The organism is Plantactinospora sp. A48 (assembly GCF_055793945.1).
Genome location: NZ_JBTIXF010000006.1, coordinates 1 through 57,671 on the forward strand (window position 1 = coordinate 1; position 57,671 = coordinate 57,671).

Here is a 57,671-nt window from a genome sequence, read left to right on the forward strand (position 1 = left end):
GCTCCCGAGGGTGGGTCCTGGCAGAGGCGGGGGGGGGGGTGGTGGGTTTCTGTCCCCCCGCGAGGGGACAAAAAAACCCCACGATCCACTCGTCAGAACGCCCGGACGTACTGGTCGGGCCAGTGCGGCTCGGCGCCCAGCCGGGTCGCTGCGCGCCGGGCCCAGTACGGGTCGCGCAGCAGTTCACGGCCGAGCAGCACCAGATCGGCCTGGCCGGTGGCCACGATCTCCTCGGCCTGCTCGGGCTCGCTGATCAGGCCCACGGCGCCGGTCGGCACGCCGGCGTCCCGGCGCACCCGGGCGGCCAGCGGCACCTGGAAGCCGGGGCCCACCGGGATGTCGGCCCGGGCGGCGGCGCCGCCGGACGAGCAGTCGATCAGGTCCACGCCGGCGGCGGCCAACTCCTTGGCCAGTACGACGCTGTCGTCGACCGTCCAGCCGCCCTCGACCCAGTCGGTGGCCGAGATCCGGGCCAGCACCGGTACGTCGGCACCCACCGCCGCGCGGACCGCCTGCGCGACCTCCAGCGTGAGCCGCATCCGGCCGGCGCGGTCCCCGCCGTACCCGTCGGTGCGGGTGTTGGTCAGCGGCGACAGGAACTCGTGGAGCAGATAACCGTGCGCGGCGTGCAGTTCCACGGCCGCGAAACCGGCCTCCAGCGCCCGCCCGGCGGCGGCGGCGAAGGCCGCGACCACCCGGTCGATGCCCGCCGCGTCCAGCGCGGCCGGCACCCGGTACCCGGACACGAACGGCTGGTCGGTGGGGCCGACCGGGGTCCACCCGCCGTCGGCGTCAGGCACTCCGCCGCTTGCCGAGGCCCACGGCCGGTACGTCGAGGCCTTGAACCCGGCGTGCGCGAGTTGCACGGCCGGCACGGCGCCCTGTTCGGCGAGGAACCGGGCGATCGGTCGCCAGGCGTCCACGTGCGCGTCCGACCAGATCCCGGTGTCCTGCGGGCTGATCCGCCCCTCGGGAACGACGGCGGTCGCCTCGGTGAGGACGAGTCCCACCCCGCCCACGGCACGGGCGCCCAGGTGGATCCGGTGCCAGTCGGTGGGCAGCCCGTCCGGATCGGCACTGTACTGGCACATCGGTGCCATGGCGATCCGGTTGGGCAGGGTGACCCCGCGCAGGTCAAGCGGGCGGAACAACGATGTCACGGGTACTCCTCGGACGGCGGATCGGAAGGCTGGGCGGGCCGGAAGGTTAGGCGGGCCGGAAGGTTAGGAAGGCCGGAAGGTTAGGAAGGGCCCCTTCCTATACAAAAAGCGATAACAGGGGGCCCTTCCTTTCCGTCAGGCGGGGACGGGTTCGGCGGATGGTGCCGGTGCCGGTGCCGGTTCGGGGATCGGTGCCGGGGTCGGGTCCACGAGGTCGCGGCGGCCGGCCGAGTTGTACCGGGCGCGGTCGAGGATGCCCTCCCGGGCGGCGACCACGGTGGGCACCAGGGCCTGGCCGGCCACGTTGGTGGCGGTACGCATCATGTCCAGGATCGGGTCGATGGCCAGCAGCAGTCCGGCGCCGGCCAGTGGCAGGCCGAGCGTACTCAGGGTCAGGGTGAGCATCACCAGCGCACCCGTCAGGCCGGCGGTGGCGGCGGAGCCGACCACCGAGACGAAGACGATCAGCAGGTAGTCGACCGGCCGCAGGTGCAGGCCGAAGACCTGGGCCACGAAGATCGCGGCCAGGGCCGGGTAGACCGCGGCGCAGCCGTCCATCTTGGTGGTCGCGCCGAACGGCACGGCGAACGCGGCGTACTCGCGGGGGACGCCGAGCCGCTCCACGGAGCGCTGGGTCACCGGCATGGTGCCCACCGAGGAACGGGACACGAAGGCGAGTTGGATCGCCGGCCAGGCCCCGGCGAAGAAGCGCAGCGGGTTGAGCCGGCCGGCGGCGACCAGCACGGTCGGGTAGACCACGAACAGCACCAGGGCGCACCCGACGTAGACCGCCGTGGTGAACTTCGCCAGCGGGGCCAGCAGGTTCCAGCCGTACGCGTCGATGGCGTGCCCGATCAGGCCGAGCGTGCCGAGCGGGGCCAGCCGGATGACCCACCACAGCGCCTTCTGGACGATTTCCAGGACGGCCTTGTTGAGCGCCACGAACGGTTCGGCGACGGCACCGGCGGCCAGCGCCGCGGCACCGACCACGATCGCCAGGAAGACGATCTGCAGCACGTTGCCCTCGACGAACGCGCCCACCGGGTTGGTCGGGATGATGCCGGTGAGGAAGTCGGTCCACGAGCCGGTGTGTTTGGGCGGGGCGGCGCCGGCCAGGTCCAGCGTGACGCCCCGGCCGGGGTTGACCAGCAGGCCGAGGCCGATGCCGATGAGCACGGCGACCAGCGCGGTGATGCCGAACCACAGCAGGGTCTTGAGGGCCAGCCGGGCGGCGTTGGCCACGCCGCGCAGGCTGACGACGCTGACCACCAGCGCGGTGAACACCAGCGGCGGTACGGCCAGCTTGAGCAGTTGTACGAAGAGGCTGCCGACGGTGCCCAGCGTGCTGGACAGCCAGGCGACGTCGCCGTTACGGGCCAGGAAGCCCAGGACGACGCCGAGCACCAGGCCGGCGAGGATCTGGACGGAGAACGGGATTCTGCGCAGAGCGGTAGGCATGGGATGTCCAGTCGGATTCTCTCGGGAACGGACCGGGTTCACCGGACCGAGGGCGGGTCTGTGGGGGTCACCTCTGCCCGCCTGGTGGCGGGCTCAACGTCGCGGACGTGGCGACGGGTGTGGCGGGATCAACGTCGCCGACGTGGCGACGGGTCAGTGCCGGCCCGGACAGATGCCGCTGGCCTGCCGTCGCAGATCGACGTACAGGCGCACGGTGAGAAACCAGATGTTGGTCATCGTTGGCTGACGATACGCCGGGGCGGCTCCGCCAGGAAGGAGCGCTGGTCGTGATACTCCTTACCGGGCCGCTGGGAATACCGGACCGGCCCCGGCCACCTACCGGCCGCGACCGTCCGGCCGGGCGGTGTCAGCCAGGGCGCGGGTCATCGTTTCGGGGCGCCGAAGCGCCAGCAGGGTGCCCAGGGTGGTGGCCCAGAGCACCAGGTCGGCCAGGAGCAGCCGCTCCAGCGTCCCCACCACATGGCCCCGGCCCACCAGCAGCATCGCCAGCCCGACCGCCACCGACAGCGGCAGGGCCACCGCACTGGCCGTACCCGAGAGGCGGCGCGGGGCCGGGACCGGCGCGTACAGGGTGACGGCCAGCATGGCGAAGACGATCGAGGCGACCGCCGCGATGCTGGCGCCGCCGTGCGTCAGGTCAGCCACCCCCGCCCGCTGGAACGGCGGTAGCGGACAGCCGGCGTCGCAGGTCACCAACCCGGAGATCGCGGTGGCGGCGCCGCCGGCCACCAGCAGCGCGGTGGCGATCGGAACGACAGGTGCCAGCGCCACGGCCAGCAGCAGCAACCCGACCGCCAGCCCCAGCACACCGGCCCGGTACGTCCCGGCGTACCGGCTGCCCGCGACGCCGGCCTCGCTGACGTACCCGGTGAATCCGGGGGTGGGACCGGCGACCAGCGCGACGGTCACCGCGGCCGTGCCAGCCACCGCACACAGCGCGGCCAGCGCCCCGGCCACCCGGCGCGGCCACCCGTTGTTGATCACCAGGTAAACCTATCCGGGAGCTTTCCGGCGGGCCGGATATCCTGGCCGGCGGGTCGGCCGCCGCTATCCGGACCGCCCGACCCGTCCATCCCCCGCCGCGCCCGAACTCCCGGACCGGGACGAGGAGCGCGGTTGGCGCGACGAAGGGTTGAGCGATGACCACGGCGTACCTCGTCTCCGGTGTCCGCACCCCGATCGGCCGCTACGGCGGCGCGCTGGCCGGCGTCCGGCCGGACGACCTGGCGGCACACGCCATCCGGGAGCTGGTCGCCCGGCACCCGGGGGTGGACTGGGCGGCCGTCGACGACGTCGTTCTCGGCTGCGCCAACCAGGCCGGCGAGGACAACCGCAACGTGGCCCGGATGGCGGCCCTGCTCGCGGGCCTGCCCGAGCAGGTACCGGGCACGACCGTGAACCGGCTCTGCGGCTCGGGCCTGGACGCCCTCGCGATGGCCGGCCGGGCGATCGTCGCCGGGGAGGCCGACCTGATGGTGGCCGGCGGGGTGGAGAGCATGACCCGGGCACCGGTGGTGATGCCCAAGGCCGGTACGGCGTGGAGCCGTACCCCGGAGGTGTTCGACACCACCATCGGGTGGCGGCTGGTGAACCCGAAGATGAAGGCCGGCTGGGGCGTCGACTCGATGCCCGAGACGGCCGAGAACGTGGCGGCCGAGTACGGCGTCGACCGGGCCAGCCAGGACGAGTTCGCGCTGCGGTCGCAGCAGCGGGCGGCCAAGGCGCAGGCCAACGGCCGGCTCGCCGAGGAGATCGTGCCGATCGAGGTGCCCGAGGGTCGACGCGGTACCCGACTCGTGGAGGTCGACGAGCATCCCCGGGAGACATCCCTGGAGAAGTTGTCGGCGTTGCCCACCCCGTTCCGGTCCGGCGGCACCGTGACCGCCGGCAACTCGTCCGGGGTCAACGACGGCGCCGTCGCGTTGCTGGTGGCCAGCGCGGCGGCGGTGGACCGGTACGACCTCACCCCGCTGGCCCGGCTCGGCGGTGCCGCGGCGGCCGGGGTGGCACCGCGGATCATGGGCATGGGCCCGGTGCCGGCGACTCGGAAGCTGCTCGGGCGCACCGGCCACGACCTGGCCGACATCGACGTGGTGGAGCTGAACGAGGCGTTCGCCGCGCAGGCGGTGGCGGTGCTGCGCGAGTTGGGCCTGCCGGTCGACGCCGAGCACGTCAACCCCAACGGTGGTGCCATCGCGCTCGGACATCCGCTGGGCGCCAGCGGTGCCCGGCTGGCGCTGACGGCCGCCATCGAGCTGCGCAACCGGAGTGCGGCCCGGGCGCTGGCGACCATGTGTATCGGGGTTGGTCAGGGCATCGCCCTGTTGCTGGAGGCGCCGAACTGAGTCACGGCTCGAATTCGTCGATCCCACCCCTGCCGGCCGCCGCCGCCGCGCCGTATGCTCGGGAGCCATCCGCGTCCGGCGGCGACCGGGCGGCTGACGCCGGTCGGGCCGGCGTGGCCGGCGGCGGAGTCTGATCATCAGGCCGGTCGGGCCGGCCGTCGAGGGGACCGAGGCGGGCGATGGGACAGCCGGACGAGCTACCCGTGGAGATCGATCTCAGCCGGCCGAGTGCGGCGCGGGTGTACGACTACTTCCTGGGCGGCGCGCACAACTTCGAGGTCGACCGGCAGTTGGCCGAGCAGATCGCGAGCATGACGCCGAACCTCGCCGACACCATGCGGGCCGGCCGGGCGTTCCTGCGCCGCGCGGTCCGGGTGCTGCTGGCCGAGGGGATCGACCAGTTCCTCGACATCGGTTCCGGGATCCCCACCGTCGGCAACGTCCACGAGGTCGCGGAGACGGTCAACCCGGCGGCCCGGGTCGTGTACGTCGACATCGACCCGGTCGCCGTGGCGCACAGTCGGGAGATCCTCGCCGGCAACGATCGCGCCACGGTGCTGCACGGTGACCTGCGCGAGCCCGAGCGGATCCTGGACGGGGCCAAGGCGTCCGGCCTGATCGACCTCGACCGGCCGCTCGGGGTGCTGCTGGCCGGGGTGGTCCACTTCATCCCCGACGCCGACGATCCGGAGCGCATCCTGGCCACCCTGCGCGCCGCCACCGCGCCCGGCAGTCATCTGGTGATCTCCCACTCCACGTACGAGGACCAGCCGCGGGAGATGCTGGACGCGCAACGGCTGTCCGCGCGGACCGCGACCGAGATCACGTTGCGCTCGCGGGACCGGATCACCGGCTTCTTCGGCGACTTCACCCTGCTCGAACCGGGCGTCGTACACATGCCGCTGTGGCGGCCCGACGCGTCGTCCGACCTGGACGAGCACCCTGAGCGGTTCGGCGCGTTCGGCGGCGTCGGGCGCAACGACCGCCGCGCGGACGAGACCCGCTGACCGTGTCGTTGCCCGCCCCAGACCCGGGAGACGCCCCAGACCCGGGGAACGCGCCAGGCCCGAGCGGCGGGTCAGGCCCGGGAGACGCCCCGGACCTCGCAGTCGGGGCGGAGCCCGGCGAGGAGTACGACCGGCTCGGGGCCGAGCGGTACGCGCGCCGGTGGTCCCGCACCGCCGCGCGGCTCGGGTACGTGCCGATGAGTTCCCCCGAGACCGAGCAGGTGCTGCTGGAGCTGACCCGCCGGTTGGCCCGGGCGGTGCTCGCCGAGCCCTTCGACGCAGCCGTCGGTGCCGCCGTCGGGCGGGCCCTGGTGACCGCCCATCTCACCGAACCGGCGATCGCCGACGAGTCGGTGCGGGTCCTCGGTGCCGACCTGCTGCCGCAGGTGCTGCCCCGCTGGCAGGACTCACCGGCCCACCGGGACCGGGTGGCCCGGTTGCAGGGTGGGCTGGCCGCCGGCTTCGCCCGGGCGCTGCGGGACCGGACGTTCAGCCAGCAGGAACGGATCGCCCGGTCCGCCTGGGTGGCCCGGGATCAGGCCGAGCAGGCGCTGCGGGACAGCGAGACGCGGTTCCGCGCGCTGTTCACCGGCGCCGCCGTCGGGATCGGGATCGCCGACATCGACGGGCGGATCGTGGACGTCAACCAGTCCTTCACCGACATGCTCGGCTACACCGTCGACGAGCTGCGGCGGATGAGCGTCGCCGACCTGTTCCACGCCGACGACGCCGCCGGGATGTGGGAGCTGTACGCCGAACTGGTCGAGGGCAAGCGGGACACCGCGCGGACGGAGAAGCGCTTCTACCGTCGGGACGGCACCGCGATCTGGACCGAGTGCGCCGCCTCGCTGATCCGGTACGACGACGGCCGGCCCCGATACACGGTCGCGATGATCGAGGACATCACCGAGCGGTACGAGTTGCAGCAGCGGCTACGGTTCCAGGCTCTGCACGACCCCCTGACCGGGTTGCCGAACCGGACGATGTTCTTCGACCGGTTGGACACGCTCATCGGCAGCGCCGCGCCGGACGCCCGGATCGGGGTGTGCTTCCTCGACCTGGACGGGTTCAAGACGGTGAACGACACCCTCGGGCACGGCGTGGGGGACCGGCTGCTGGTCGTGGTGGCGCGGCGGCTCGCCTCGTTCGTGGCCGGCCAGGGCCACCTGGTGGCGCGGATGGGCGGTGACGAGTTCGTCATCCTGGTGGAGGACTGCGCGGGCCGGGACGACGTCGTGGCGGTGGCCGAGATGGCGCTGGCCGCGGTCAGCGAACCGATCCTGGTGGACGACCAGCAGGTCACCGTGTCGGCCAGCGTCGGGGTGGTGGACGGCGGGCTGGCCGACACCACCTCGTCGGAGCTGATGCAGGCCGCCGACACGACCCTCTACTGGGCCAAGTCCGAGGGACGCGGCCGGTGGGCCGTGTACGACCCGCAGCGCGGGGCCCGTGACCTCGCCTCGGCGGCGCTCGCCGCGCGGCTGCCGGCGGCGCTGGAGCACGGCGAGTTCACCCTGGAGTACCAGCCCATCGTTCCGCTCCAGGACGACGTACGGCCGGCCGGGTCCGGCCGGGTCGGGTCGGCGTGCGCGGTGGAGGCCCTGGTCCGGTGGGACCATCCCGTGCTCGGCCGGCTCGGCCCGGCCCGGTTCATCGGGCTGGCCGAGAAGACCGGGTTGATCGTCGGGCTGGGCCGATGGGTGCTGCGCCAGGCCTGCGCGGACGCGGCCGAATGGTTGCTGCGGTATCCCGAGCAGCCGTTGGTGGTGAGCGTCAACCTGGCCGCCCGCCAGGCCCGCGACCCGGACATCGTCAGCACGGTCACCGCGGCCCTGCGCGACGCCGGCCTGCCGGCCGAGTTGCTCCAGTTGGAGCTGACCGAGAGCGCGGTGATGACCAGCGCCGGCGAACCGCTGCGGTCGCTGCGCGGGTTGTCCGCACTGGGTGTCCGGCTGGCCATCGACGACTTCGGTACCGGCTACTCCAACCTGGCGTACCTGCGCAAGCTGCCGATCCACAACGTGAAGCTCGCGGGGGAGTTCGTCGAGGGGGTGGGTCTGGACGACCCGGTCGGCGCCCGCGGTGAGCGGATCGTCGACGCGCTGGTCCGGCTCGCCCACGCGCTGGACCTGACCGTCACGGCCGAGGCGGTGGAGACGGCCGAGCAGGCCGATCGGCTGCGCGCGCTCGGTTGCGACACCGGGCAGGGGCGTTGGTTCGGCCCGCCGGTGCCGGCCGCCCGGATCGACACGGCGCTGGCCGGTGGCGGCCCTTGCGCGGGTACGGCAGGCTGAGGGGTGTGGACCTGACCGACACGAACGGGCTCGTGACCCTGCTGGCCGGGCTGGCCATCGTGGTCGGACTCGTCTCGATGGTGCTGCCCGGTGTGCCGGCCCTGCCGGTGTGCTGGGCCGGGGTGCTGGGGTGGGCGCTGTTCAGCGACGCCGGCGCCGGCCGGTGGGTGGTGCTGGCCATCGCCACGGCGCTGGCGATCGGCGGTACGGTGATCAAGTATCTGCTGCCCGGCCGCAACCTCAAGCGCAGTGGGGTGCCGACGCTGTCCCTGTTCGCCGGCGCGGTGCTGGGGATCGTGGGTTTCTTCGTCATCCCGGTGGTCGGCCTGATCATCGGTTTCGTCCTCGGGGTCTTCCTGGCCGAGCTGGCCCGGCTCAAGGAAACCCGGCTGGCGTGGCCGTCCACCAAGTTCGCCGTCAAGGCCGCCGGTCTCGCGGTGCTGATCGAGCTGTGCGCCGGCCTCGGCATCGCCGCCGTCTGGATGGTCGGCGTGCTGTCCGCCTGAGCCGGGCGGCGACTGGTCACCTGACCGAGGGTGAAGCCTGGTCGCCTGAACCGGTGGCACCACGAGCGCGCGGTTGGCCCCGTCGGGCGGGTGGCCCGGCGAGTGGGTTGAGCGCGAACCGCGCGGCCGGCCGGTGCCTGCTGACGAAACCGGTGGAGGCCCCTTCCCGGGCCGGCTACGCTGCGGCCCCATGACACTTACCCACGATCGGGCCGGTAGTGGTCCGGCCGTCGTACTGCTGCATTCCGGCGTTGCCGACCGCCGGATGTGGCAGCCGCAGTGGCCGGTCCTGACCGACGCCGGCCACGACGTGATCCGCTTCGACTTCCGGGGGTACGGCGAGACGCCGGTCGCCAAGGAGCCGTACAACGAGGCGGAGGACGTGCGTGACCTGCTCGACTCGCTGGGGGTGGACCGGGCCGCCCTGGTCGGATCGTCCTTCGGCGGGCGGGTCGCGCAGGAGTTCGCGGCTCGCTGGCCGGACCGGGTGACCACGCTCTGCCTGCTGTGCCCGGCCACCCGGCTGCATCCGCCCACCGACGCCATCCGGGCCTTCAGCGAGCGGGAGGACGAGCTGCTGGAGGCCGGTGACGTCGAGGGCGCCACCGCGTTGAACGTCGACACGTTCCTCGGCCCCGAGGCGTCGGCGGCGACCCGGGAGTTCGTCGCGGGCATGCAGCGGCACGCCTTCGAGGTGCAACTCGCGGCGGGTGAGTCGGCGGCCCCGGCCCGGCACGAGGACTTCGACCTCTCGGCCATCACTGCGCCCACCCTGGTGGTCTCCGGCGACCGGGATGTCGACTACTTCCGGTCCACCGCCGACTTCCTGACCGAGGTGATTCCGGGCGCTGAGCATGTCCGGCTGCCCTGGGCCGGCCACCTGCCCTCGCTGGAGGACCCGGCCCGGACGAACCCACTCATCCTGGACCTGCTCGCCCGCCACCACTGACTCTGTCGCACCTGATCAGGTGTACGCCAGGTACCTCATCGGGGGCTGGACGACGTCGCCGACGTACACCTGATCATGGCGGGTCATTCGGTGCGGACCGTGCCAGGGCGATCGGTTCGGGTATTGACCTTGCTTCCCGGTGGGGTCGAGACTTGGCGCACCGGTGTGCGATGCCCGGCCGGTCCCCCTCCGGCGAGGCCAGCCGCACATCCCTCCCGCAGGAGGTGGGCGATGACCACCCGGTCCGCGAGCGCTGACAACGCGCGTCCCGACGACCCAACCCCCGACCAGGCCGGCCACGACGGTACGACAGATGGTGGCCCGATCGACGAGGACAGCCGGCGGCTGGCCGAACTCGGCTACCGGCAGGAGCTGCGGCGCACCTGGAGCGGCTTCTCCAACTTCGCCATCTCGTTCTCGATCATCTCGATCCTGGCCGGCTGCTTCACCACGTTCGGTCAGGCGTGGAACAACGGCGGACCGGTGGCCATCTCCTGGGGCTGGCCGCTGATCTCGCTGCTCATCCTGATCATCGGCTTCTGCCTGGCCGAGCTGGTGTCCGCGTACCCGACGGCCGGCGGGATCTACTGGTGGGCGGCCAAGCTGGGCCGGCCGGTACACGGCTGGTTCACCGGCTGGTTCAACCTGATCGGCCTGGTCGCGGTGACCGCCTCGGTCGACTACGGCTGCGCCACGTTCCTCAACCTCACCCTGTCCGCGCTGTTCCACGGCTGGGCCGGCACGCTGTCGCAGGCGTTCGGCCTGTTCGTGGTCATCCTGGCGCTGCACTGCGCGATCAACATCTTCGGGCACCGGGTCATCGACGTACTGCAGAACGTCTCGGTGTGGTGGCACGTGGCCGGCGCGGCGGCGGTGGTGTTGATCCTGGTGCTGGTGCCGGACCGGCACCAGAGTTTCCAGTTCGTCTTCACCGAGCGGTTCAACAACTCCGGCTTCGGCGGCGACACCGGGGACGGGACCTTCTGGTTCTACGTGTTGCCGCTGGGCTTTCTGCTCACCCAGTACACGATCACCGGCTTCGACGCCTGCGCGCACGTCTCCGAGGAGACCCGGGGCGCCTCCCAGGCCGCGGCCCGTGGGCTGTGGCAGTCCATCTTCTACTCGGCGATCGGTGGCTGGATCCTGCTGCTGGCGTTCCTGTTCGCGGCCACCAACGTGGACGCGATCAACGAGGCGGGCGGCTTCTCCGGCGCGATCTTCGCGACGGCACTCTCCCCGTTCTTCTACAAGACCGTGATCATCGTCTCCACGATCGGCCAGTTCTTCTGCGGGATGAGCTGCGTGACGTCGATGAGCCGGATGACGTACGCCTTCAGCCGGGACCGTGCGATACCCGGCTGGCGGCTGTGGTCGCGGGTCGACCGCAACGGCACGCCGGTCAACGCCATCCTCGCGGCCTCCGCCGCCGGCCTCGTGCTCACCCTGCCGGCGCTCTACCAGAGCAAGGCCGGGGTGCCGGTCGCGTTCTACGCGGTCGTCTCGGTCGCCGTCATCGGTCTCTACCTGGCGTTCCTGATCCCGATCGCGCTGCGGCTGCGGATGGGCGACGCCTTCGAACCGGGACCGTGGACGCTCGGTCGGCTGTCCCGGCCGCTCGGCTGGATCGCGGTGATCGAGATCGCGGTCATCTCGGTGTACTTCATCCTGCCGATCGTGCCAGCCGGGGTTCCCGGCAACGCCGACTTCAGCTGGTCGGCAGTGAACTACGCGCCGATCGCGGTCGGCGGCATGCTGCTGCTGGTGGGCGGCTGGTGGTACCTCTCGGCCCGGCGGTGGTTCACCGGCCCGCGCCGGACCGTCGACGCCGTGCCCGGGGACCCGCCCTGACGGGCGCCGACCGTTAGGACCGTTAAGAAGGGTCCCTTCCTATACAAAAAGCGATAAGAAGGTGCCCTTCCTTTCCCCCGGGCGGGTTTGCGGACGACGCGCCGGGGGGCATTGACGGTGATCGGCTCAGCCAGTAGACCTTGGTGATGGAGGCCCGGCCATGACGAATGCCCCGTTGACCCTGGAGGAGCTGCGGGTCGCCGTCGCAGGCGGTGACATCGACACCGTGGTGCTGGCGCTCGTCGACATGCAGGGCCGATTGCAGGGCAAACGGTTCCACGCGCCGTATTTCCTCGACGAGGTGGTCGGGCACGGCAGCGAGGGCTGCAACTACCTGCTCGCGGTGGACGTCGAGATGAACACCGTCGACGGCTACGAGATGTCCAGCTGGGAACGCGGCTACGGCGACTTCGGCATGGTGCCGGACCTGCGGACGCTGCGCCGGGTGCCGTGGCAGCCGGGCACCGCCATGCTGCTGGCCGACCTGGCCTGGCCGGCGACTGGTTCCGGTCCGAGCGGCGGTGCAGGTCCGGGTGGCGGGCCCGGGTCTGGTGGGGCTGGGTCCGGCGGTGCCGGTACGGGTGACCGTGGCGGTCCGGTGGTGGCGTCGCCTCGGCAGATCCTGCGCGGCCAGCTCGACCGGCTGGCCGAGCACGGCCTCAGCGCGTACGCCGGGACGGAACTGGAGTTCGTGCTGTTCCGTGACTCGTACGAGGATGCCTGGCGGCGCGGCTACCGCGAGCTGACCCCGGCGAACCAGTACAACGTGGACTACTCGCTGCTCGGCACGGCCCGGGTGGAACCGCTGCTGCGGCGGATCCGCACCGAGATGGCCGGCGCCGGGCTCACCCCGGAGAGCGCCAAGGGCGAGTGCAACCTCGGCCAGCACGAGATCGCGTTCCGCTACGCCGACGCGCTCACCTGCGCCGACAACCACGTGATCTACAAGAACGGAGCCAAGGAGATCGCCGCCCAGGAGGGTATGTCGATCACCTTCATGGCCAAGCCGAACGCCCGGGAGGGAAACTCCTGCCACATCCACTTCTCGCTGCGGGACCGCGCCGGCCGCTCGGCGATGCTGGGCGACGGCCCGGCCCAGCTCTCCGAGACCGGGCAGCGGGTGCTGGCCGGGTTGCTGGCCACCATGCGGGAGTTCAGCGTGCTGTTCGCGCCCAACATCAACTCGTACAAGCGGTACCAGCCCGGCTCGTTCGCGCCGACCGCGCTGCGCTGGGGCGTCGACAACCGTACCTGCGCGCTGCGGGTGGTCGGGCACGGCCAGGGCATGCGGGTGGAGAACCGGGTGCCCGGCGCGGACGTCAACCCGTACCTGGCCATCGCCGGTCTGATCGCCGGCGCGTTGCACGGCGTCGAACGGCGGTTGCCGCTGGAGCCGGAGCTGACCGGCAACGCCTACGGTGATCCGGACGCACCCCGGGTGCCTGGCACGCTGCGGGACGCCCTGACCCTCTGGGAGGCGTCCGAGACCGCCCGGGAGGCGTTCGGGGCCGAGGTCGTCGCGCACTACGCCAACCAGGCCAGGGTGGAACTGGCCGCCTTCGACGCCGCCGTCACCGACTGGGAGCTGGTCCGTGGTTTCGAACGGCTCTGAGCCCCACGGGGTCTCGAACGGCTCTGAACCCCACCGGGTCACCCGGGTCCGCAACCCGGCCACCGGGGAGGTGATCGCGGAGGTCCCGGAGACGTCGGTCGAGGAGACCGACGCGGCGATCGAGCGGGCGGCGGTCGCGTTCGAACGGTGGCGGGCGGTCGCCCCGGCCGACCGGGCCCGGCTGCTCCGGCGGTTCGCGGCGACGGTGGACGCCCACCGCGACGAGCTGGCCGACCTGGAGGTACGCAACGCCGGGCACACCCTGGGCAACGCGCGCTGGGAGGCGGGCAACGTCCGGGACGTCCTGGACTACTACGCGGGCGCGCCCGAGCGGCTCACCGGCCGGCAGATCCCGGTGCCCGGTGGCCTCGACGTCACCTTCCACGAACCGCTCGGGGTGGTCGGGGTCATCGTGCCGTGGAACTTCCCGATGCCCATCGCCGGCTGGGGATTCGCCCCGGCGCTCGCGGCCGGCAACACCGTCGTGCTCAAGCCCGCCGAACTCACCCCGCTGACCGCGCTGCGGCTGGCCGAACTGGCCACCGAGGCCGGGTTGCCGGACGGGGTGTTCACGGTGCTGCCGGGCCGGGGCGGAGTGGTGGGGGAACGGTTCGTCACCCACCCGGCGGTCCGGAAGATCTGTTTCACCGGTTCCACCGAGGTCGGTACCCGGATCATGGCCGGCTGCGCCGCCCAGGTGAAGCGGCTGACCCTGGAGCTGGGCGGCAAGAGCGCCAACATCGTCTTCGCGGACGCCGACCTGGCCAAGGCGGCGGCCAGCGCACCGTACGCGGTCTTCGACAACGCCGGCCAGGACTGCTGCGCGCGGTCCCGGATCCTGGTGCAGCGCGAGGCGTACGACCGGTTTCTCGAACTGCTGGAGCCGGCGGTGCGGGCGTTCCGGGTGGCCGACCCGGCGGACGAGGCCGCCGAGATGGGTCCGCTGATCTCTTCGGCCCAGCGGGACCGGGTGGCGTCGTACGTCGCGGACGCCCGGGTGGCGTACGCGGGGAACTGCCCCGCCGGCCCGGGCTTCTGGCACGCCCCGACGGTGCTGCTCGCCGAGTCGACCGCGGACCGGCACTGGCGCGAGGAGATCTTCGGACCGGTCGTCTCGGTGCTGCCGTTCGCCGACGAGGCCGAGGCCGTGGCGCTGGCAAACGACACCGAGTACGGGCTGTCCGGGTCGATCTGGACCCGGGACGTGGGCCGGGCACTGCGGCTGGCCCGGGCCGTCGAGTCGGGCAACCTGAGCGTCAACTCGCACTCGTCGGTGCGGTACTGGACGCCGTTCGGTGGGATGAAGCGGTCCGGCCTGGGCCGCGAACTGGGCCCCGACGCGCTGCATGCCTTCACCGACGTCAAGAACGTGTTCATCTCGACCGAGGAGTGACGAGTGCGGGATCGTCTTGCCGACCGGGTGGCCGTGGTCACCGGCGCGGGCAGCGGGATCGGCCTGGCCACCGCCCGGCGGTTCGCCGCCGAGGGCGCCCGGGTGATCTGCGTGGACATCGCGGCGGACCCGGGTCGGGCCGCCGCCGAAGAGGTGGGCGGCGAGTACGTCGAATGCGACGTCGCCGACGAGACGGCGGTGCGCGAGCTGTTCGATCGCGTCGCCGAGCGGCACGGCCGGATCGACGTGGCCTTCAACAACGCCGGCATCTCGCCGCCCGACGACGACTCCATCCTCGAAACCGACCTGGCCGCCTGGGAACGGGTGCTCCGGGTCAACACCACGAGCGTCTACCTGGGCTGCAAGTACGTCATCCCGCACATGCTCCGCCAGGGCAAGGGCTCGATCATCAACACCGCCTCCTTCGTCGCGCTGATGGGCGCGGCGACCTCGCAGATCGCGTACACCGCGAGCAAGGGCGGGGTGCTGGCGATGACCCGGGAGTTGGGCGTGCAGTTCGCCCGGCAGGGCATCCGGGTCAACGCGCTGTGTCCCGGGCCGATCGCCACGCCGCTGCTGCTGGAGCTGTTCGCCGCCGACCCGGAGCGGGCCGCCCGGCGGCTGGTCCACGTGCCGATGGGCCGGTTCGGTGAACCGTCCGAGATCGCCGCGGCGGTCGCCTTCCTGGCCAGCGACGACTCGTCCTTCATGACCGCCGCGCAGTTCGTGGTGGACGGCGGCATCACCGGCGCCTACGTCACGCCACTGTGAGCGTGAGGAGTGAGCCGGGTTTGCGAGCCCCGCAGTCGCGAACGCGGGGGGCACTGTGAGCGTGAGGAGTGAGCCGGGTTTGCGAGCCCCGCAGTCGCGAACGGGAGGGAACCTTTGAGCGGACGTTCCCGGCGGCCGTTGATCGGTGTCACCACGTACGCGACCCCGGCGTCCTTCCGGGTCTGGACGGACCTGCCGGCAGTGGTGCTGCCGTACGCCTATGTGGCGATGGTCACCGAAGCGGGCGGCCGGGCGGTGCTGCTGCCGCCGGACGGCGCCGACGCCGGGGTGTTGGACTCGCTCGACGGCCTGGTCTTCGCCGGCGGCGAGGACATCGGCCCGGAACGGTACGACGAGCGGCCCGGACCGTACGTCGACAGCGACCCCGGGCGGGACGACGGGGAGTTCACCCTGCTGGCCGGTGCCCTCGCGGCGGATCTGCCGGTGCTCGGCATCTGCCGGGGGATGCAACTGCTGGTGGTGGGGCGGGGCGGGCGGTTGCACCAGCACCTGCCCGAGGTGCTCGGCCACGACCGGCACCGGCCGGCGCCGGGGGTGTACGGGCGGCACGGCGTACGGTTCGCCCCGGGCAGCCTGGCTGCCGACGTGATGGCCGGCTCCGACGCGGTGAACAGCTACCACCATCAGGGCATCGCCGATCCGGGTGAGCTGCGGGTGACCGGTTGGGCGGACGACGGACTGATCGAGACGGTGGAGGACCCGGTCCGGCGGTTCGTGCTCGGGGTGCAGTGGCATCCGGAGCGCGACGGTGACGTCCGCCCGTTCGCCGCGCTGGTCCACGCGGCCGTCGCGCCCCCGGCCACCGCGCCCCCGGCCCCCGGACGCCCCGTCATTGGCGGCCGGGTCAGCGAGTCCACGACCACCGACCCCGCGGCTGCGGGGCCCACGGCTGCCGAGCGGACCACATAGTGCGCTGTCCGGGGTGGTTCGTCGGTGGGTGGGGACGGCCGTGAGAGTTCGCCGTCGACACCGTGAGTGATGATACCGGCGGACATCACGCCCCTGACGTTCGGTAGTCGCCCGAGCGGGCTCGTCCACCGCCTCGTCCTCGCTTTGCAATGCTTCCCTCCTGGCAACACCGCTGCTGGGCTGCGGTAATGCTCGACGCCCGGGTTTCTTCGGATCGGACTGCTGGTTACCCGGTGTGCCTGTCGCCTGGAGGGAAGCATTGCAAAGGAAGGTGAGGGCACCCGGGCGGGGGTGACTGGCGTTCACTTTCGGTGATCGGGCGCCCTCGGATGATGGTTCGGCGATCCGGTGTCGGCGTGTGGACGCCGCGCCGAGCCCCGAGCCCCGAGCCCCGAGCCCCGAGCCCCGAGCCCCGAGCGCCGAGCCCCGAGCCCCGAGCCCCGAGCGCCGAGCCCTGAGCCCCGAGCCCCGAGCGCCGAGCCCCGAGCCCCGAGCGCCGAGCGCCGAGCCCTGGAGGCAGGGCGCCGGGCCAGCGAACATCCAGGATCACTGGGGTCGGGCCTTCGGGGGTCCGCCCTTCACCGAGCGGCCGGCCATTCGCCGAGCGGCCGGCGGTTCGCCGAGCGGCCGGCGGTTCGCCGAGCGGCCGGCCGTCAGCCGCGCGGCCGAGGAAGCCGGGTCCGGGCGGGTGATCCGGGTGCCCCGGCAGGTTGGTCGGGCGATTGGGTTATTTTCCAGGAGCGTCAGGGTAGGAGGCGAGCTGGACGGACGGGCCGACCTGGGCCGTCAGTGATCCGTCCATGGCAGGAGGTTCGATGAGCCCGGCTCTCGGGGCCAGCGGCGACGACTCGGCGGCCGGGCTGGGCAACGCCGAATCGACGCTGCCGACCGGGCCAGCGGCGCCACGATCGTCGCCGGCCGCCTCGGCGGGCGGGTCGACCCCGGCGCCACGCTCGTCGCCGGCTGCAATGTCGGGCGGATCGCTCCCGGAACAGAGCGGCGGCCGGGCTGCCGGTCACCGCGCGGTAGAACCACGGTCGTCGCCGGTCACGCCGTCCGGAGGGCCGGCGGCGGTTCCGCTCGGTCTGGCGGCGGCGGTTCCGCCCGGTCTGGCGGCGGCGATGGCCGACGGTGGGGAGTTGGGGCGACGGGTCGCCGAGCTGGACTGGGCGGCCACCCCGCTCGGAGCGCCCGTGGACTGGCCGGACAGCCTGCGCGAGCTGGTCAGCATGATGCTGGTCTCCAGCGCCCAGATCGTGCTGTTCTGGGGCGAGGACTACCGGGCCATCTACAACGACGCCTACCGGCCGACCATCGGCGACATGCACCCGGGGGCGCTCGGCGAACCGGCCCGGGAGCACTGGTCGGAGACGTGGGACGTGCTGGGACCGCTGCTTGACCGGGTACGCCGGACCGGCCGGGCCTTCCACGCGACCGACCACCCGTTCCTGCTGGACCGGCGGGGCTTCGTCGAGCAGGTGTACTTCGACATCTCGTACGATCCGGTGCGGCTGGCGGACGGCACGGTGGGCGGGGTCTACTGCATCGTCACCGAGACCACCGGACGGGTCCTCGGCGAGCGCCGGCTGCGTACCCTGGCTGACCTGGGGCGCGAACTGGCCGGGCGGACCAGCTCGGCCGAGCTGGCCCGCGCCGCCGTCGAGGTGTTCGGTCGCGGTCCGGACGATCTCCCGCTGGCCCTGCTCTATCTGCGGGACGAGCAGACCGGCCGGGTGGCTCTCGCCGGTAGCACCGGCGTCGTTCCGGCGGCCGTTCGCGACACCGCCCCGGGCCCGCCGCCCGCGCTGGGCGCGGTGTTGGCCGGGGGGTCGCGGCGGACCGCGCCGATCGAGGACTTCCTGACCGACGTACCGGCCGGGGTGGATCGCGAGCTGACCATCGAGCCGCTCACCGCCGGCACCGAACTCGCGGGCGCGCTGGTGGTGGGGGCGAACACCCGACTCGCCCGCAACGACGACTACCGCACCTTCCTCAGCCTGCTGACGAGCCAGCTCTCGACGGCGTTGGCCAGCCAACGGGCCTACGCGCACGAGCGGGCCCGGGCCGCCGAACTGGCCGCGCTGGACCAGGCCAAGACCAACTTCTTCGCCAACGTCAGCCACGAGTTCCGCACCCCGCTCACGCTGATCCTCGGGCCGCTGGAAACGGCGCTCGGTGACCCGGAACTGCCGCCGCGTTACGAGCAGAGCCTGGCGATGATGCACCGCAACGCGCTGCGGCTGCTCAAGCTCGTCAACACGGTGCTCGACTTCTCGCAGCTGGAGACCGGCCGGTTGCAGGCCCACTACCAGCGGACCGATCTGGCCGACTACACCGCCCGGGTGGCCAGCACGTTCCGGTCGGCCACCGACCGGGCCGGGCTGCGGCTCGTGGTGGACTGCCCGCCACTGCCCGAACCGGTGTACGTCGACCGGGACATGTGGGAAAAGATCATTCTCAACCTGCTCTCCAACGCCCTGAAGTTCACCTTCACCGGCGCGATCACCGTGCGGGTCCGGGCCGACGGCGCCGTCGCCCGGCTTGTGGTCGCGGACACCGGCGTCGGGATCGCGCAGTCCGAACTCCCCCGGATCTTCGAACGGTTCCACCGGGTGACCGGGGCCCAGTCCCGGACCCACGAGGGCACCGGCATCGGCCTGGCCCTGGTACGGGAACTGGCCGAGTTGCACGGCGGTTCGGTCGAGGCACACAGCGTGCTGGATCGGGGCAGCCAGTTCGTCGTCACCGTCCCGTTCGGCCGGGACCACCTGCCGGCCGACCGGGTCGAGGAGGCGGGCGCGGAGGTCGACGGCGAGGCCGTGCGGCTCCTGCTGGAGGAGAACGGGTGGCGGGACGACCCGGCGCCCCCCGGCGAACCGGAGGTGGCGGCCGGGGTCGCGGGCCGGCCGGCCGGCCGGGTGCTCGTGGTGGACGACAACGCGGACCTGCGCGACCACGTGGCCCGGCTGCTGCGCCCGTACTGGCAGGTGGAGACCGCGGCGGACGGGCTGGTCGCGTTCGAGTTGGCGGTGGGTACCCCGTTCGACCTGGTGCTGACCGACGTGATGATGCCCCGGCTGGACGGGGTCGGCCTGGTCCGGCGGCTGCGGGCGGCACCGGAGACCCGGCACGTACCGATCGTCGTGCTCTCCGCCCGGGCGGGGGCGGCGGACGCGGTGCGGGGCCTCGACGCCGGCGCCGACGACTACCTGGTGAAGCCGTTCGCCGGCCAGGAACTGATCGCCCGGGTGCGCTCGAACGTCGAACTCGGTCAGCTACGTGGCCAGATCATCCAGCGGCTACGGGCGTTGGCCGACGCGGCCGTCGCGATCAACACGGCGCGTACCACGAATGACGTCCTGAGGGCGGCGGCCCGGCACGCCCGGGAGCTGGTCCGGGCGGGTCGGGTGGTGGCGAGTGTGCCCACCGCCCGGTTCGAGGCGGGCGACGGTGGCGCGCCGGGAACGCCCTCGGTGACGGTCCCCCTGGTCGGCACCACCGGCGACGACCTGGGCGAGCTGCGGGTGTGGCCGGAGGATGATCCGGGCGGTGCCGATGACGCGGCCCTCACCCAGCTCGCCCGGCTCATCGGGGTCCGGCTGGAGAACGCCCGGCTGTACGAGACCGAGCACCAGATCGCCACCACGCTCCAGCACAGCCTGCTGCCCGAGTCCCTGCCCCGGGTGCCGGGTGTCATGCTGGCCAGCCGGTACCTGCCGGGCACCACCGACGTCGAGGTGGGCGGCGACTGGTACGACGTGTTCGTCGTACCCGACGGCGGCCTCGCGCTGGTGATCGGCGACGTGGTGGGCAAGGGGGTCCGGGCCGCCGCCGCGATGGGACAGCTGCGCAACGCGCTGCGGGCGTACCTGCTGGAGGGCTTCGACCCGGGTCAGGCGCTGAACCGGCTCAACCGGCTGGTCTGGTCGACCGCCCGCCGTTCGTTCGCCACCGTGGCGTGCCTGGCCCTCGACCCGGCCACGGGCCGGCTGCGGTACGCCAGCGCCGGTCACCCGACGCCGCTTGTCATCACGTCGGACGGTGCCGCCGACCACCTGCACGACCGGGCGCTCGGGCCGCCGATCGGCGCGCTGGCCGGCACCGACTACCCGACGAGGGAGACCGACCTGCGGCAGGGCAGTCGGCTTCTGTTGTACACCGACGGGCTGATCGAGGATCGCGAGTCGGACATCGACGGCGGAATCGAGTGGCTGCGTACCCGGGCCGCCATCCCCGCCGACCACGTGGAAGACCTGGTGAACGTCCTGGTCGACGAGATCACCAGCCGGTCGCGGCGGGACGACGTCGCGCTGCTGGCCGTCGAGGCGGCCGAACCGCACCACCTGACGCTGCGGTTGTCCACCGACCCGACCCAGTTGACAGTGCTGCGCCGGCGGCTGGAGGACTTCCTGGTGGCGCACGACGTCAGCGAGGCCGACCGGTTCGACCTGGCCGTCGCCATCTCGGAGGCCGCCGCCAACGCGATCGAGCACCCGCGGACGCCCCGCGAACCGTTCATCCGGCTCACCGTGACGGTCGCCGACGGTGACCTGACGGCGGTCATCCGGGACAGCGGGCAGTGGCGGGAGGCGACGACGGCCGGTTTCCGTGGCCGAGGGCTGGCGCTGATCGGGGCGCTCGCCGAGTTGACCGTGAGCCGGGGCCCGGACGGCACCACCGTCGCCCTGCACCGGCGGCTGCACCGGACGGGCCACCGGGGAAACCTGGCGCACTGAGGGACGCCAGCGCGCCGGCACGACGGCCGGCGCTCGCCAGGCCGGTCGGCGGGTTCGGCCGGTGGGGTCAGTCGGTGACCAGCCAGGGTTGGTCACCGAGGCCGGAGATCTCGAGCACCCGGCGCACCTGCCGGGACGGCAGCACGGTGAGCCCGTCGGTGAACCGCTCGGCCAGCCGGACGACGGCGTGGATGGCGGCCGAGTCGAAGAACGAGACGGAACGCAGATCCAGGGTCACCCGCCGGCCACCGTCCTGGGTGGCGGCCCGGACCATCGCGTCGGCGGTGGCCATGTCGACCTCGCCGGAGACGAGTACCCGTACATGGTCGCCCTCGACCTCGGCGGTGGCGGCGAAGAAGGATTCCGGATCCACTTGATCCACGTGGACACCATGGCACAGCGGGGGAACCGGAGCAACAAACGCGGCGACCCTTTGGTGGCGTAGCTCACGCCGGTATCTGTGACGCGCCGCACTCGGCCGGGATTCGCGCTGGTCAGTCGGGTCGCCTCCGCCCGATCGGCGGCGCCGGACGGCTGGTCGGGTGGATCATCCGGCGGCGATAGGCTGGTAGGCATGACCGTCCGTGCGCCGCTCACCCCCGGCACGCTCTCCCCGTGGCGAGCCGTGCCGCCTCACATCGCCCGTCCCGAGTACGTCGGTAAGAAGCAGCCCCGGCAATGGCACGGCTCGCACGTGCAGACGGCCGAGACGATCGAGAAGATGCGGATCGCCGGGCGCCTCGCCGCGCAGGCCACCCAGCTCGCCGGCGAGCACTGCAAGCCCGGGGTGACCACGGACGAGATCGACCGGGTGGTACACGAGTTCCTCACCGACCATGGGGCGTACCCGTCGACGCTGGGCTACAAGGGCTTCCCGAAGTCCTGCTGCACCAGCCTCAACGAGGTGATCTGCCACGGTATCCCCGACTCCACCGTGCTGATGGACGGCGACATCATCAACGTCGACGTCACCGCGTACATCGACGGGGTGCACGGCGACACGGACGCGACGTTCTGCGTGGGTGAGGTCGCCGAGGAGGCCCGCCTGCTGGTGGAACGGACCCACGAGGCGATGATGCGGGGCATCCGGTCGGTGCGGCCCGGACGGCAGATCAACGTGATCGGCCGGGTGATCGAGTCGTACGCCCGCCGGTTCGGCTACGGGGTGGTCCGCGACTTCACCGGACACGGCATCGGGGAGACGTTCCACAGCGGGCTCTACATCCCGCACTACGACAGCCCGCGGCCCACCGACATCATGGAGCCCGGGATGACGTTCACGATCGAGCCGATGATCTGCCTCGGCACCTACGAGTACGACGTGTGGGACGACGGCTGGACCGTGGTGACCAAGGACCGGAGATGGACGGCGCAGTTCGAGCACACGATCGTCGTGACCGACGACGGCCACGAGATCCTGACGCTCCCATGACGGAGGCCCCGGCAGCGCTCCGTGAGGCGCACCACGCGGATATCTCGGGCGGCTGGCTTCGGCCAGCCGTCTTCGGTGCCATGGACGGTCTGGTCACCAACATCGCGCTGATCGCCGGTGTGGGCGGCGGCGGTGTCGCCCCGCGCAGCGTGGTGCTGACCGGCGTGGCCGGCCTGGTCGCCGGCGCCATCTCGATGGGGCTCGGCGAGTACACGAGCGTCCGGTCCGCCAACGAGCAGGTGGCCAACGAGGTGGCCAAGGAGCGGCGGGAGCTGGAACGGCATCCCGAGGCGGAGGCGCGGGAACTCGCCAAGGCGTGGACCGACCGCGGCCTGCCGGCCGAACTCGCCGAACAGGTGGCGCACGCCATCAAGCAGAACCCGGAGGAGGCGCTGCGGGTCCATGTCCGGGAGGAACTGGGGATCGATCCGGACGACCAGCCCAGCCCGTGGACGGCGGCCATCTCGTCGCTGCTGTGTTTCTCGGTGGGCGCCCTGGTGCCGCTGCTGACGTACCTGCTGGGTTTCACCAGCCTCTGGCTGGCGCTCACGGTGGGCGGCGTCGGCCTGTTCGTCGCCGGTGCCGTGGTCGCCCGGTTCACCAACCGGCGGTGGTGGCTCAGCGGCGGTCGGCAGTTGCTGCTGGGCGCCGCGGCCACCCTCGTCACGTACCTGGTCGGCAGGCTGATCGGCGTCTCCGGCGCCCTCGGCTAGGGTCCGCCCGGTCCGGCCGGCCGGGTGGTGCCGACGGGCCCTGCGGTGCCGGCCGGCCCGATGGTGCCAACCGGCCCTGCGGTGCTGGCTGGCCGGGCGGTTCCGGCGGGCTGGGCGGTGGGGCTGGCAGTGGTGGTGCCGCCCGGCGGGGTGCCGGTGGGCGCCGGCCGGTGACGGATCAGCCCAGGTGGCGTAGCCGGGGCCAGATCCGCGACCAGGCTGCGGTCATGCCCCGGCACAGCCAGATCGGCGTGCCCTGCTCGTCGTTGTCCACCCCGTAGCCGTTGTCGTTCCGGGCGGCCAGCGTCACCGAACCGCAGTACCCGGCCAACTGCTCGACCCGGCCACCGATGACGATCACCGGGCCGGTGGCGGTGTCCGGGGGTGGACCCCAGCGCCAGTACGCCAGGTGCGGGCTGTACGGCCGGGGCAGGCCGAGGGCCGGTCCGTACCGGTCGATGGCGCCGGCCTCCCCGTAGTTGCTGGCCAGGATCACCGCGGTGGCCCGGTCGTCGGTCGGTAACGAGTTGTAGACCCCCGCCACCGTGCGGGTCAGCTCCTGCCACCCCACCGTCTCACCGGCGTCGTAGTTCACCGCGGCCTCGGGGGTGCCCGGGAGCATCGTGGCCGGATAGACCGGCAGGCCGAGGGCCACGCTCGCGGCGCCGTTGACGGCCAGCGCGCCCGCCGTCAGAGCCTCGCGCCGCCGGCCGGTGGCCCGCCGCACCCAGCCCAGCGTCGCGATGGCCCCGGCGGCGACCAGCCCCGGATAGGCACCCGCCGGGTAGTACTCGCGGCCGCCGGTGGCCAGCACCAGGGCCAGCACGATCAGGTACGCCACACCGAGAAAGCGGTACGGCCGGGCGTCCGGGACGCGCAGCAACCGCCACAGGCCGGCGATCCAGAAGGCGGTGGCCGGCGGGCCCAGGATCAGCAGCTGGCTCGGCAGCAGGCCCAACCGGCCGCCGAAGTCGGCGTCCTGGCGGATCACCGAGGTCATCTCCAACTGCGGCCAGCCGTGTACGGCCTGCCACCACAGGTTCGGCGCCCACAGCGCGGCGGCGACCGCGGCACCGATCCACAGCGCCGGCCGGCGCAGCAACGAACGCGGTCCGACCAGCAGAAGCGCCCCGGCGAGGGCGATCAGGAACAGCACCGGCAAGGTCTTGGCGAGCAGGCCGACCCCCACCACCGGGCCGAGCGCGAGCAACGTGCTGTCGTCGCGGGTGCGAACCCAGCGGGCCAGCAACCACGCCACGGCGGTCCAGCAGGCGATGTCGAACGGGGTGGTGCTGAGCAGGTGACCAGAGATGATCACAACGGGCGCCGTCAGCCAGCCGACGGCCGCCAGGAACTGCGCCCGGCGGTCGCCGCCAAGTTCCCGGGTGAGCAGGCCGACCAGCAGTACGGTGGCCGCCACGACGAGCGCCGACGGCAGCCGGAGTGCGGTCAGCGAGCCGCCCGTGAGGGTGTCGGTGGACCGCGCCAGCGCCGGCAGCAGCGGCGGCTGGTCGTCGTACCCCCAGGCGAGGTGGCGGCCGGCGACCCGGTAGTAGAGCTCGTCGCGGTGATAGCCGTACCGCCCGGCGAAGGCCAGCAGCAGTCCCGCGCCGATCGTCGCCACCCCCAGCAGCGGGATCCAGGCGATCGGCGCCGTGGCATCATCGCCCGGCGGCGCGGTCCCGACCGACCCGCCCGGACCGGCCGGGAGGGCGGGCCCGGTCCGGGACAGCTCGTCGGTCATCCGCTCAGCGTATCGGCGACTGTCGACCCCGCGGTTCCCACGTCAGGGTGGCCCGCCCGTCCCGGTCGGCGGCCCCGTCTCGCCGGGTGGCCCCGTCCCGGTCGGGGGCTCCCGGGGTCGGCCGGTCGGCCGGTTGCGGGTCGGCCGGGTGGGTTCCCCGGTGAGGTTTCCGCAGACCGCTGCCGGTCGGGGTTGATTCAGGCCGAGCCCGGTGACTCCAGCCGGAACACGGCGATCTCCCGGTGAGCCGCGCGCCGGGCATAGGTCCGGTACGGCGGCCACTCGGTCACCAGCAGGCCCCAGAGCCGGTCTCGCTCCGCACCCTCGACCCGACGGGCCCGTACCGCCCTCCGGGCGCCGCCGACGGTGATGGTGGCCGCCGGCTCGGCCAGCAGGTTGAGCGCCCAGGCCGGGTGGTGGGGCTTTCCCCAGTTCGAACCGGCCACCACGAATGCGTCCCCGTCCTTGACGTACAGCAGCGGGTTGTCCCGGGGCTGCCCGGAACGCCGACCGGTGGTCGTGATCATCAAGGACGGCACCACGCCGAGGGCGACCACCCGTCCCCGGGTGAGCCGCCCGACCAGCCGGTCGGCCGGTACCACCATCCCGAAGACGGCGGCGAACCATGACTCGTGGCCCAACCGGCGGGCGAGCCTGCGTAGCGGTGACACCAGGTCAGTGTAAGGAAGGGCCCCCTGTTATCGCTTTTTGTAGAACAAGGGCCCCCGCTTAACGGGGTGGTCCGGAATGTCAGGCCGGGCGGCCGGGAAAGGCGACGGTCGCCGGCGCGACACCGGCGAGCCGGCGCCATCGGGTGGCCCGGACCGCGCAGTCGGTCAACCCGGCGAGCGCGATCCGCCGCTGGTCCCCGTCGAGGACGGCCAGGGTGGCCCGCCAGACGGCGGCCGTGCGCTCCTCGACCTGTACGGCGAGTCTCAGCGCGCTAGTCGCGTCGGTCACCGGGAACGGCAGGGCGTACGCCGCCGCCCGCTCCGGTGCCGACGTGCCCCGGGTGGACAGCAGCAGCACCAACTGGTCCCGCCGATCCCGGTGCGCCGTCTCGGCCGCCCGGGCGGCTGTGGCCCGGTCGCCGGACAGCCGCACCCCGATCGGCCCGTACGCGAAGATGGCCGCGTGCTCGGCCTCCAGCGCCGCCACCAGTCGGGTGCCGTCGTCGCTCATGTCGGTTCCTCGCCGCGCTCGGAGCCGTCATGAGGCTCATCGGCCCTGTGCCTGCTGATGCGCTCGCTGCGTCTGATCCGCTCATGGCGTTCGCTCATGCCGGTTCCTCGCCGCGCTCGGAGCCGGCGCCCTGGCCCGTTCATCGCAGCACCTCGACGTGGGTGGCCCGGGCGGCCGTCACCGAGCCGACCAGCGCGGCCTGCCGGGCCGGCACGGTCAGGCAGGCCGCTGCGGCCGTACGCTGCGCCCGCTGTTCGGCCTGGCGGAGGGCGCTCAGCGCCGCGGCACTGTCACCCGCCGGATCCGTCCCGGTGGTGCCGGTGGAGCTGGCGCCCGGCACCGGCGTGCCCGCGGCCCGGGCCAACTCGGTGGCGTGCGCGCGGTGCGCCGCGGCGATCGGACCGAGCCGGTCGGCCAGGTCGGGATGGGCCGCCGCGGTGGCCTCGTGCCGGGCGGCCAGGTCGAGCGCCTCGGTGATCAGGGGCGTGAGCGGGTCGGGCGTGGGCTTCGGCTCGGGGTCGTCGAAGAGCCCGCAGCCGGTCACCGGGACCAGGCCAGCGGTCACGGTCGCCGCCGCCGCACCTCGCAGCAGCCGGCGGCGCGACCACCGCACCGGCCCGTCATCCTGCCCTGTCGTGTCGGTCCGCACCCGCCAAGTCAACACCATCAGCCCTCGACCGGGCGCGGTGCCCGGGTGGTGGCAGGGCGCGGCCGGAGGGCCCGGTCGGTGCGCCGACGCGGCCGTCCGCCGGCCAGCGCGTTACGCTCTGCGCAGCCGCCGGGCGCGTATCGCCCGGGGGCGTACTGGCTTGGCTGCCCGCAGCGGGTAGCGCGACCACCGAGGGGGTGCGGAGATGACGCAGCGTGGCCGTGCCTCCGGCCGGTCATCCGCCGGCCCACGGGCCGGTGGGCGGACCCGGACGGGTGACCGTCCTCGTGGCGGTGACCGCCCGCGCGGCGACGAGCGCCCCCGCGGGGATCTCGCGACCCAACGGCAGCGGTTACGTGAGGTCATCGAACCGGTGATCGTCGCGGCCGGGTACGACCTGGAGGACCTGTCGGTCTCCCGGGCCGGCCGCCGGCACGTCGTGCGGGTGATCGTCGACGGCGACGGCGGGGTGAGCCTCGACGCGGTGGCGGAGGTGTCCCGGGGAGTCTCCAAGGCGCTGGACCGGGCGGAGGAGACCGGCGGGGACCTGCTGGTCGGCGAGTACCAGTTGGAGGTCAGCTCGCCCGGTGTGGACCGCCCGCTGACGCTGCCCCGGCACTGGCGCCGCAACGTCGGCCGACTGGTCCGGGTGACCGTACGCGGTTCCGGTGGTCTGCCGGCGCAGCGGGCCGGCGGGCCGACCGGCGGTGACCGGCAGATCACGGGCCGGGTGGTGGCGGCCGACGACGAGCGGGTGACCTTCGACGTGGCGGGCGAGCCGGCGCGGTGGGAGTACCCGGAACTCGGGCCCGGCCGGGTCCAGGTGGAGTTCACCCGGATCGACGACGAGACCGACGAGGCCGGGGACGACCTTGACGAGTCCGGGGACGACTTCGACGAGGTCGGGGACGACCTTGACGAGCCCGACGGTTTCGGCGAGTCCGACGAGATCGACGATGACGACGATGATGTGGAGGACGAGGAGAGGTGAACATCGACCTCGCGGCGCTGCGCGCACTGGAGCGCGAGCGGGAGATCCCGTTCGACACGATCCTCGCGGCGATCGAGACGGCGCTGCTGACCGCGTACCGGCACACCGAGGGTGCGGAGACGCACGCCCGGGTGGAGATCGACCGCAAGACGGGCGCGGCCTCCGTGTACGCCCAGGAGTTCGACGCCGACGGCACGATGGTCCGGGAGTGGGACGACACGCCCCACGACTTCGGCCGGATCGCGGCCATGACAGCCAAGCAGGTGATCCTGCAACGGCTGCGGGAGGCCACCGACGAGGTCCACTTCGGCGAGTACGCCGGGCGGGACGGTGACCTGGTCACCGGGATCGTCCAGGCGCACGAGGCGCGGAGCGAGAAGGGCATCGTCAGCGTCGACCTGGGCAAGCTGGAGGCCGTACTGCCGCAGGCCGAGAAGGTCCCGGGGGAGCGGTACGAGCACGGGCAGCGGCTGCGGTGCGTCGTGGTCCATGTGGCGAAGAGCTTCCGGGGGCCGCAGATCACGCTGTCCCGTTCGCACCCCAACCTGGTGAAGAAGCTGTTCGCGCTGGAGGTGCCGGAGATCGCCGACGGCACGGTGGAGATCGCCGCGATCGCCCGGGAGGCCGGGCACCGCACCAAGATCGCGGTACGCTCCACGGTGGCCGGGGTGAACGCCAAGGGTGCCTGCATCGGGCCGATGGGCCAGCGGGTCCGCGCGGTGATGAGCGAGCTGCACGGCGAGAAGATCGATATCATCGACTGGTCGGATGATCCGGCCGCGTTCGTGGGCAACGCGCTCTCGCCCGCCAAGGCGCTCCGGGTCGAGGTGGTCGACGCGGCGAACCGGACGGCCCGGGTCACTGTGCCGGATTTCCAGCTTTCGCTGGCGATCGGGCGGGAAGGGCAGAATGCCCGGTTGGCGGCCCGGTTGACCGGTTGGCGGATCGACATCCGCTCCGATACGGACACCGGCTCCGGGCCCGCTCCGGCCGGTGCGCGGAGCAACGCTGAGCACGTACCGGAACCAGGCGGAGCGATCTCGGCCGGGTAGGGGTAAACTTTCTCAGTGGTACGACGTTCGCGGCCGGTGCGCACCTGTGTGGGCTGCCGTCAGCGAGCGCCGATCCACGAGTTGCTGCGGTTCGTCGCGGTCGGTGACAAGGATGGTCACACTCTCCGACCCGATCCGGATCGCAGGTTGCCGGGTCGGGGAGCGCATCTGCATCCGGATCCGGCCTGTCTCGCGCTCGCCCTGCGGCGCCGGGCTTTCGGCCGGGCGTTGCGAGTCGGTGGAGTTTCTGACACCGATGGGCTGGCCGGGTACATCCAGGCGTCAAACCCGACGTTCGATCATCCCGATCGGGCGCGGGTCGCTAGCAAGGTAGGCAGACCGACATGAGCACACGATGAAGTCCCAGAAATGACCAGGCTTCAAGTGCACGAGTGAGGTCGCTGCGGGTGCTGCCCGCACGACCTCGGAGTGAGGAGTGCAGTGGCAGGCAAGGCCCGCGTACACGAGCTGGCAAAAGAGCTCGGGGTCGAGAGTAAGACCGTACTCGCCAAGCTCAAGGAGATGGGCGAGTTCGTCAAGTCCGCATCCAGCACCGTCGAGGCGCCCGTCGCCCGGCGGCTTCGCAACGCGTTCGTAGCGTCCTCGTCGGGCGCTGCACCGTCGGCACCGGCCCCCGCGCCAGCGCCGGCCGCGCCGTCAGCGCCGGCCGCACCCCGGCCCGGCCCGGCCGAGCCGCGCGTCGCGGCCCGCCCCGGTCCGCCGCGGCGTCCGACCGCACCGACCCCGCCGACGGCCCGTCCCAAGGGGCCGGTCCCGGGTCCGCCGCAGCCGGCCGCTCCGGTGGCCAAGCCGGCGAGCGCCCACGACATCGAGGTGGCGGCCGCCGAGGCGCGGGCCGCCGCGTTGAAGGCGGAGCAGGAGGCGGCCGTCAAGGCCGCCCAGGCGGCCCGTCAGCAGCAGCGTGAGACCGTCCGTCGGGAACCGCCGGCCGACGGTGGCGCGCCGCGTCCCAAGCCGGGTCCCGGCGGCATGGCGCCCCGGCCAGGTCCGGCCAACCGGCCGGGTCCGGCGGGCGGTCAGGGCACCCCGGGTCGTCCCGGCGCCCGGCCACCCGCGCGGGGCGGCAACAACCCGTTCGGGATCAGCTCCGGCGGCCAGCGTCCGGCGGCCCAGGGTGGCGGCCCACGGCCGAACCCGGCCAACATGCCGCCGCGGCCCAGCCCGGCGTCCATGCCGCCGCGGCCGAGTCCGGCTTCCATGCCGAGTCAGCGTCCCGGCCGTCCCAGCGGTCCGGGTGGCGCCGGTCGGCCCGGTGGCGCCGGTCGACCCGGCGGTGGCGGCGGCGGCGGCGGTGGTTTCCGCGGCGGTCCTGGTGGTGGCGGTGGCGGCGGCGGTGGTTACCGCGGCGGTCCTGGTGGTGGCGGTGGCGGCGGCGGTGGTTACCGCGGCGGTCCTGGTGGTGGCGGCGGTGCCGGCGGTGGATTCCGCCCCGGTGGTGCCCCGGCCGGCGGCGCGGGTCGCCCCGGCGGCGGTGGCCGTGGTCGCGGCGGTGGCGCGGCGGGTGCCTTCGGGCGTCCGGGTGGCAAGCCCACCCGTGGCCGCAAGTCCAAGAAGCAGCGCAGACAGGAGTTCGACAACCTGTCGGCGCCGACCATGTCCTCGGGTGCTCCCCGCGGCCAGGGTCAGGTGGTCCGGTTGTCCCGGGGCGCCTCGCTGTCGGACTTCGCCGACCGGATCAACGCCAACCCCGGTTCGCTGGTCCAGGAGATGTTCAACCTGGGCGAGATGGTGACCGCGACCCAGTCCTGCTCGGACGACACCCTGCTGCTGCTGGGTGAGCACCTCGGCTTCGACGTGCAGATCGTCAGTCCGGAGGACGAGGACCGCGAGCTGCTGGCGCAGTTCAACATCGACCTCGATGCCGAGGTCGCGGCGGACCGTCTGGTCAGCCGGGCGCCGGTGGTGACCGTCATGGGTCACGTCGACCACGGTAAGACCAAGCTGCTCGACGCCATCCGTAAGGCGAACGTGGTGGCCGGTGAGGCGGGTGGGATCACCCAGCACATCGGTGCGTACCAGGTCCACGTCCCGCACGATGGCCAGGACCGCGCGGTGACCTTCATCGACACCCCGGGTCACGAGGCGTTCACCGCCATGCGTGCCCGTGGTGCGCAGGTCACCGACATCGTGATCCTGGTGGTGGCGGCCGACGACGGTGTCATGCCGCAGACCATCGAGGCGCTCAACCACGCCAAGGCGGCCGACGTGCCGATCGTGGTGGCGGTGAACAAGGTCGACAAGCCGGAGGCCAACCCGGACAAGGTCCGCCAGCAGCTGACCGAGTACGGGCTGGTCGCCGAGGAGTACGGCGGCGACACGATGTTCGTGAACGTGGCCGCCAAGCCCGGCATCGGCATCGAGGAACTGCTGGAGGCGGTCCTGCTGACCGCCGACGCGTCGCTGGAGCTGACCGCTCCGATCGACGGCCCGGCCCAGGGTGTGGCCATCGAGGCGCACCTGGACAAGGGTCGCGGTGCGGTGGCGACGGTGCTGGTCCAGAAGGGCACCCTCCGGGCGGGCGACTCGATCGTCGCCGGTGGGGCGCACGGCCGGGTTCGGGCCATGCTGGACGAGAACGGCCAGCAGGTCCCCGAGGCCGGGCCGGCGCGTCCGGTCATGGTGCTGGGTCTGACCACGGTGCCGGGTGCGGGTGACACCTTCCTGGCCGCCGAGGACGACCGGACGGTGCGGCAGATCGCCGAGCAGCGGCAGGCGCGGCGGCGGGCGGCGAGCTTCGCCAACTCCCGCGGTCGGGCCACCCTGGAGACGCTCATGGAGCAGCTCAAGGAGGGCGAGAAGACCTCGCTCAACCTGGTGCTCAAGGGCGATGTCTCCGGTTCGGTGGAGGCCCTGGAGGACGCGCTGTTCAAGCTCGACATCCCGGAGGAGGTCCAACTGCGGATCATCCACCGGGGCGTGGGTTCGATCACCGAGAGCGACGTCATGCTCGCGAGCGCCTCGTCCGAGGCGGTCACGATCATCGGCTTCAACGTACGGGCGGCGAACAAGGTTCGCGAGATCGCCGACCGCGAGGGTGTGGAGATCCGGTACTACACCGTGATCTACCAGGCTCTCGAGGAGATCGAGGCGGCGCTCAAGGGCCTGCTCAAGCCCGAGTACGAGGAGGTCGAACTCGGTTCCGCGGAGATCCGGGACGTGTTCCGGTCCTCCAAGGTGGGCAACATCGCGGGTTGTATCGTCCGGTCCGGCCTCATCCGCCGCAACGCCAAGGCGCGGCTGCTGCGGGACGGCGCGGTCGTGGCGGAAAACCTCACGGTCAGCTCGCTGAAGCGGTTCAAGGACGACGCGACCGAGGTGCGTGAGGGCTTCGAGTGTGGTCTGACCCTGGCTGGTTACAACAACCTCCAGGTCGGCGACGTGATCGAGACCTTCGAGATGCGCGAGAAGCCGCGCGGCTGACGCGTGGTGGCGAGAACGGCCGGGACCCGCTGGGGTTCCGGCCGTTCGGCTTTCCGCCGAGGCCGGCCACTCCCGAATGGTGAGGGGTTCCCGCCTGGGCCCGCCCACGCTGGTCAGGTGGTGGAGGCGTTCCCGCCGGGCCCGCCCACGCTGGTCAGGTGGTGGGGGTTCCCGCCAGGCCCGCCCACTCTGGGCGGTCAGGCTTGATCCCGTCGTGGGCGGGCCTGGCGGGAACCCCTGGCGCGGCTCCGGCCGTCCTGACCGGCTCTGTCGTGACCGGCTCTGTCGTGAGCGGCTCTGTCGTGACCGGCTCCGCCTGAGGTGGGCGGCGGTGGTCGGGCGGTGGGGCGGTGCGAGAATCGCCGCGTGATCGAGTACGCGCTGCTGCTGGCACCGTCGAGCAACCGGGTCTACGCCGACGCGGCCGGCGGACTGGCCCGGGCCGAGCTGACGGTGTTCGCCGGTGCCGGGGTGCTCTCCAGCATCCCTGCGGAGATCGGCGAACGGCGCATCGGCGGGGTGAACTACCTGACCTTCGCGGTGCCCGAGCCGGGCCTGAGTGAGGACGACATCGCGTACCTGGCGAACCTCTCGGCGGCGTACGCGCTGTTCGAGCGGGCGGGTGAGCTGCTGCGGCCGGTGGAGTTGGCTCCGCTCGCCCACTTCGACTCGGACCTGATCACCATTCCCAAGTACGCCGGCAAGACCAACGAGCAGTTCACCCGGTTGCTGATGAACGTCACCCTGCTGGCCTCGGCCTCCGCGCCGGCGATGCTGACCGGCGGGCTGGTGGTACTGGACCCGCTCTGCGGGCGCGGTACGACGCTGAACCAGGCCCTGATGTACGGCCACAACGGGCTGGGCGTGGAGATCGAGGGTCGGGACGTCGACGCGTACGCGGCCTTCCTGCGTACCTGGCTCAAACGCAAGCGGCTCAAGCACCGGGCGGAACTCGTGCCGGTACGCCGGGACCGGAAGCTGGTGGCCCGTCGCTTCGAGGCCGTGCTGGCGCCCTCGCCGGAGCGGTACCGGGCGGGCGACACCCAACGGATCACCGTGCTGCAAGCGGACACCACCCGGCTCGGTGAGCTGCTCCGCCCGGCCTGCGCCGACGTGATCGTGGCCGACGCGCCGTACGGGGTGGTGCACGGCAGCCGAGGTGGTCCGGGACTCTCCCGGAGTCCGCTGGAACTGCTGCGCGGCGCCGTACCGGGCTGGACCCGGCTGCTGCGTCCCGGCGGTGCCCTCGGACTGTCCTGGAACACCCATGTGGCCGGGCGGGCGGCGGCGGCCGAGGTGCTGACCGCCGCGGGCCTGCGGGTGCTGGACGGTGCCGGTTACGCGGAGCTGTCCCACCGGGTGGATCAGGGCATCGAGCGGGACGTGCTGGTGGCCGTGGCGCCGGTCCGGCCGTAGGCGGCGCGACGCTTGTCGCGTCAAGCGGGGGGCCTTCCTATACAGAAAACGATAAAAAGGGGCCCTTCCTTTCACCGCGCCGGGCGTACCCTGGTGCGCCGTGTATACCGGAACCGCCTTGTTCGACCTGTTGCTTCCCGGCGACTCCCGTTCGCTGAAGGCGAAGCGCTCCTACGTCCGACCCATCCTGGCCGCGCTGCGCCGGTTCGAGGTGTCAGCAGCCGAGGTGGGCGACCTCGACCTGCACGGCCGGGTACAGCTTGCCGTGGCCGTCGTGGCGGCCGAGACCGGCCATGTCCGGGAGGTGCTGGACTCCTGTGAACGGCTGGTCGCCGGCCGGCCCGAGATCGACCTGCTGTCCGTGCGCCGCCGGCTGTACGGCCCCGAGGAATGAGCCCATCGGCGCGGGCGGACGGCCGCGCATCGGGCCGCGCGCCACGGGTAGTGTTTCCAGACGTTGGTCTGCCAGGTGCCGCTCATCGGCGGGGACCGGCGGAAGCAGGACGCCGTGGAGGTGCGAGATGACGGATCCGGCCCGGGTACGCCGGCACGCGGAGCGCGTGCGGGAGCTGGTGGCCTCGGTGGTGCGTACCCAGATCAAGGACCCCCGGCTCGGCATGATCACGATCACCGACGCCAGGATCACCGCCGACCTGCGGGAAGCCACGGTTTTCTACACGGTGCTCGGTGACGCGACCGAGCAGGCGTCCACGGCGGCGGCGCTGGAGAGCGCCAAGGGGTTGCTGCGCAGCACGGTGGGCAAGGCGCTGGGGCTGCGGCACTCGCCGACCCTGGCCTTCGTCCTGGACAACGTGCAGGATCAGGCGAAGCACATCGACGAGCTGTTGGCGGCGGCCCGGAACGCGGACGCGGAGGTGCAGCGTCGGGCGGCCGGTGCGCGGTACGCCGGCGACGCCCAGCCCTACCGGATCGACGCCGACGACAACGACGAGTCCGACGGGGAGGCCGGGTTGCCGGCCGACGCCCGCAACGAGGGCGGCGACGCCGACGAGACCGACGAGATCCGGGCGGCCGACGAGGCGTACGAGTCCGGTGGGACGTACGAGATTCCCGCGGAGCGGGCGTCCGGCAACGGCCGGGCGGATCGGTGGGGCGGGGAGCGGCCGTGACCGGGTCGGCCGGTGGCGCGGCCCTGACCGGGTCCGGCCCGTCCGCCTCCGCTGGATCGGCCGCGGAGGCGCCGCTGGCCGGCCCGGCCGGGGGAGCGCCGCTGGCCGGCTCGATCGGGGGCACGTCGCCCGCCGGCCCGGCCGTGGCCGACGTGCCGTCACCACGTACGGTGACCGGTCCCGGCCCGGCGGACTGGGCGGCGGCGGTGGCCGCCGTCCGGGACCTGCCGCCGGACGCGCGGGTCCTGCTGATCTGTCACATGAATCCCGACGGTGACGCCCTGGGCAGCATGCTCGGGTTCGCGTTGGGGCTGCGCAAGCTCGGTCTGACCCGGCTGACGGCGACCTTCCCGGGCCGGTTCGAGGTGCCCGAGCCGCTGCGGGGGATGCCCGGGGAGGAACTGCTGGTCCCCGCCGAGCGGGCGGACGCGGATCCCGATCTGGTCGTCTGTTTCGACGCGGCCAGCGAGTCCCGGCTGGGCGAGCTGGTGGACCGGCTGGACGGCAGGGCCGTGTCGGTGGTGCTGGACCACCATGCCTCCAACCCCGGCTTCGGCGACATCCACCTGGTGGACCCGACGGCCGCGGCCACCTCGGTGGTCGCGGAACAGCTGCTGGCCCGGCTCGACGTGGCGCTCGACGAGCGCATCGCCGAGTGCCTCTACATCGCGCTCGCCACCGACACCGGCTCGTTCCGGTTCGATGTCACCACGCCGGCCGTACACGAGCTGGCCGCCCGGCTGCTGGCGACCGGCCTGCGTCCCGGTGACATCTCCCGCCGGGTGTTCGACACCCGACCGTACGGCGCGGTCCGGCTGCACGCCGACGTGCTGGCCCGGATCCGGCTGGAGCCCGCCGCCGTGGGGGGACTCGGCCTGGCCTGGACCTACGCCACCCTTGCCGACCTGGAACGGCACGACCAGCGGCCGTACGTGCTGGAGCCGCTGATCGACTCGGTCCGGTGTACCGCCGAGGCGGACGTGAGTTGCCTGCTCAAGCAGCTCGCTGACCACGAGTGGGCGGTGTCCCTGCGCAGCAAGGGCGCCGTGGACGTGAGCCGGGTGGCGATGGGCCTGGGCGGGGGCGGGCACCGACTGGCCGCCGGCTTCACCGGGCATGGCTCGGTGGACGAGGTGGTCGCGGCGGTCCGTGCGGCACTGCCGGGTGGTAGCTGAGCTGTCCGATCAGGTCGAGCAGTCGGTTGGTGCGGCGCCGCTGGGCGGAGCCGCCCGGCCCGCCGGGGCGGCGTCGCGGGGCGCCGTGGGCCGCGACGGTCGTTCGGATCAGGGATAACTCCGGGGCGTATTTCCCTTTCCGCTTACGGTGACCGCCGGGGACAATCGGAGCATGGAGCAGCCCTCGGAGATCGTTACAGAGGTGCCCCGAGCCTGGGACCGGCCGGCCGTCTCGGTGCCGGTGCTGGTGGTCCTGTCGCTGGTCGGTGGCGCCTTTCCGTCCTTCTCGATGCAGGCCAACCTCTACACGATCGGCACCGGGGGAGCGCTCATCTGGTTCGGCCTGTCGAACCGGGTGCCGCGTCGGCCGGCCGGTCGGGTGGGCCGAGGGGTGATCTGGTGGGTTCTGCCGGTCGCCGTCTTCGGCGTGTTCGAGGGGGCGACCTTCGTGCTCGGCTCCGGTGATGACTTTCCGACCTTCTCCCGGTTGGCAGACCCGGTGCTGGAGCACCAGGTTGCCCGGTCGGCGGGGTACTTCGGCTGGCTCGCCGCCTTCTGGGGACTGGTGCGCCGATGAGTACGCGAGAGTTCGCCATCGCCGGTTTCCTGACCGCCCTGGTGCTGTTCGGCGGGCTCGAATGGGCCGCTCGCCGCGAGGGTTCCCGGATTCCCACCCTGGGCGAGGCATGCGCCTACGTCATGCAGTACGAGGTGGGTCCGGTCCCGGTGGGCCGGATCGGGTTGTTCGGCTTCTGGTGGTGGGCGGGCTGGCACTTCTTCGCCCGCTGACCCGGAACCGGCCCCCGCGCCGACCCGGAACCGGCCCCGCACCGCGGACGGACGCCGTCGTTAGCCTGCCGTCGGTCCCAACCGCGCGGCATCTGGGATGCGTCCCGAATTACGGGAAGCGTGGGCAGTATCTGGACCTGAACGATAACTTGGGTGGTGTCGCGAACCGTGGCCCGGCCGATCCGGGACACGGGTGGCCGCCAGGCCACTGAATTGCCTCCAGGGTCAGACCGACCCGGGGTCACGCTGCCTCCGTCTCCCTTTCCGGTGATCCCGGATTCAGCCGGATGGCGCTCAGCAGGACCGCCAGCGGCGGGCCGTACCGGCTCGACGCACCCTGGAAGGAGCACCCGCATGCCCAGGAAGCCGAAGACCGAAACCGCCGACGAGATCGCCCGCGAGCAGGCCCGGCGGGCGCTGCAGACGTCGATGGACACCCGGCAGTAAGGGTCACTTCAGCCGCACCGTAAGCGCCATGCGGCGTTTGCGTCCCTTACTGGCCGCGTGCCAGGATCATGCTTCGTGAGCCTGCCCACCAGTGCCGAGCCGCAGATCCGGCCCACTGCGCGCCGAATTGCCGCGCTCGCCCTCCCCGCGCTGGTGGTGCTCGCGGCCGAGCCGCTGTACATCCTGGTCGACACGGCAGTGGTGGGACACCTGGGCCGGATCCCACTGGCCGCGCTCGGCGTCGGTGGCACCGTCCTGACCATCGCCACCTGGCTCGGCACGGTTGTCGCCTACGGCACCACCGGCCGGTCGGCCCGACGGTACGGCGCCGGCGACCGGGCGTCGGCGGTGGCCGAGGGGGTGCAGGCGTCCTGGCTGGCGCTGACCGCGGGACTGCTGGTCACCGTCGTCGTCGAGATCGGCGCGGGGCCCATCGCGCGGGCGCTGGCCGGCGGCGGTACGGAGGTGGCCGGAAACACCGCGCACTGGCTTCGGGTGGCGGCCCTCGGCGCCCCCGGGCTGATGCTCGCGGCCGCCGGCAACGGCTGGTTGCGCGGGGTCCAGGACACCCGCCGGCCGCTGTACTTCGTTCTCATTCCCAACCTGCTGTCGGCGGCGCTCTGTCCGCTGCTGGTCTATCCCGTCGGCCTCGGGCTGGTGGGCTCGGCGGTGGCCAACGCCACCGCGCAGACGCTGTCGGGGCTGCTCTTCGCCAGTGCGCTGCTGGCCGAGCGGGTGCCGCTGCGGCCCAGGCCGGAGGTGTTGCGCCGGCAACTCGCGCTCAGCCGGGATCTGCTGGTCCGTGGGGTGGCCTTCCAGGCCAGTTTCCTGTCCGCCACGACGGTCGCGGCCCGGTTCGGCGCGGCCGTGGTCGGTGCCCACCAGATCGCGCTCCAGCTGTGGTTCTTCACCGCCCTGGTACTGGACGCCCTGGCGATCGCGGCCCAGTCGCTGGTGGGCTCGGCGCTCGGCGCGGGCGACGCCCGACAGGCCCGCTGGCTGGCCCGCCGGATCGCCCTGGCCGGCGCGCTCTGCGGGGTGGCCTTCGCGATCCTCATCGGTGCCGGGGCCGGTGTGCTGCCGGCGCTGTTCAGTCCGGACGTCCAGGTACGGGAGCAGGCGATGGTGGCCTGGCCCTGGTTCGTCGCCATGCAGCCGCTGGCCGGCGTCGTGTTCGCGCTGGACGGGGTGCTGATCGGCGCCGGTGACGTGCGTTACCTGCGCAACCTGACGATCGTGGCGGCGCTCGGTGGCTTCCTGCCGGCGATCTGGACGGCGTACGCGCTGGACCTCGGCCTGGGTGGCATCTGGGCCGGCCTCACCCTGTTCGTCGTGATCCGGCTGGTCGCGCTGCTGCTGCGGATGCGCTCCGGCCGGTGGGCGGTGACCGGCGCGGTCCGCTGAGCCGACCGGTTCCCCAGGATCCGGATTCTCCCGCGACCATCCGGTGGACTGTCTGGAATGCTCCCCGACCGCGAGTTCAACGGGGATCGTGATCACCGTTGACCGGTCGCGCCGAACAGACGCTCAGCGCCAGCGCAGGATGACGAGCGTCGGCGCAGGATCGGAGCGCCAGCGCGGGATCAGGACGAACGGCGGCGCAGGATCAGGACGAACAGGGCGAGAACCGCTGTGACCATTACGGAGGCCGTCAACGCAACAAATGCGAACGAGAGGATGTCGGCCAGCACGCGGTGCCGGTCTGCCCACCGACTCCGGCTCCGCCACCGCCACCACCGTTCGCGGCCCGTTCGTAGGGCGGGCAGGCTCGCCACGAGGAGTTCCAGCCGGCGGCCGACTGTCAACCGGGGTGGCTCCGGGTTCCGCATCCATTCCGGCAGGTCCACGCTGGGGCGATCCCGATCGGGTGGGCGTGGAGCAGTCATCTGAACTCCCGTGCGGCTGATTGTCCGGACTCGTGCGTCCGGACGTACCGTACGGCACACATTTCGCCCCCGGCTGGGCGCTCGGTGCGGCCTCTGGATGGTCTGGCAGGCTTGGCACCGTGAGCGGCGACGGACTGATCGTGGTGGACAAGCCGGCCGGGATGACCTCGCACGACGTGGTCGCCCGGCTGCGCCGGCTGGCCCGTACCCGGCGGGTCGGACACGGCGGGACACTGGATCCGATGGCCACCGGGGTGCTGGTGATCGGGGTCGGCCGGGCCACCCGGCTGCTCACCTACGTGATCGGGGCCGACAAGAGCTACACCGCCACGGTCCGACTGGGTCAGGCGACGATCACCGACGACGCCGAGGGCACGGTGACGGCGAGCACGCCGGCGGGCCACCTCGACGACGGCGCGATCCGGGCGGCCTTCGCCGGGCTGACCGGTGAGATCGACCAGGTGCCGAGCGCGGTCAGCGCCATCAAGATCAACGGCCAGCGGGCGTACAAGCGGGTCCGCGAGGGGGAGACGGTCGAGCTGGCCGCGCGGCGGGTCACCATCGGCCGGCTCGACGTACTCGCGATCCGCCGGCCCGCCGCCGACGCGGACGGCGCGGCGGGTACGGCGTTGAGCAGCGGATCTGTCGACGAGGCCGGCGCGGCCGGCGGGGTGGCGGGCCCGGGTTCGGCAGACGAGGCCGGCGGCGGGCCGAACCCGGTTGGCACCGCCGATGTCGTGGACGTGGACATCGAGGTGAACTGCACGTCCGGTACGTACATCCGGGCCATCGCCCGGGACGCCGGCGCGACGCTGGGTGTCGGTGGCCACCTCACGGCGCTGCGCCGGACGGCGGTCGGCGGCTTCACCCTGGCCGAGTCGGCGACCCTGGAGCGGCTGACCGAGCTTGCCGAGAGCGCCGGGAACGTGGTGGCGCTGGCGCCGGCCGAGGCGGCCCGGCGGTTCCTGCCGGTCCGCCAGGCCGATCCGGCCGAGGAGCGGGTGCTCGGGCACGGCGGCCCGCTCGCCCCGGTGGGCATCCCGGGGCCGTACGCCGTGCTCGGAGCCGACGGCAGGCTGGTGGCTATCGTCAGCGAGCGGGACGGCCGGGCGCGGCCGGAGATCGTGCTCGCGCCCGCCTGAGGAACAGGTCACGGGCGGTGGATCGACCGGGAGGACACGGAATGCAGCGGTGGCGCGGGTACGAGGCGGTCCCGCGGGGTTGGGGCCGGTCGGTGGTCACCATCGGCGTCTTCGACGGGGTGCACCAGGGGCACCGGGCCACCATCGGGCACGCCGTCGAGCGGGCCCGGGAGCTGGGGGTCCGCTCGGTCGTGGTCACCTTCGACCCACACCCCTCCGAGGTGGTCCGGCCGGGTACGCATCCGGCCGTGCTCACCGAACCGGCCCGCAAGGCGGAGCTGATCGAGCAGCTCGGCGTCGACGTGCTGTGCGTGGTGCCGTTCACCCCGGAGTTCTCCCGGCTGACCGCCGAGCAGTTCGTCCACGACATCCTGGTCGAGCACCTGCACGCGGCGCTCGTGGTGGTCGGGGAGAACTTCCGGTTCGGGCACCGGGCGGCCGGGGACGTGACGCTGCTGGAACGGCTCGGCCGGACGTTCGGGTTCGCGGTCGAGGGGGGTCCGCTGGTCGCCGGGGACGGGACGGTCTTCTCCTCGACGTACATCCGGTCCTGCGTCGACGCCGGCGACGTGCGGGCCGCGGCGGTGGCGCTGGGCCGACCGCACCGGTTGGCCGGGGTGGTGGTCCGGGGTGACCAGCGCGGCCGGGAGCTGGGCTTCCCGACCGCCAATCTGCTCTGCCACCGGTACGCGGCGATCCCGGCCGACGGGGTCTACGCGGCCTGGCTGGTCCGGGACCCGGCCCGGGTCGGGTCGACCGGGCGTACGGCGCTCCCGGCGGCGGTCTCGATCGGGACGAACCCCACCTTCTCCGGCCTCGACCGGCGGGTGGAGGCGTACGTTCTGGACTTCAGCGGTGACCTGTACGGCGAGCGGCTGGCGCTGGACTTCGTGGCGCACCTGCGCGGGCAGCGCACCTACCAGGGGGTCGAGCCACTGATCGCGCAGATCGGTGCGGACGTGGCGCAGACCCGGGCGTTGCTGTCCTGACGCCGCCCCTGCCGGGCGCCGACGGCGGAAGCTGGTAGCCTGGCAGAGACGCTGGGAGACCGGCGCTGGCCTCGCGTGCCTGCTCGACGCCGCGGGTGCGGGGTCTACCAACCAAACCCACGGAAACAGGGAGAAGATGGCGCTCGACCAGGAGACCAAGAGCAAGATCCGGCAGGAGTACGCGACCGTCGAGGGTGACACCGGTTCGCCGGAGGTCCAGGTGGCTGTGCTCACCAAGCGGATCGCCGACCTCACCGAGCACCTCAAGGTGCACAAGCACGACCACCACAGCCGTCGTGGTCTGCTGCTGCTGGTCGGCCGGCGCCGCCGGCTGCTCAACTACCTCCAGAAGGAGGACATCAGCCGCTACCGGTCGCTGATCGAGCGACTCGGCCTGCGGAGGTGACGTGACGGGGGAGTGGCGATTCGCCGCTCCCCCGTGCCCGTCCCATCGAAACAAGGGGCCAGCGCGACCGCCCGCGAGAAAGTCGGATCAGCGCACCGGTCCTCGGTAGTGGCCCCCGGGCCGCCGGCATCGGCCGGCACCCCGGGCGCTTCGATCGAAGACCGGCCGCCTGAGCGGCTTCGGCGAGGTCGTGGGCCCCACGACCGAAGGAGTACGAAACACCCATGACCGAGAATCGCCTCGGCACCCAGCACAGCAAGGCCGTGATCGACAACGGGACGTTCGGCACCCGTGAGATCACGTTCTCCACCGGGCGGCTGGCCCGGCAGGCCGCCGGCTCCGTGATCGCCCAGCTCGGCGAGACCGTCGTGCTCTCCGCGACCACCGCGGGCAAGCAGCCGAAGGAGCAGTTCGACTTCTTCCCGCTGACCGTCGACGTCGAGGAGCGGATGTACGCCGCGGGCCGGATCCCCGGCTCGTTCTTCCGCCGCGAGGGCCGGCCCAGCGAGGACGCCATCCTCACCTGCCGGCTCATCGACCGGCCGCTGCGCCCGTCGTTCGTCAAGGGCCTGCGCAACGAGGTCCAGGTCGTCGAGACCATCCTCGCGCTCGACCCGCAGCACCCGTACGACGTCGTCGCGATCAACGCCGCGTCGATGTCCACCAAGCTGTCCGGCCTGCCGTTCTCCGGCCCGGTCGGTGCGACCCGGATGGCACACGTGGACGGCCAGTGGGTGGCCTTCCCGACCCACGAGGAGCTGGCTCGGGCCACCTTCGACATGGTGGTCGCCGGCCGCGCCCTGCCGGACGGCGACGTCGCGATCATGATGGTCGAGGCCGAGGCCACCGAGAACACCGTCAAGCTGGTCGCCGGGGGCGCCACGGCGCCCACCGAGGAGGTCGTGGCCAGCGGCCTGGAGGCCGCCAAGCCCGCCATCCGCGAGCTGTGCCGGGCGCAGAGCGAGCTGGCCGACGCCGCCGCGAAGCCGGTGGCCGAGTTCCCGATCTTCCTGGACTACCAGGACGACGTGTTCGAGGCGGTCGCTGGTTCCGGCCGGTCCGAGGTCGCCGAGGCGCTCAAGATCGCCGGCAAGGCGGACCGCGAGGAGGCGCTCGACCGGATCAAGGCCCGGCTGCACGAGGAGCTGGACGCCCGCTTCGAGGGCCGGGAAAAGGAGATCAGCGCCGCGTTCCGGTCGCTGACCAAGTCCGAGGTCCGGGCCCGGGTGCTGCGCGAGCAGGTCCGGATCGACGGTCGCGGCCCGCGGGACATCCGCCCGCTGTCGGCCGAGGTCGGCGTGCTGCCCCGGGTGCACGGTTCGGCGCTGTTCGAGCGGGGCGAGACCCAGATCATGGGCGTCACCACCCTCAACATGCTGCGCATGGAGCAGGCGCTGGACACGCTCTCCCCGGAGAAGTCCAAGCGCTACATGCACAACTACAACTTCCCGCCGTACTCCACCGGTGAGACCGGTCGGGTCGGCTCGCCGAAGCGGCGCGAGATCGGGCACGGCGCGCTGGCCGAGCGGGCGCTGCTCCCGGTGCTGCCGTCGCGCGAGGAGTTCCCGTACGCGATCCGGCAGGTCTCGGAGGCGCTGGGCTCCAACGGCTCGACGTCGATGGGTTCGGTCTGCGCCTCCACCCTCGGCCTGCTGTCGGCCGGTGTGCCGCTGAAGGCGCCGGTGGCCGGCATCGCCATGGGGCTCATCTCGGACGAGGTCGAGGGCAAGACGCAGTACGTCACCCTGACCGACATCCTCGGTGCCGAGGACGCGTTCGGTGACATGGACTTCAAGGTCGCCGGCACCCGGGACTTCGTCACCGCGCTCCAGCTCGACACCAAGCTCGACGGCATCCCGTCGGATGTGCTGGCCGCCGCGCTCCAGCAGGCGCACGAGGCCCGGCAGACCATCCTGGACGTGATGCAGCGGGCCATCGAGGCGCCGGCCGAGATGTCCGACTACGCGCCTCGGGTCACCACCGTGAAGATCCCGGTCGACAAGATCGGCATGGTGATCGGGCCCAAGGGCCAGACCATCAACGCCATCCAGGACGAGACCGGCGCCGAGATCTCGATCGAGGACGACGGCACCATCTACGTCGGGGCCACCAACGGCCCGTCGGCGCAGGCGGCGGTGGAGCGGATCAACGCGATCGCCAACCCGACCCTGCCGAAGATGGGGGACAAGTTCCTCGGCACCGTGGTCAAGACCGCGGCGTTCGGTGCGTTCGTCTCGCTGCTGCCCGGCCGTGACGGCCTGCTGCACATCTCCAAGGTGGGCGACGGCAAGCGGGTCGAGAGGGTCGAGGACTTCCTCAACGTGGGTGACCGGGTCGAGGTGCAGATCGCCGATATCGACGCGCGCGGCAAGATCTACCTGGACAAGGTCCGTCCCGAGGGTGCCGAGGCGCCGGCCGAGGCGGACGCCGATGAGCGTCCGAGCGGCCGCGACCGGGGCGGTGACCGTGGTCCCCGGGACCGTGGTGACCGTGGCGGCGACCGTGGTGACCGTGGCCCCCGCCCCGAGCGCGGTGAGGGTGGCGGCGGTGAGGGCGGCGAGCGGCGTCGCCGGACCCGGCACAGCTGATCCGCGAGACCGCGATGACCCCTCCGTCGCGGGACGGTTCGACCGTCCCCGGGTCCGGCAGCGCGCCGGCCCGGGCGGTCACCCGTACCCTGACCAGTGATCCGCTGGGTGGCACGGTCCGTCGGACCGTGCTGCCCAGTGGGCTGCGGGTGATCACCGAAGCGATCCCGGCGATGCGCAGCGTGTCGTTCGGCGTCTGGGTGTCGGTCGGTTCCCGGGACGAGACCGGGGCGCAGGCCGGGGTCTCGCACTTCCTGGAGCACCTGCTGTTCAAGGGCACCAACAAGCGCAGCGCGCTGGACATCTCCGCCGAGATCGAGGCGGTGGGCGGCGAGACCAACGCCTTCACCACGAAGGAATACACCTGCTATTACGCGCGGGTGCTCGACGACGACCTGCCGCTCGCGGTGGACGTGATGTGCGACCTGGTCGCCGACTCCGTGCTCGACCCGGCCGACGTGGAGACCGAGCGCGGGGTGATCCTCGAAGAGATCGCCATGCACGACGACGAGCCGGGGGACGAGGTACACGACCTGTTCGCCCGGGCCGTCTACGGCGACCACCCCCTCGGCCGGCTCATCTCGGGCACCGAGGAGACCATCTCCCCGATGAGCCGCCGGCAGATCCAGAGCTTCTACCGGCGCCGGTACCAGCCGCCGTCGATCGTCATCGCCGCGGCGGGCAACCTGGAACACGCCACCGTGGTGCGACGGGTGCGCCAGGCCATCGCCGGGACCCCGCTGGACGCCGCCGGGGCCCAACCGGCCGCGGTCCGTGCGGTCCGGCCGGCCGTCCGGACCCGGCAGGCCGTGACGGTGGTCCAGCACAAGGAGACCGAGCAGGCCCATGTGGTGCTGGGTTGCGCCGGGATCGGCCGGCTCGACGAGCGGCGGTTCGCGCTCGGGGTGCTCAACAACGTCCTCGGCGGCGGCATGTCCAGCCGGCTGTTCCAGGAGATCCGGGAGCGGCGTGGACTGGCCTACTCGGTCTACTCGTACGCCAGCCAGTACGCCGACAGCGGGCTGTTCGCGGTCTACGCCGGTTGTGCACCGGGCAAGGTCGACGAGGTACTCGCGCTGACCCGCAACGAGCTGGCCGAGGTGGCGGCGCACGGCATCACCGAGGCCGAGCTGTCCCGGGGCAAGGGCATGACCAAGGGCTCGTACGTCCTGGGGCTGGAGGACACCGGTTCCCGGATGAGCCGGCTGGCCAAGGGTGAGCTGCTCTACGGCGATCTGCTGGCTGTGGACGACCTGCTGACCCGGGTGGACGCCGTCACGGCGGACGAGGTCAACGCGCTCGCGGCCGAGTTGCTCGCCCAGCCCATGTCGCTGGCCGTCGTCGGCCCCTTCGACCCCGACGCCTTCACCGCGGCCTGACCACGGCCCGACTGCGGCGCCTGACCACGGCCCGACTGCGGCCTGGCCACGGCTCGCCGGCTCGCCGGGACCGGGTTCGGCGCTCGGCGCGGGGCGGGACCGGCGTTGGGATAGGTTGTGGCCCGTGACTGACGAGCGTGAACCGATCCGGGTCGGCGTGCTGGGGGCGCGTGGGCGTATGGGCATCGAGGTGTGCCGGGCCGTCGAGGCGGCCGACGACCTCGAACTGGTGGCGACGGTCGACCAGGGCGACCGGCTGACCGATGTCTCCGACGCCGGCGCCGAGGTGGTCGTCGACTTCACCGCGCCCGACGTGGTGCTGGGCAACCTGCGCTGGTGTGTCGACCAGGGCATCAACGTGGTGGTCGGCACCAGCGGGTTCACCGAGGAACGGCTGGACGAGGTCCGCGCTCTGCTGGCGGACCGGCCCGACCTCGGCGTGGTGATCGCGCCGAACTTCGGCATCGGCGCGGTGCTGATGATGCAGTTCGCGGCGCGGGCCGCCAGGTACTTCGAGTCCGTCGAGATCATCGAGCAGCACCACCCGAAGAAGCTGGACGCGCCGTCGGGGACCGCCGCGCACACCGCCCGGCTCATCGCGGCGGCCCGAGCCGAGGCCGACCGGGAGCCCATGCCGGACGCCACCCGTGACGAGCTGCCGGGCGCGCGGGGCGCCGACCTCGATGGCGTCCGGGTACACGCCGTCCGCGCCAGCGGTCTGGTGGCGCACCAGGAGGTGCTGTTCGGCACGACCGGGGAGACGCTCACCATCCGGCACGACTCGTACGACCGGGTCTCCTTCATGCCCGGGGTGCTGCTGGCCGTGCGGTCGGTGCGGCGCCGGCCGGGCCTGACCGTCGGCCTCGACGCGCTCCTGTGACCGGCTCACCCCAGCTCCGGGCGGCGGAGCGGTCGTAGCGCGACCGAAGCGGTGGACGCGCCGAGCCAGGTCGGCCGGACCCGGCTGGGCCGGTTGGGCCAATTTGGCGGGCTACGCCTGCTGGGTCGGCTGGGTCGGCACCGCGACGTGCAGCCGGAGCTGGTTGACCAGCATGTCGTCGACGTCCAGGCCCCGGGCGGCGCCGTCCGGCTCCCAGCCGGCGCTGCCCAGGAAGCGGCGGGTCGCGGCGTCGCCGTCGAAGGCCCAGGCCACCGCCGAGGCGAAGCCGTCCTCGCGCCACAGATCCACCGAGGCGGCGAGCAGCCGACTGCCGTGCCCACGCCGGCCCCAGCGCGGCTCCACCAGCAGGTCGGTGACCGCCGCGACGTCCGGGCCGACCGCCTCGGCCGGCTCGTTCGGGGCGAGTGCCTGCTCGTCGGCCGGACCGGATGCCGCGAAACCCACCAGATACGATTGTTCGGCCTGTTCGATGGCGACCAGCACCCGGTGCCGGTCCGACGGCGGCGCCTCGATCGCGGCCCGCCACCGTTGGGTGAGGAAGTCCTCGTCCAACCCGTCGAGCACGTGCTTCGGGAGCAGCCGGCGGTAGGCGACCCGCCAGGTCGCCAGCTGCACGCGTGTGATCTCGCCGGCGTCCTCCGGACGCGCCGGGCGGACGTATCCCGTAGCCATGACCGGCAAGCCTACGCAGGGCGGAGGAAACGGCGATGCCGCAGGGTGCCCTCGGGCGGACCCGCAACCAGGCTCTCGCCGTCGCGCTGCTCGCGGTGGCGGTCGCGGTCTTCGTCGCCGCGACGGCCGTCCGGCACGGCTTCTTCGACCTCAAGGTCTACGCCGGGGCGATCCACCACTGGGTACGCGACGGTGGCGACATCTACGACTATCTCAAGCCCAGCAGCACGTACGGCTTCACCTACCCACCCTTCGCGGCGCTCACCATGCTGCCCCTGGCGTACCTGCCGTGGCCGGTGGCCATCGTGGGGAGCGTGCTGGCCACGGTCGTCGCGACCGGCCTGGTGCTGTGGTGGCTCATCGGCCCGCTCGCCCGGTACGCCGGTTGGCCGGCCTGGTTCGCCCTGGCCGTGGCGGCATGCCTGGCCGCGGCGTTCGAGCCGATGCGGGAGACGGTGCTGTTCGGTCAGGTCAACATGCTGCTGCTCTTCCTGGTCGCCGCGGACCTGCTCTGGCTGGTCCCCGACCGGGTCCCGGACGGCGTCCCCGACCGGGTCTCCAACCGGCTTCCGGATCGGGTCTCCAACCGGGTCTCCGGTCGGATCCTCGCCGGGGTCCGCTGGCACCGGTGGGCGGGGGTCGGCGTGGGGCTGGCCACCGCCATCAAGCTGACGCCCGGGGTGTTCATCGTCTATCTGCTGGTCACCCGGCGCTTCCGGGCGGCCGCGACGGCGGCCGGTACGGCGGCGGCGGCCACGGTCTGCGCCGGTGCCGTGGCGCCCGACGCCTCCCGGGTGTTCTGGACCGAGGCGCTGTGGAACACCGACCGGGTGGGGTCGCTCGCGTACATCTCGAACCAGTCGTTGCAGGGCCTGGTGGCCCGGCTGCAGCCGGCCGCGCCGAACCGGCTGGCCTGGCTGGTCCTGGTGCTGGCGGCCCTGGCGGTCTGGGCCTGGCGTGCCCGGACCGCGGTGGCCGTGGGGGACGAGGCCGCCGGGTTCGCCCTGACCGGCGTGGTGGGTTGCCTGGTCAGCCCGGTCACCTGGGTTCACCACCTGGTCTGGCTGCTGCCCGCCCTGGTGCTGCTGGTCGACAACGCCGTCCGCGGTGAGCCCGGTCCGGAGCAGGGTCCCCGTCGACGCCGGACCGGCCTGCTGGTGTTCGCGGCCGTGCTCTACCTGCTGCTGTGCAGCCGCCTGGTGTGGTGGTGGGAGGACGGCTCGGCAGGTCTCACCGGTTTCCTCGGCAGCAACGCGTACGTCTGGGCCAGCCTCGCCCTGCTCGTCGCGCTGCCGGTACGGGACCACGGCGTCGCCCCGCTCCAGGTCACGGACGACGGCGGGACGGGCCGGCGGTCCGCCGGTGGCTCAGCCGGGACCGATCCGGCCGGTGTAGCGGACCTCGGCCAGGCCGAGCGGCGGACGGCCACCGGACCGCTTGAGCTGGTACGTCGACCGTTCGCCGTCGGTGACTAGGCCCGCGTGTTCGTAGAAGGTCCGGGCCCGGCGGTTCTCCTCCAGGACCCAGAGCCGCAACTCGGTCCAGCCCTGTTCGGCCAGGCCGGCGCGGGCCGCCCCGAGCAGCGCCCGGCCGATGCCCCCACCCCACCGGCCCGGGTCCACGTACAGCGCCAGAATCTCGCCGTACGAGTGGTCCAGCTGGTCCCGGTCCTGCTCGATCCGGTACGGCCCGAAGGTGGTGAACCCGGCGATGCCGTCGGCGTCCTCGACCAGCAGAGTCCGGAACGGGTGGTCCGGTGCGGCGGTGTCGAGATCCCGACGTCGCTGCGCCCAGGCGACCGGGTTCAGCAACCCGAGGGTCTCGTCCGGGACGATGCCCGCGTAACCGATCCGCCAGGCGGCCACGTGTACGGCGGCGATGGCCGGCGCGTCGTCGGGAGTCTCCGCCCGGATGATCCGCATCTCCCAGTTCTAGCCGCAGCCGCCCCGCCGATCCAGCGCCCACTCCGGTGAGCGTCCCGATCCAGCGCCCACTCCGATGAGCGTCCCGATCCGGCGCCCACTCCGATGAGCGTCCCGATTCAGCGCCTACTCCGATGGGCGCCGATGATCCGGATCCGGGGGAGGGTGCGGGGAAGCTGTCGGACCGTTCGACTACCGTTCCGAAGCGATGGCAGCACTACCCGAGGAAATCTCCGTGGCCCAGGCCCGGCGCATCGCGCTGGCGGCCCAGGGTTTCGCCGATCCCGCGCCGAGCGGGGTGCCCACCCGGCGCCACCTGCGCCGGGTGTTGGGCCGCACCGGTCTGGTGCAGATGGACTCGGTGAATGTCCTGCAACGCGCGCACTACCTCCCGCTGTACAGCCGGCTCGGTCCGTACCCGCCCGAGTTGCTCGACCGGGCGGCCTACCGGGCGCCGCGCGAGTTGTTCGAGTACTGGGGCCACGAGGCGTCGCTGGTGCCGGTCGAGTTGCACGCCGCGCTGCGCTGGCGGATGGCCGCCGCCGAGAAGCACGCCTGGGGCGGGATGCGCCGGGTCGTCACCGAGCAGCCCGAGCTGGTGCGCTGGGTGCGGGACGAGGTGGCGGCGCGTGGGCCGCTCACGGCCGCCGAGATCGAACACGACGCGCCACGGCAGACCGGTAACTGGGGCTGGAACTGGTCGGTCGTCAAGCAGGCGTTGGAATACCTGTTCTGGGCCGGTGAGGTGACCGCGGCGGACCGGACCGGCTCGTTCGCCCGCCGGTACGACCTGCCGGAACGCGTGCTGCCCGCCGCCGCGCTGGCGGCGCCGACGCCCAGCGACGCCGAGGCGTACCGGCGGCTGGTGGCCATCGCGGCGCGTTGCCTGGGGGTGGCCGCGGAGCCGGAGTTGCGGGACTATTTCCGGCTCCCGGTGGCCGGCGCCCGGACGGCGGTGGCCGAGCTGGTCGAGGCGGGCGAGCTGCTGCCGGTCCGGGTCCGTGGCTGGCGGCAGCCGGCCTACCTGCACCCCGAGGCCCGGATGCCGCGCTGGATCCGGGCCAGCACGCTGGTCAGCCCGTTCGACCCGCTGGTGTGGGAACGCGCCCGCACCGAGCGGCTGTTCGGGTTCACCTACCGGATCGAGATCTACGTGCCGGCGCCCCGGCGGGTGTACGGCTACTACGTGCTGCCCTTCCTGCACGGTGACCGGTTCGTCGCCCGGGTCGATCTCAAGGCCGACCGCAGGGCGGGGATCCTGCTGGTGCCGGCGGCGTGGGCGGAGCCGGGCGTGGATCCGGCCGAGACTGCCGGCGCGCTGGCGACCGAGCTGCACCGGCTGGCCGGCTGGCTGGGGCTGAGCGCCGTGGCGCCGCCAGCCGGCGGGGACCTGGCCGGCCCGCTGCGCGCCGCCCTGGCCGGATCCGCCGGTGTACGGTGAGTCCAGCCGATCGACAAGGTGAGGTGCCGATGACGCACGCGGGTGGACCGCCGTCCGGTCCGACGTCCACCGAGGCCGTGCCGCCGGGTTGGACCGGCCAGGGCGTGCCGCCGGGTTGGACCGCACCGGCCCCGGAGCGCGACCGGCTGACCCGGTGGGTGTTGCGGATGCACGCCCGCGCTCCCCGCTGGACCGCGCCGGTCGCCGCGCTCGGCTGCATGGTGGCCGCTGCGGGCTACACGCTGATCAGCAGCCCCACCACCAGCGACCCGGACGCCGCGCCGACCTGCCTGCTGAAGCTGACCACGGGGCTGGACTGTCCGGGTTGCGGCGGCACCCGGGCCATGTGGTACCTGCTGCACGGCGACGTGCCGGCCGCCGCCCGGCACCATCTGCTCTGGGTGTTCGTCCTGCCGTTCCTGCTCTACCTGTACCTCGGTTGGGCGGTGGAGCGCAGCTTCGGCAAGCGGCTGCCGAAGCTACACGTCAGTCCGCGCACGCTCGGCATCATGCTCACGATCTGGCTGGTCTTCTCGGTGGCCCGCAACCTGCCCTGGCCCCCGTTCACGGCCCTCTACGTCTGATCCATGACGGCCGCGTCGACCGGCTGAGCCGGGTCCGCCGCGTTGCCAGCGTCGGCCGGACCAGCGAGTGGGCGCATGGTCCGGATCCCCCGGCTCGTTGTCGCGGTCACCGCCGACACCACCACCAGCAGGGCGAAGCCGAGCAGCGCGGCCGGCCCGCCGAGGTGGGCGATGAGCAGCCCGGCGAGCAGCGGGGCCAGCGCCGCCATGGACGTGGCGCCGAACAGGATCACGCTCACCACCCGGCCCTGGAGCCGATCCGGGGTGATCGCCGCCTGATAGCCGAACAGCGCCGAGTTGCAGGCCGGGCCGAGGAACACGACCACCGCCACCGGCACGGCGGCGAGGACCCCGGCGCTCAGCGGCGCGCTGACCGCCAGCAGGCCGGCGGCGGCCCAGCAGATGCTGATCACCAGCACCGGCAGCCGCAGCCGACGGAGCAGGGCGGGAGCCGCGACCGCGCCCGCGAGGCCCCCCACCGCGACGATCGTCTCGACGGGGTTGCTGGAGCGGGTCGCGGATCAGCAGGACGCCCACGAACGACGCCAGGTAGCTGACCGCGTCGGCCAGGAACGGCAGCGACCGGCCCAGCCCGAACAGCAGGCCGCCGAGGGGTGGCCCGGCCAGGCTGGTGCCGTACGCCCGGGCCTCGTTGCGGGCCACCGCGTCCGCCAACTGTTCCCGACCGACCACGCTGGGCAGGGCCGTGTGTTCGACGGTGTTGAACAGCACGCCACAGGCCGCGTCCAGCACGGCCACCGCGATCACCAGCGTCAGCCCGGCGTGCCCGGTGAGCAGCGTGACGCCCAGCAGAAGGTACCCGCCGAGGCGTACCGCGTCGCAGGTCAGCAGCGCCCGTCGCCGGTTGATCCGGTCGGCCAGCACCCCGGCGGGCAGCCGGCAGGCCAGGCGGGTGATCTGGAGCACCGTACCGACGATGCCCGCCTGGATCGGCGAGCCGGTGAGGTGCAGCACCAGCAGCGGTATCGCCAGGGAGGAGATGCTGGCGCCCAGGTCGGAGAGCGTCTGGCTGCCCCACAGCAGGTTGAAGGACCGGTTACGCCACAGCGACCGGGTCGTCCCGGCCGCCGCGGCGGTCATCCGGCAGCTCCGGACGGTCCCGGCCGTCCGGAGCCGGCGGGCCGCGTCACCGGACCGACCAGATCGACCGGTACGCCAGCTCGGGCGGCCCGGAGCACCAGCACCGGGACGGCCAGCCGTGGCACGCCGCGTCCCGGGCCGGGCACCGGCCGGCGGTCGTCCGCCCGGTCGTCCGGTGCAGGGGTTCACGGTGGTTCGGTCGCTTGGCTCTGCTCATGGGTCAGCCCACCCGCCGGATGTCGATGTCGCCGCTCAGCGTCCGTACCTCGATGCCGAGCTGGTGGCCGTTGGGCGGTGGGACGTTCCCCTGGCTCATGTGCAGCCCGTTGCGGGTGCTGCCGGACAGCGTGTTCAGGTCCAGCCAGACCCCCGTGCCGGCCGGCACCCCGATCCGGACGTCACCGGAGGCGGAGATGATTCCCAGGCTGCCCCGGTGCGCGGCGTCGATGCGGATGTCCCCGGAGGCGGTCTTCACCCGCAGGTCCCCGTTGGCGTCCCGGATCTGCAGGTCGCCGCTGGCGGTGTTGATCCGGGTGTCCGCGCCGGCGTGCCGGACGGTGATGTCGCCGGAGGCGCAGTCGACGCTGAGGCTGCCGCCGACCCGGCCGAGGTCGACGTCGCCGCTGGCGGTCCTGATCCGCGCGTCGCCGGTGACCTCGTCGATGTCGATGTCGGCGGAGGCGCCGCTGAGGATGGTGGTGGTGAAGGTTCCCCGCAGGCTCACGTCGGCCGACGCGATGTCCGCCTGGACGCCACTGCCGGTCGGCACGGTGACGCGGATCCGCAGGGAGCCGCCGCGCCGGAGGAACCGCCCCGGTTCCTTCGGCGCGCGGATGCTCAACGTGCCGCCGTTCAGTTCCACGGTGGTGTGCTCGGCCAGGTCGCGGGAGACCTCGCGGCCGTCGTACGGCTGCACGTCGACGGTGGCGACGTTCGTCTCGGCGGCGGTCACCTCGACCTTGCCCGACGGTACGGTCAGGTCCAGGGTGATCGGGGTGTCGACCGGGAACTCGGTCATGATCTCTCCTTGTCAGATGTCAACTGTCCGTGTCCGGGCAGGGGTGATCGCGGCGGCGCGGGCATCGCCGGGCCGTCGGGGGTTGGAGGGGTTGGACGGGTCGGGTGGTCTGCTGGGTCCGGTGGGTCTGCTGGGTCGCGGGTGCGGGCGTCAGGCCTGGGCGAACCCGGTGATCCGTTGGGAGCGGCGTCCCGGCGTCGATCCCGGCCAGCCGGGCGGTGGTGGCGGGCTCGGCGGCGTGGGCGGGCCGTGCAGGGCGGCGGTGACGGCCCGGACCAGCCAGGCGTTCACCGAGACGCCCTCGGCTGCGGCGGCCTGTTCGACCCCGTCCTTGAGGGATTCCGCGAGCCGCAGGGTGATCCGGGTGACGTCACCGGTCGGTTCGGCGACCGGGGTGGTGACCGCCGGTGCCGGCTCGACCGGTTCCAGGTGGGTGACGACCAGTTCGGCCACCCGACCCCGCAGCCGGACCTCGACGGCGGCGGCCGGGAGCTGGCCGCTGATCTCGTCGGAGGCGTCGGTGAGCACTTCGAGCAGGCAGAGCCGGACCGACGGTTCGAGTGAGCCGGCGAGCAGGTCGGCGGCGCGCGCGGTGTCCGGGCCGGCCGGGGCGGCCACCGCGGTGAGGTCCCGCCGGAGTGATTCGACGTAGGGTGCCAGGTCCATGACGTCACTATGGCACCATCCTGACGTCATTACAAGAGGAAATGGTGGCGGTTCATCGGATGGATGACGTCACGATGCTGGCATCGTGCCGTCAGAGGCGTACGCCGGACATCCGGAACCGGTCCCGCCGGATCCCCGTACCTTCCCCCGTCAGCGGCGGTGTCGGGTCCGATAGGTTGTCGGTATGACGCAGCACCACGCGGACCGTGCCGGCGGGACGGGCACCCGCCCGTTCGGGCGGCTACTCACCGCCATGGTCAGTCCGTTCACCCCGGACGGCGCGCTGGATCTCGACGGAGCGGCCCGACTCGCCGCCTACCTCGTGGACGAGCAGGCCAATGACGCCCTGGTGATCAACGGCACCACGGGCGAGTCACCCACCACGACGGACGGCGAGAAGGAGCGACTCGTCCGGGCCGTGGTCGAGGCGGTCGGTGACCGGGCGCGGGTGGTCGCCGGGGTGGGCACCAACGACACCCGACACACCATCGAGCTGGCGACAGCGGCCGAGAAGGCCGGCGCCAGCGGCCTGCTCGTGGTCACGCCGTACTACAACCGGCCACCGCAGGCCGGCCTGCTGCGGCACTTCACGGCCGTGGCCGACGCCGCCGGGCTGCCCGTGATGCTGTACGACATCCCCGGCCGCACCGGCACCCCGATCACCACCGAGACGCTGGTCCGGCTGGCCGAACATCCCCGGATCGTCGCGGTCAAGGACGCCAAGGGCGACCTGACCGGGACCTCCTGGGTGACCAGCCGGACCGACCTGGCGTACTACTCAGGTGATGACGCGCTGACCCTGCCGCTGCTGTCGGTGGGCGCCGTCGGGGTGGTCGGCACCTCGACCCACCTCACCGGCGCGCTCACCAAGCAGCTGATCGAGGCGTACGAGCGGGGCGAGGTGGAGACCGCCCGGACGCTGCACCGGCGGCTCCTGCCGCTCTACACCGGCATCTTCCGGACCCAGGGCACGATCCTGGTCAAGGCCGCCATGGCCGCCACCGGACTGCCCGCCGGTCCGGTCCGGCCGCCGCTGGTGGACGCGACGGAAATCGAGCTGGCACAGCTGCGGCAGGACTGCGCGGACGCCGGTCTGGACCTGCCGGCATGACCGTGCCGAACCCATCCCTCGGAGCGATCGAATGACCGTGACACACAACGACCAGGAACTGCCCCCACCGCTGCCCGAGGGAGGCCTGCGGATCACCCCGCTCGGCGGCCTCGGTGCCATCGGCCGGAACATGACGGTCTTCGAGTACGACGGCAAGCTGCTCGTGGTGGACTGCGGAGTGCTGTTCCCCGACGTGGAGCAGCCGGGCGTCGACCTGATCCTGCCGGACTTCACCCCGATCCTCGATCGGCTGGCCGACGTGCAGGCCATCGTGCTGACCCACGGCCACGAGGACCACATCGGCGCCGTGCCCTACCTGCTGGCCCACAAGCCGGACATCCCGCTGGTCGGCTCGCAGTTCACCCTGTCGCTGGTCGAGGCGAAACTCGCCGAGCGGCGGATCGAGCCGTACACGCTGACCGTCCGGGAGGGCGGCCGGGAGCGGCTCGGCCCGTTCGAGTGCGAGTTCTTCGCGGTCAACCACTCCATCCCGGACGCGCTGGCGGTGGCGATCCGGACGCCGGCCGGGCTGGTGCTGCACACCGGTGACTTCAAGATGGACCAGTTGCCGCTGGACGGCCGGATCACCGACCTGGCCGGCTTCGCCCGACTCGGTGCCGAGGGCGTCGACCTGCTGCTGTCGGACTCCACGAACGCCGAGATCCCGGGCTTCGTGACGCCCGAGCGGGAGATCGGCCCGGTGCTTGACTCGATCTTCGCCAAGGCCACCGGCCGGATCATCGTGGCGTCGTTCGCCTCGCACGTGCACCGGGTGCAGCAGGTGCTCGACTCCGCCAACGAGCACGGCCGGAAGGTGGCGTTGATCGGCCGGTCGATGGTCCGCAACATGGGCATCGCCCGGGATCTCGGCCTGCTGCGGATCCCGCCCGGCCTGGTGGTCGGCCTCGACGAGGCCACCGCGTTGCCGCCCGAGCGGATCGTGCTGATGTCCACCGGCTCGCAGGGCGAGCCGATGAGCGCGCTCGGCCGGATGGCGAACGGCGACCACCGGCACATCACCATCGCCTCGGGCGACACGGTGGTGCTGGCCAGTTCGCTGGTGCCGGGCAACGAGACGGCGGTCTACCGGGTGATCAACCGGCTCTCCCGGGCCGGCGCCAACGTGATCCACAAGGACGTCGCGAAGGTGCACGTCTCCGGGCACGCGCCGGCGGGAGAACTGCTCTACCTGCTCAACGTGACCCGCCCGAGCAACCTGATGCCGGTCCACGGCGAGTGGCGCCACCTGCGGGCCCACGCCCGGCTGGGCGTGGACTCCGGGGTCGCGCCGGACCGGGTGGTGATCTGCGAGGACGGCGACGTCGTCGATCTCGTCGAGGGTCGCGCGGCCGTGGTCGGCCACGTGCGCAGCCGGTACGTCTACGTGGACGGCCTGGCGGTCGGCGACGTGGGGGAGTCGCTGCTCACCGAGCGGCGGATCCTCGGCGACGGCGGTTTCATCTCGGCCACCGTGGTCGTCGACTCGGTCACCGGCAAGGTGGTGGGCGGACCGACGATCTCGGCCAAGGGCTTCTCCGACGACCCGGACGCCTTCAACCCGGTCATCCCGTTGATCACCGAGGCGCTGGGCCGGGCGGCGGCCGACGGCATCGCCGATCCGCACCAGTTGCAGCAGATCGTCCGCCGTACCGTCGGGCGGTGGGTGAACGACGCGTACCGGCGCCGGCCGATGATCGTCCCCACCGTCGTCGAGGTCTGAGCCCGAGGTCCTGGTCCGAGTCCCGGCGTCGAGGTCCGAGACGCCGGGCCAGACCCGCCCGCAGGACGCTGCGGACCGCCTTCGTCGGGTCGCTCAGCCACCTGGGTACGGCTCCGCCCGGGTCGCTGTACGGCTCCGTCAGGGGCGGGTACGGACGGGACCGTCCAGCGGTTCAGTCCGCGTACCGTGATGCTCCTCACGCCGCCTCGGCCCGTCCGCCGAGCGGGCCACCGTCGTACTCCCGCCAGAGACCCCAGGGTGACCGGAGGGAGTCGACGATGGACCGCAGACGGGTGATCCTCGGCGGGGTGACCGCGGCCGGGCTGCTGGCCGTGGCGGGCCTGCTGACCGCGGCGGCCATGACGATCCCGGCGCTGGCCGACGACCGGCCGGCGCCCCGCGCCACCGTGCCGACGCAGGCGGCCACGGTACCGGCCGACGCCGACACCGGCATCCCGGACGGACCCGCCGTTCCCAGCACCCGGGTACGCCGGCAGTTCCCCCGGCGCTGACGGCGTCGCCACTCCCGCGCGGGGCGGGGGTCCGCGCCGTTTCGGAGTCCGCGCCGGGCGGGTCCGGTCAGCCCAGGTCCGGTCAGCCCAGGTCCGGTCAGCCCAGGTCCGGTCAGCCCAGGTAGGTGGCCAGCCCGTCGAGCAGCCGGGCCAGGCCGAACTCGAACAGCCGCTCCAGGTCGAAGTCGAAGTCGCTGTTCAGCGCCATCCGCAACAGCGGCGATCCGGCGTCGGCCAACTCCCGCAGCCGGGGCTGCTGGCCGTCCATCCATTCGTCCTCGGTGATGCCGGTCTCCCGTCGCGCCTCGGTCTCCGACTCCAGCCCCGCCGCCACCCCCCGGACGAAGCTGAACAGCGTCACGTGGACGTACAACTGCCCCTCCAGGTCCAGGCCGGCGGCGCCGAGCGTCTGGAGCACCCGCTCGGCCAGCACCATGGCGTT

At 72.7% G+C, this 57,671-nt stretch carries 48 protein-coding genes and 3 pseudogenes (1 of these 51 running past the window's edge); 36 read left to right on the forward strand and 15 right to left on the reverse strand.

All coding sequences use genetic code 11. From position 1 onward, the window contains the following. Positions 1-92: 92 nt before the first annotated feature. From ACXN5W_RS05075 to ACXN5W_RS05085, 3 genes are all read right to left on the reverse strand, one after another. Positions 93-1,160: an NADH:flavin oxidoreductase/NADH oxidase gene (locus ACXN5W_RS05075; RefSeq protein ID WP_473156968.1), complete on the reverse strand. Its 1,068-nt coding sequence runs from the start codon at positions 1,158-1,160 to the stop codon at positions 93-95. A gap of 135 nt (positions 1,161-1,295) precedes the next feature. Continuing rightward, a complete protein-coding gene (locus ACXN5W_RS05080) occupies positions 1,296-2,606 on the reverse strand; it encodes a dicarboxylate/amino acid:cation symporter (RefSeq protein ID WP_473157081.1) in 1,311 nt (436 codons plus the stop codon). 348 nt (positions 2,607-2,954) lie between these two features. Beyond that, entirely contained in the window at positions 2,955-3,623 is a 669-nt protein-coding gene (locus ACXN5W_RS05085) for a DUF998 domain-containing protein (RefSeq protein ID WP_473156969.1), read from the reverse strand. 155 nt (positions 3,624-3,778) lie between these two features. On the opposite strand from ACXN5W_RS05085, the gene pcaF reads away from it, so the two are divergent. The 11 genes and pseudogenes from pcaF (at position 3,779) to ACXN5W_RS05140 (ending at position 21,030) form a co-directional block, all read left to right on the forward strand. After that, positions 3,779-4,984 (forward strand): 3-oxoadipyl-CoA thiolase, encoded by a 1,206-nt coding sequence (gene pcaF, locus ACXN5W_RS05090; protein WP_473156970.1) that lies wholly within the window; start codon positions 3,779-3,781, stop codon positions 4,982-4,984. Positions 4,985-5,163: 179 nt separating this feature from the next. Continuing rightward, positions 5,164-5,991: an SAM-dependent methyltransferase gene (locus tag ACXN5W_RS05095; protein ID WP_473156971.1), complete on the forward strand. Its 828-nt coding sequence runs from the start codon at positions 5,164-5,166 to the stop codon at positions 5,989-5,991. 116 nt (positions 5,992-6,107) lie between these two features. Beyond that, positions 6,108-8,285: pseudogene (locus ACXN5W_RS05100) on the forward strand (putative bifunctional diguanylate cyclase/phosphodiesterase); the annotation flags it as partial. Positions 8,286-8,290: 5 nt separating this feature from the next. Beyond that, positions 8,291-8,791, forward strand: coding sequence for a DUF456 domain-containing protein (locus tag ACXN5W_RS05105; RefSeq protein WP_473156972.1), 501 nt, complete (start codon positions 8,291-8,293; stop codon positions 8,789-8,791). A gap of 190 nt (positions 8,792-8,981) precedes the next feature. After that, entirely contained in the window at positions 8,982-9,740 is a 759-nt protein-coding gene (locus ACXN5W_RS05110; RefSeq protein WP_473156973.1) for an alpha/beta fold hydrolase, read from the forward strand. 231 nt (positions 9,741-9,971) lie between these two features. Continuing rightward, positions 9,972-11,588: an amino acid permease gene (locus ACXN5W_RS05115; RefSeq protein ID WP_473156974.1), complete on the forward strand. Its 1,617-nt coding sequence runs from the start codon at positions 9,972-9,974 to the stop codon at positions 11,586-11,588. Between the two features lie 160 nt (positions 11,589-11,748). Then, positions 11,749-13,200: a glutamine synthetase family protein gene (locus tag ACXN5W_RS05120; protein WP_473156975.1), complete on the forward strand. Its 1,452-nt coding sequence runs from the start codon at positions 11,749-11,751 to the stop codon at positions 13,198-13,200. Next, positions 13,181-14,593: an aldehyde dehydrogenase family protein gene (locus ACXN5W_RS05125; RefSeq protein ID WP_473156976.1), complete on the forward strand. Its 1,413-nt coding sequence runs from the start codon at positions 13,181-13,183 to the stop codon at positions 14,591-14,593. The genes ACXN5W_RS05120 and ACXN5W_RS05125 overlap by 20 nt, the downstream gene beginning before the upstream one ends. A gap of 3 nt (positions 14,594-14,596) precedes the next feature. After that, on the forward strand, positions 14,597-15,364 hold the full coding sequence (locus tag ACXN5W_RS05130; protein WP_473156977.1) for a 3-oxoacyl-ACP reductase: 768 nt from the start codon (positions 14,597-14,599) through the stop codon (positions 15,362-15,364). Between the two features lie 114 nt (positions 15,365-15,478). Further along, positions 15,479-16,294 carry a gamma-glutamyl-gamma-aminobutyrate hydrolase family protein gene (locus ACXN5W_RS05135; protein WP_473156978.1) on the forward strand — a complete coding sequence of 272 codons (816 nt, stop codon included), beginning with the start codon at positions 15,479-15,481 and terminating at the stop codon, positions 16,292-16,294. 815 nt (positions 16,295-17,109) lie between these two features. Continuing rightward, positions 17,110-21,030 carry a SpoIIE family protein phosphatase gene (locus tag ACXN5W_RS05140; protein WP_473156979.1) on the forward strand — a complete coding sequence of 1,307 codons (3,921 nt, stop codon included), beginning with the start codon at positions 17,110-17,112 and terminating at the stop codon, positions 21,028-21,030. A 67-nt stretch (positions 21,031-21,097) separates the two neighbouring features. Here the strand turns inward: ACXN5W_RS05140 and ACXN5W_RS05145 are convergent, their stop codons facing one another. Continuing rightward, positions 21,098-21,412 carry an STAS domain-containing protein gene (locus ACXN5W_RS05145; protein WP_473156980.1) on the reverse strand — a complete coding sequence of 105 codons (315 nt, stop codon included), beginning with the start codon at positions 21,410-21,412 and terminating at the stop codon, positions 21,098-21,100. 192 nt (positions 21,413-21,604) lie between these two features. On the opposite strand from ACXN5W_RS05145, the gene map reads away from it, so the two are divergent. Both map and ACXN5W_RS05155 read left to right on the forward strand, forming a co-directional pair. Beyond that, on the forward strand, positions 21,605-22,462 hold the full coding sequence (gene map / locus ACXN5W_RS05150; protein WP_473156981.1) for a type I methionyl aminopeptidase: 858 nt from the start codon (positions 21,605-21,607) through the stop codon (positions 22,460-22,462). Then, on the forward strand, positions 22,459-23,175 hold the full coding sequence (locus ACXN5W_RS05155) for a VIT1/CCC1 transporter family protein (RefSeq protein WP_473156982.1): 717 nt from the start codon (positions 22,459-22,461) through the stop codon (positions 23,173-23,175). The genes map and ACXN5W_RS05155 overlap by 4 nt, the downstream gene beginning before the upstream one ends. 178 nt (positions 23,176-23,353) lie before the next feature. Here ACXN5W_RS05155 and ACXN5W_RS05160 read toward each other — a convergent pair whose 3' ends face one another. The 4 genes from ACXN5W_RS05160 to ACXN5W_RS05175 all read right to left on the reverse strand — a co-directional run bounded on the left by ACXN5W_RS05160 (position 23,354) and on the right by ACXN5W_RS05175 (position 26,714). Next, entirely contained in the window at positions 23,354-24,919 is a 1,566-nt protein-coding gene (locus ACXN5W_RS05160; protein WP_473156983.1) for an ArnT family glycosyltransferase, read from the reverse strand. A 197-nt stretch (positions 24,920-25,116) separates the two neighbouring features. Then, on the reverse strand, positions 25,117-25,590 hold the full coding sequence (locus ACXN5W_RS05165) for a nitroreductase/quinone reductase family protein (protein WP_473156984.1): 474 nt from the start codon (positions 25,588-25,590) through the stop codon (positions 25,117-25,119). 79 nt (positions 25,591-25,669) lie between these two features. Then, positions 25,670-26,101, reverse strand: coding sequence for a ferritin-like domain-containing protein (locus ACXN5W_RS05170; protein ID WP_473156985.1), 432 nt, complete (start codon positions 26,099-26,101; stop codon positions 25,670-25,672). 139 nt (positions 26,102-26,240) lie between these two features. Next, entirely contained in the window at positions 26,241-26,714 is a 474-nt protein-coding gene (locus ACXN5W_RS05175; RefSeq protein WP_473156986.1) for a hypothetical protein, read from the reverse strand. A 241-nt stretch (positions 26,715-26,955) separates the two neighbouring features. On the opposite strand from ACXN5W_RS05175, the gene rimP reads away from it, so the two are divergent. The 17 genes and pseudogenes from rimP to dapB all read left to right on the forward strand — a co-directional run bounded on the left by rimP (position 26,956) and on the right by dapB (position 46,461). After that, positions 26,956-27,741 (forward strand): ribosome maturation factor RimP, encoded by a 786-nt coding sequence (gene rimP / locus ACXN5W_RS05180; protein ID WP_473156987.1) that lies wholly within the window; start codon positions 26,956-26,958, stop codon positions 27,739-27,741. Continuing rightward, positions 27,738-28,793, forward strand: a complete 1,056-nt coding sequence (gene nusA, locus ACXN5W_RS05185) for a transcription termination factor NusA (RefSeq protein ID WP_473156988.1) — start codon at positions 27,738-27,740, stop codon at positions 28,791-28,793. The genes rimP and nusA overlap by 4 nt, the downstream gene beginning before the upstream one ends. Before the next feature lie 15 nt (positions 28,794-28,808). Next, positions 28,809-29,141, forward strand: a complete 333-nt coding sequence (locus ACXN5W_RS05190; protein ID WP_473156989.1) for a YlxR family protein — start codon at positions 28,809-28,811, stop codon at positions 29,139-29,141. 93 nt (positions 29,142-29,234) lie between these two features. Further along, positions 29,235-32,234 carry a translation initiation factor IF-2 gene (gene infB / locus ACXN5W_RS05195; protein WP_473156990.1) on the forward strand — a complete coding sequence of 1,000 codons (3,000 nt, stop codon included), beginning with the start codon at positions 29,235-29,237 and terminating at the stop codon, positions 32,232-32,234. A gap of 366 nt (positions 32,235-32,600) precedes the next feature. Then, positions 32,601-33,650, forward strand: coding sequence for a TRM11 family SAM-dependent methyltransferase (locus tag ACXN5W_RS05200; protein ID WP_473156991.1), 1,050 nt, complete (start codon positions 32,601-32,603; stop codon positions 33,648-33,650). A gap of 100 nt (positions 33,651-33,750) precedes the next feature. Next, entirely contained in the window at positions 33,751-34,044 is a 294-nt protein-coding gene (locus ACXN5W_RS05205) for a DUF503 domain-containing protein (RefSeq protein ID WP_473156992.1), read from the forward strand. Positions 34,045-34,171: 127 nt separating this feature from the next. Further along, positions 34,172-34,609 (forward strand): annotated as a pseudogene (gene rbfA / locus ACXN5W_RS05210) (30S ribosome-binding factor RbfA); the annotation flags it as partial. Positions 34,610-34,932: 323 nt separating this feature from the next. Then, a complete protein-coding gene (locus tag ACXN5W_RS05215; protein WP_473157082.1) occupies positions 34,933-35,955 on the forward strand; it encodes a DHH family phosphoesterase in 1,023 nt (340 codons plus the stop codon). Positions 35,956-36,127: 172 nt separating this feature from the next. Further along, positions 36,128-36,532: a hypothetical protein gene (locus ACXN5W_RS05220; RefSeq protein WP_473156993.1), complete on the forward strand. Its 405-nt coding sequence runs from the start codon at positions 36,128-36,130 to the stop codon at positions 36,530-36,532. Continuing rightward, the gene (locus tag ACXN5W_RS05225; RefSeq protein WP_473156994.1) at positions 36,529-36,744 is read left to right on the forward strand and encodes a DUF6186 family protein; all 216 of its coding nucleotides are present in this window, start codon (positions 36,529-36,531) and stop codon (positions 36,742-36,744) included. Before ACXN5W_RS05220 ends, ACXN5W_RS05225 begins: the two co-directional genes overlap by 4 nt. Positions 36,745-37,272: 528 nt before the next feature. Beyond that, positions 37,273-38,595, forward strand: a complete 1,323-nt coding sequence (locus ACXN5W_RS05230) for an MATE family efflux transporter (RefSeq protein WP_473157083.1) — start codon at positions 37,273-37,275, stop codon at positions 38,593-38,595. 601 nt (positions 38,596-39,196) lie between these two features. Beyond that, the gene (truB, locus tag ACXN5W_RS05235) at positions 39,197-40,219 is read left to right on the forward strand and encodes a tRNA pseudouridine(55) synthase TruB (protein WP_473156995.1); all 1,023 of its coding nucleotides are present in this window, start codon (positions 39,197-39,199) and stop codon (positions 40,217-40,219) included. Positions 40,220-40,260: 41 nt separating this feature from the next. Continuing rightward, positions 40,261-41,208: a bifunctional riboflavin kinase/FAD synthetase gene (locus tag ACXN5W_RS05240; protein WP_473156996.1), complete on the forward strand. Its 948-nt coding sequence runs from the start codon at positions 40,261-40,263 to the stop codon at positions 41,206-41,208. Positions 41,209-41,344: 136 nt separating this feature from the next. Further along, the gene (gene rpsO / locus ACXN5W_RS05245) at positions 41,345-41,614 is read left to right on the forward strand and encodes a 30S ribosomal protein S15 (protein ID WP_473156997.1); all 270 of its coding nucleotides are present in this window, start codon (positions 41,345-41,347) and stop codon (positions 41,612-41,614) included. A 224-nt stretch (positions 41,615-41,838) separates the two neighbouring features. Beyond that, positions 41,839-44,202 (forward strand): polyribonucleotide nucleotidyltransferase, encoded by a 2,364-nt coding sequence (locus ACXN5W_RS05250; protein ID WP_473156998.1) that lies wholly within the window; start codon positions 41,839-41,841, stop codon positions 44,200-44,202. A 14-nt stretch (positions 44,203-44,216) separates the two neighbouring features. Then, entirely contained in the window at positions 44,217-45,581 is a 1,365-nt protein-coding gene (locus tag ACXN5W_RS05255; RefSeq protein ID WP_473156999.1) for a M16 family metallopeptidase, read from the forward strand. A gap of 124 nt (positions 45,582-45,705) precedes the next feature. Then, a complete protein-coding gene (dapB, locus tag ACXN5W_RS05260) occupies positions 45,706-46,461 on the forward strand; it encodes a 4-hydroxy-tetrahydrodipicolinate reductase (protein WP_473157000.1) in 756 nt (251 codons plus the stop codon). Between the two features lie 111 nt (positions 46,462-46,572). On the opposite strand, the gene ACXN5W_RS05265 is transcribed toward dapB, so the two are convergent. After that, positions 46,573-47,154, reverse strand: a complete 582-nt coding sequence (locus ACXN5W_RS05265; protein WP_473157001.1) for a GNAT family N-acetyltransferase — start codon at positions 47,152-47,154, stop codon at positions 46,573-46,575. 35 nt (positions 47,155-47,189) lie between these two features. Here ACXN5W_RS05265 and ACXN5W_RS05270 point away from each other — a divergent pair, with 35 nt between their 5' ends. Beyond that, positions 47,190-48,629, forward strand: a complete 1,440-nt coding sequence (locus tag ACXN5W_RS05270; RefSeq protein ID WP_473157002.1) for a glycosyltransferase 87 family protein — start codon at positions 47,190-47,192, stop codon at positions 48,627-48,629. On the opposite strand, the gene ACXN5W_RS05275 is transcribed toward ACXN5W_RS05270, so the two are convergent. Continuing rightward, the gene (locus ACXN5W_RS05275) at positions 48,522-49,076 is read right to left on the reverse strand and encodes a GNAT family N-acetyltransferase (protein WP_473157003.1); all 555 of its coding nucleotides are present in this window, start codon (positions 49,074-49,076) and stop codon (positions 48,522-48,524) included. The two genes, ACXN5W_RS05270 and ACXN5W_RS05275, sit on opposite strands and share 108 nt — an antisense overlap. 208 nt (positions 49,077-49,284) lie before the next feature. Between ACXN5W_RS05275 and ACXN5W_RS05280 the strand changes: the two genes are divergently transcribed. Both ACXN5W_RS05280 and ACXN5W_RS05285 read left to right on the forward strand, forming a co-directional pair. Further along, the gene (locus ACXN5W_RS05280) at positions 49,285-50,517 is read left to right on the forward strand and encodes a winged helix-turn-helix domain-containing protein (RefSeq protein ID WP_473157004.1); all 1,233 of its coding nucleotides are present in this window, start codon (positions 49,285-49,287) and stop codon (positions 50,515-50,517) included. Between the two features lie 29 nt (positions 50,518-50,546). Next, a complete protein-coding gene (locus ACXN5W_RS05285; RefSeq protein ID WP_473157005.1) occupies positions 50,547-51,101 on the forward strand; it encodes a DUF2752 domain-containing protein in 555 nt (184 codons plus the stop codon). Here ACXN5W_RS05285 and ACXN5W_RS05290 read toward each other — a convergent pair. The 4 genes and pseudogenes from ACXN5W_RS05290 to ACXN5W_RS05305 form a co-directional block, all read right to left on the reverse strand. Beyond that, positions 51,092-51,580 carry a hypothetical protein gene (locus ACXN5W_RS05290; RefSeq protein ID WP_473157088.1) on the reverse strand — a complete coding sequence of 163 codons (489 nt, stop codon included), beginning with the start codon at positions 51,578-51,580 and terminating at the stop codon, positions 51,092-51,094. The genes ACXN5W_RS05285 and ACXN5W_RS05290 overlap by 10 nt on opposite strands. Positions 51,581-51,635: 55 nt before the next feature. Then, positions 51,636-52,202: pseudogene (locus tag ACXN5W_RS05295) on the reverse strand (MFS transporter); the annotation flags it as partial. 220 nt (positions 52,203-52,422) lie between these two features. Beyond that, positions 52,423-53,220 (reverse strand): DUF4097 family beta strand repeat-containing protein, encoded by a 798-nt coding sequence (locus ACXN5W_RS05300; RefSeq protein WP_473157006.1) that lies wholly within the window; start codon positions 53,218-53,220, stop codon positions 52,423-52,425. Between the two features lie 150 nt (positions 53,221-53,370). Beyond that, positions 53,371-53,886 (reverse strand): hypothetical protein, encoded by a 516-nt coding sequence (locus tag ACXN5W_RS05305; RefSeq protein ID WP_473157007.1) that lies wholly within the window; start codon positions 53,884-53,886, stop codon positions 53,371-53,373. Between the two features lie 184 nt (positions 53,887-54,070). Between ACXN5W_RS05305 and dapA the strand changes: the two genes are divergently transcribed. From dapA to ACXN5W_RS05320, 3 genes are all read left to right on the forward strand, one after another. Then, complete coding sequence (dapA, locus tag ACXN5W_RS05310) at positions 54,071-54,997, forward strand: 4-hydroxy-tetrahydrodipicolinate synthase (protein ID WP_473157008.1); 927 nt, start codon at positions 54,071-54,073, stop codon at positions 54,995-54,997. A 31-nt stretch (positions 54,998-55,028) separates the two neighbouring features. Further along, on the forward strand, positions 55,029-56,717 hold the full coding sequence (locus tag ACXN5W_RS05315; protein ID WP_473157009.1) for a ribonuclease J: 1,689 nt from the start codon (positions 55,029-55,031) through the stop codon (positions 56,715-56,717). A gap of 278 nt (positions 56,718-56,995) precedes the next feature. After that, a complete protein-coding gene (locus ACXN5W_RS05320; protein ID WP_473157010.1) occupies positions 56,996-57,229 on the forward strand; it encodes a hypothetical protein in 234 nt (77 codons plus the stop codon). A gap of 112 nt (positions 57,230-57,341) precedes the next feature. Here the strand turns inward: ACXN5W_RS05320 and ACXN5W_RS05325 are convergent, their stop codons facing one another. After that, positions 57,342-57,671, reverse strand: partial view of a TetR/AcrR family transcriptional regulator C-terminal domain-containing protein gene (locus ACXN5W_RS05325; RefSeq protein WP_473157011.1) — the 3' end only. Its footprint extends 690 nt past the window's final position; 330 of the gene's 1,020 nt are visible here — the last part of the coding sequence; the start codon falls outside the window, past its right edge — the gene reads right to left on this strand; it ends in the stop codon at positions 57,342-57,344.

What these genes read in the sequence shown, in the direction of transcription:
- ACXN5W_RS05140 (WP_473156979.1), top strand. Translation starts at nt 17,110, where the DNA reads ATGAGCCCGGCTCTCGGGGCCAGCGGCGACGACTCGGCGGCCGGGCTG.
- ACXN5W_RS05285 (WP_473157005.1), top strand. Translation starts at nt 50,547, where the DNA reads ATGACGCACGCGGGTGGACCGCCGTCCGGTCCGACGTCCACCGAGGCC.
- ACXN5W_RS05250 (WP_473156998.1), top strand. Translation starts at nt 41,839, where the DNA reads ATGACCGAGAATCGCCTCGGCACCCAGCACAGCAAGGCCGTGATCGAC.
- rpsO (WP_473156997.1), top strand. Translation starts at nt 41,345, where the DNA reads ATGGCGCTCGACCAGGAGACCAAGAGCAAGATCCGGCAGGAGTACGCG.
- ACXN5W_RS05270 (WP_473157002.1), top strand. Translation starts at nt 47,190, where the DNA reads ATGCCGCAGGGTGCCCTCGGGCGGACCCGCAACCAGGCTCTCGCCGTC.
- ACXN5W_RS05155 (WP_473156982.1), top strand. Translation starts at nt 22,459, where the DNA reads ATGACGGAGGCCCCGGCAGCGCTCCGTGAGGCGCACCACGCGGATATC.
- rimP (WP_473156987.1), top strand. Translation starts at nt 26,956, where the DNA reads ATGACGCAGCGTGGCCGTGCCTCCGGCCGGTCATCCGCCGGCCCACGG.
- ACXN5W_RS05315 (WP_473157009.1), top strand. Translation starts at nt 55,029, where the DNA reads ATGACCGTGACACACAACGACCAGGAACTGCCCCCACCGCTGCCCGAG.
- ACXN5W_RS05275 (WP_473157003.1), bottom strand. Translation starts at nt 49,076, where the DNA reads ATGCGGATCATCCGGGCGGAGACTCCCGACGACGCGCCGGCCATCGCC.
- ACXN5W_RS05115 (WP_473156974.1), top strand. Translation starts at nt 9,972, where the DNA reads ATGACCACCCGGTCCGCGAGCGCTGACAACGCGCGTCCCGACGACCCA.
- ACXN5W_RS05255 (WP_473156999.1), top strand. Translation starts at nt 44,217, where the DNA reads ATGACCCCTCCGTCGCGGGACGGTTCGACCGTCCCCGGGTCCGGCAGC.
- ACXN5W_RS05265 (WP_473157001.1), bottom strand. Translation starts at nt 47,154, where the DNA reads ATGGCTACGGGATACGTCCGCCCGGCGCGTCCGGAGGACGCCGGCGAG.
- ACXN5W_RS05220 (WP_473156993.1), top strand. Translation starts at nt 36,128, where the DNA reads ATGGAGCAGCCCTCGGAGATCGTTACAGAGGTGCCCCGAGCCTGGGAC.
- ACXN5W_RS05305 (WP_473157007.1), bottom strand. Translation starts at nt 53,886, where the DNA reads ATGGACCTGGCACCCTACGTCGAATCACTCCGGCGGGACCTCACCGCG.
- ACXN5W_RS05225 (WP_473156994.1), top strand. Translation starts at nt 36,529, where the DNA reads ATGAGTACGCGAGAGTTCGCCATCGCCGGTTTCCTGACCGCCCTGGTG.
- pcaF (WP_473156970.1), top strand. Translation starts at nt 3,779, where the DNA reads ATGACCACGGCGTACCTCGTCTCCGGTGTCCGCACCCCGATCGGCCGC.
- ACXN5W_RS05095 (WP_473156971.1), top strand. Translation starts at nt 5,164, where the DNA reads ATGGGACAGCCGGACGAGCTACCCGTGGAGATCGATCTCAGCCGGCCG.
- ACXN5W_RS05240 (WP_473156996.1), top strand. Translation starts at nt 40,261, where the DNA reads ATGCAGCGGTGGCGCGGGTACGAGGCGGTCCCGCGGGGTTGGGGCCGG.
- ACXN5W_RS05320 (WP_473157010.1), top strand. Translation starts at nt 56,996, where the DNA reads ATGGACCGCAGACGGGTGATCCTCGGCGGGGTGACCGCGGCCGGGCTG.
- map (WP_473156981.1), top strand. Translation starts at nt 21,605, where the DNA reads ATGACCGTCCGTGCGCCGCTCACCCCCGGCACGCTCTCCCCGTGGCGA.
- ACXN5W_RS05280 (WP_473157004.1), top strand. Translation starts at nt 49,285, where the DNA reads ATGGCAGCACTACCCGAGGAAATCTCCGTGGCCCAGGCCCGGCGCATC.
- dapA (WP_473157008.1), top strand. Translation starts at nt 54,071, where the DNA reads ATGACGCAGCACCACGCGGACCGTGCCGGCGGGACGGGCACCCGCCCG.
- ACXN5W_RS05110 (WP_473156973.1), top strand. Translation starts at nt 8,982, where the DNA reads ATGACACTTACCCACGATCGGGCCGGTAGTGGTCCGGCCGTCGTACTG.
- ACXN5W_RS05300 (WP_473157006.1), bottom strand. Translation starts at nt 53,220, where the DNA reads ATGACCGAGTTCCCGGTCGACACCCCGATCACCCTGGACCTGACCGTA.
- ACXN5W_RS05170 (WP_473156985.1), bottom strand. Translation starts at nt 26,101, where the DNA reads ATGAGCGACGACGGCACCCGACTGGTGGCGGCGCTGGAGGCCGAGCAC.
- ACXN5W_RS05120 (WP_473156975.1), top strand. Translation starts at nt 11,749, where the DNA reads ATGACGAATGCCCCGTTGACCCTGGAGGAGCTGCGGGTCGCCGTCGCA.
- ACXN5W_RS05160 (WP_473156983.1), bottom strand. Translation starts at nt 24,919, where the DNA reads ATGACCGACGAGCTGTCCCGGACCGGGCCCGCCCTCCCGGCCGGTCCG.